Origin of the sequence: Chryseobacterium gregarium DSM 19109, assembly GCF_000430845.1 — a bacterium.
In the GTDB taxonomy this organism is placed as follows: domain Bacteria; phylum Bacteroidota; class Bacteroidia; order Flavobacteriales; family Weeksellaceae; genus Chryseobacterium; species Chryseobacterium gregarium.
In genome coordinates this window covers 346,028-403,115 of the sequence record NZ_AUMU01000002.1, presented here as the reverse complement: position 1 = coordinate 403,115, position 57,088 = coordinate 346,028, and the positions used below count along the sequence as shown (strand labels likewise).

The 57,088-nt window shown below is 39.0% G+C and carries 60 protein-coding genes (1 of these 60 only partly in view); 34 read left to right on the top strand and 26 right to left on the bottom strand.

The genetic code is table 11. The annotated features are described in order from the left end of the window. Positions 1-68: 68 nt before the first annotated feature. Positions 69-608 (bottom strand): hypothetical protein, encoded by a 540-nt coding sequence (locus H561_RS0104735; RefSeq protein ID WP_027385975.1) that lies wholly within the window; start codon positions 606-608, stop codon positions 69-71. Positions 609-1,723: 1,115 nt separating this feature from the next. On the opposite strand from H561_RS0104735, the gene H561_RS0104730 reads away from it, so the two are divergent. The 8 genes from H561_RS0104730 to H561_RS0104695 all read left to right on the top strand — a co-directional run bounded on the left by H561_RS0104730 (position 1,724) and on the right by H561_RS0104695 (position 8,190). Continuing rightward, positions 1,724-2,278: a LemA family protein gene (locus H561_RS0104730; RefSeq protein WP_027385974.1), complete on the top strand. Its 555-nt coding sequence runs from the start codon at positions 1,724-1,726 to the stop codon at positions 2,276-2,278. 9 nt (positions 2,279-2,287) lie between these two features. After that, entirely contained in the window at positions 2,288-3,430 is a 1,143-nt protein-coding gene (locus tag H561_RS0104725; protein ID WP_034761331.1) for a glycosyltransferase family 4 protein, read from the top strand. 4 nt (positions 3,431-3,434) lie between these two features. Beyond that, entirely contained in the window at positions 3,435-4,349 is a 915-nt protein-coding gene (locus H561_RS0104720) for a hypothetical protein (protein ID WP_027385972.1), read from the top strand. Between the two features lie 10 nt (positions 4,350-4,359). Next, complete coding sequence (locus tag H561_RS0104715) at positions 4,360-4,731, top strand: hypothetical protein (protein ID WP_027385971.1); 372 nt, start codon at positions 4,360-4,362, stop codon at positions 4,729-4,731. A 5-nt stretch (positions 4,732-4,736) separates the two neighbouring features. Beyond that, positions 4,737-5,840: a glycosyltransferase family 4 protein gene (locus H561_RS0104710; RefSeq protein WP_027385970.1), complete on the top strand. Its 1,104-nt coding sequence runs from the start codon at positions 4,737-4,739 to the stop codon at positions 5,838-5,840. Next, complete coding sequence (locus tag H561_RS0104705; protein WP_027385969.1) at positions 5,837-6,448, top strand: hypothetical protein; 612 nt, start codon at positions 5,837-5,839, stop codon at positions 6,446-6,448. Before H561_RS0104710 ends, H561_RS0104705 begins: the two co-directional genes overlap by 4 nt. 2 nt (positions 6,449-6,450) lie before the next feature. Beyond that, positions 6,451-7,257: a hypothetical protein gene (locus H561_RS0104700; protein WP_027385968.1), complete on the top strand. Its 807-nt coding sequence runs from the start codon at positions 6,451-6,453 to the stop codon at positions 7,255-7,257. Positions 7,258-7,518: 261 nt separating this feature from the next. Then, positions 7,519-8,190 carry a hypothetical protein gene (locus H561_RS0104695; protein WP_027385967.1) on the top strand — a complete coding sequence of 224 codons (672 nt, stop codon included), beginning with the start codon at positions 7,519-7,521 and terminating at the stop codon, positions 8,188-8,190. A gap of 344 nt (positions 8,191-8,534) precedes the next feature. Here H561_RS0104695 and H561_RS0104680 read toward each other — a convergent pair whose 3' ends face one another. Continuing rightward, the gene (locus tag H561_RS0104680) at positions 8,535-8,894 is read right to left on the bottom strand and encodes a nuclear transport factor 2 family protein (protein ID WP_027385966.1); all 360 of its coding nucleotides are present in this window, start codon (positions 8,892-8,894) and stop codon (positions 8,535-8,537) included. Between the two features lie 116 nt (positions 8,895-9,010). After that, a complete protein-coding gene (locus H561_RS0104675) occupies positions 9,011-9,607 on the bottom strand; it encodes a Crp/Fnr family transcriptional regulator (protein ID WP_228372218.1) in 597 nt (198 codons plus the stop codon). Between the two features lie 152 nt (positions 9,608-9,759). Between H561_RS0104675 and H561_RS0104670 the strand changes: the two genes are divergently transcribed. Both H561_RS0104670 and H561_RS0104665 read left to right on the top strand, forming a co-directional pair. Continuing rightward, a complete protein-coding gene (locus H561_RS0104670; protein ID WP_034761328.1) occupies positions 9,760-10,740 on the top strand; it encodes a quinone oxidoreductase family protein in 981 nt (326 codons plus the stop codon). An 18-nt stretch (positions 10,741-10,758) separates the two neighbouring features. Then, positions 10,759-11,499, top strand: a complete 741-nt coding sequence (locus H561_RS0104665; RefSeq protein WP_027385963.1) for an SDR family NAD(P)-dependent oxidoreductase — start codon at positions 10,759-10,761, stop codon at positions 11,497-11,499. A gap of 727 nt (positions 11,500-12,226) precedes the next feature. Here H561_RS0104665 and H561_RS0104655 read toward each other — a convergent pair. Both H561_RS0104655 and H561_RS0104650 read right to left on the bottom strand, forming a co-directional pair. Continuing rightward, a complete protein-coding gene (locus tag H561_RS0104655) occupies positions 12,227-13,201 on the bottom strand; it encodes a hypothetical protein (RefSeq protein ID WP_027385962.1) in 975 nt (324 codons plus the stop codon). Between the two features lie 159 nt (positions 13,202-13,360). Continuing rightward, positions 13,361-13,579, bottom strand: a complete 219-nt coding sequence (locus tag H561_RS0104650; protein ID WP_027385961.1) for a hypothetical protein — start codon at positions 13,577-13,579, stop codon at positions 13,361-13,363. 243 nt (positions 13,580-13,822) lie between these two features. Between H561_RS0104650 and H561_RS0104645 the strand changes: the two genes are divergently transcribed. After that, complete coding sequence (locus H561_RS0104645) at positions 13,823-14,413, top strand: hypothetical protein (protein WP_027385960.1); 591 nt, start codon at positions 13,823-13,825, stop codon at positions 14,411-14,413. 144 nt (positions 14,414-14,557) lie between these two features. On the opposite strand, the gene H561_RS0104640 is transcribed toward H561_RS0104645, so the two are convergent. The 3 genes from H561_RS0104640 to H561_RS0104630 all read right to left on the bottom strand — a co-directional run bounded on the left by H561_RS0104640 (position 14,558) and on the right by H561_RS0104630 (position 16,480). Next, positions 14,558-15,082, bottom strand: coding sequence for an ankyrin repeat domain-containing protein (locus H561_RS0104640; RefSeq protein ID WP_027385959.1), 525 nt, complete (start codon positions 15,080-15,082; stop codon positions 14,558-14,560). Positions 15,083-15,266: 184 nt separating this feature from the next. Continuing rightward, positions 15,267-15,767, bottom strand: coding sequence for a hypothetical protein (locus H561_RS0104635; protein ID WP_155845737.1), 501 nt, complete (start codon positions 15,765-15,767; stop codon positions 15,267-15,269). A gap of 251 nt (positions 15,768-16,018) precedes the next feature. After that, entirely contained in the window at positions 16,019-16,480 is a 462-nt protein-coding gene (locus H561_RS0104630; protein ID WP_027385957.1) for a DUF5004 domain-containing protein, read from the bottom strand. Positions 16,481-17,332: 852 nt separating this feature from the next. On the opposite strand from H561_RS0104630, the gene H561_RS0104625 reads away from it, so the two are divergent. Both H561_RS0104625 and H561_RS0104620 read left to right on the top strand, forming a co-directional pair. Further along, the gene (locus H561_RS0104625; protein WP_027385956.1) at positions 17,333-17,962 is read left to right on the top strand and encodes a nitroreductase family protein; all 630 of its coding nucleotides are present in this window, start codon (positions 17,333-17,335) and stop codon (positions 17,960-17,962) included. Positions 17,963-18,178: 216 nt separating this feature from the next. Continuing rightward, positions 18,179-19,726, top strand: coding sequence for an NAD(P)/FAD-dependent oxidoreductase (locus H561_RS0104620; RefSeq protein WP_027385955.1), 1,548 nt, complete (start codon positions 18,179-18,181; stop codon positions 19,724-19,726). A gap of 387 nt (positions 19,727-20,113) precedes the next feature. Here H561_RS0104620 and H561_RS0104610 read toward each other — a convergent pair whose 3' ends face one another. Both H561_RS0104610 and mnmE read right to left on the bottom strand, forming a co-directional pair. Beyond that, positions 20,114-20,551 (bottom strand): hypothetical protein, encoded by a 438-nt coding sequence (locus H561_RS0104610; protein WP_027385954.1) that lies wholly within the window; start codon positions 20,549-20,551, stop codon positions 20,114-20,116. Between the two features lie 271 nt (positions 20,552-20,822). Further along, the gene (gene mnmE / locus H561_RS0104605; protein ID WP_027385953.1) at positions 20,823-22,208 is read right to left on the bottom strand and encodes a tRNA uridine-5-carboxymethylaminomethyl(34) synthesis GTPase MnmE; all 1,386 of its coding nucleotides are present in this window, start codon (positions 22,206-22,208) and stop codon (positions 20,823-20,825) included. Positions 22,209-22,589: 381 nt separating this feature from the next. Here mnmE and H561_RS23870 point away from each other — a divergent pair, with 381 nt between their 5' ends. The 4 genes from H561_RS23870 (at position 22,590) to H561_RS22005 (ending at position 25,572) form a co-directional block, all read left to right on the top strand. Next, a complete protein-coding gene (locus tag H561_RS23870; protein WP_155845736.1) occupies positions 22,590-23,162 on the top strand; it encodes a hypothetical protein in 573 nt (190 codons plus the stop codon). A 5-nt stretch (positions 23,163-23,167) separates the two neighbouring features. Further along, a complete protein-coding gene (locus tag H561_RS23865; RefSeq protein WP_155845735.1) occupies positions 23,168-23,362 on the top strand; it encodes a hypothetical protein in 195 nt (64 codons plus the stop codon). A 677-nt stretch (positions 23,363-24,039) separates the two neighbouring features. Next, entirely contained in the window at positions 24,040-24,567 is a 528-nt protein-coding gene (locus tag H561_RS23860; protein ID WP_155845734.1) for a hypothetical protein, read from the top strand. A gap of 24 nt (positions 24,568-24,591) precedes the next feature. Further along, the gene (locus H561_RS22005) at positions 24,592-25,572 is read left to right on the top strand and encodes a hypothetical protein (RefSeq protein WP_155845733.1); all 981 of its coding nucleotides are present in this window, start codon (positions 24,592-24,594) and stop codon (positions 25,570-25,572) included. 239 nt (positions 25,573-25,811) lie between these two features. On the opposite strand, the gene H561_RS0104585 is transcribed toward H561_RS22005, so the two are convergent. Next, complete coding sequence (locus H561_RS0104585; protein ID WP_027385950.1) at positions 25,812-27,581, bottom strand: aminopeptidase P family protein; 1,770 nt, start codon at positions 27,579-27,581, stop codon at positions 25,812-25,814. Positions 27,582-27,979: 398 nt separating this feature from the next. On the opposite strand from H561_RS0104585, the gene H561_RS0104575 reads away from it, so the two are divergent. The 3 genes from H561_RS0104575 to H561_RS0104565 are packed head-to-tail and all read left to right on the top strand — an operon-like array spanning position 27,980 to position 29,726. Then, the gene (locus H561_RS0104575; protein WP_027385949.1) at positions 27,980-28,417 is read left to right on the top strand and encodes a DUF6526 family protein; all 438 of its coding nucleotides are present in this window, start codon (positions 27,980-27,982) and stop codon (positions 28,415-28,417) included. 31 nt (positions 28,418-28,448) lie between these two features. Next, the gene (locus H561_RS0104570) at positions 28,449-28,613 is read left to right on the top strand and encodes a hypothetical protein (RefSeq protein ID WP_027385948.1); all 165 of its coding nucleotides are present in this window, start codon (positions 28,449-28,451) and stop codon (positions 28,611-28,613) included. A 9-nt stretch (positions 28,614-28,622) separates the two neighbouring features. Continuing rightward, positions 28,623-29,726, top strand: coding sequence for a DNA topoisomerase IB (locus tag H561_RS0104565; protein WP_027385947.1), 1,104 nt, complete (start codon positions 28,623-28,625; stop codon positions 29,724-29,726). 38 nt (positions 29,727-29,764) lie between these two features. On the opposite strand, the gene H561_RS0104560 is transcribed toward H561_RS0104565, so the two are convergent. After that, the gene (locus tag H561_RS0104560; RefSeq protein WP_155845732.1) at positions 29,765-30,280 is read right to left on the bottom strand and encodes a hypothetical protein; all 516 of its coding nucleotides are present in this window, start codon (positions 30,278-30,280) and stop codon (positions 29,765-29,767) included. A gap of 130 nt (positions 30,281-30,410) precedes the next feature. Between H561_RS0104560 and pruA the strand changes: the two genes are divergently transcribed. The 4 genes from pruA to H561_RS0104535 all read left to right on the top strand — a co-directional run bounded on the left by pruA (position 30,411) and on the right by H561_RS0104535 (position 34,376). Next, the gene (gene pruA / locus H561_RS0104555; protein WP_027385945.1) at positions 30,411-32,036 is read left to right on the top strand and encodes an L-glutamate gamma-semialdehyde dehydrogenase; all 1,626 of its coding nucleotides are present in this window, start codon (positions 30,411-30,413) and stop codon (positions 32,034-32,036) included. A gap of 193 nt (positions 32,037-32,229) precedes the next feature. Beyond that, entirely contained in the window at positions 32,230-32,457 is a 228-nt protein-coding gene (locus H561_RS0104550) for a hypothetical protein (protein WP_027385944.1), read from the top strand. Positions 32,458-32,672: 215 nt separating this feature from the next. Next, on the top strand, positions 32,673-32,876 hold the full coding sequence (locus H561_RS0104540) for a hypothetical protein (protein WP_027385943.1): 204 nt from the start codon (positions 32,673-32,675) through the stop codon (positions 32,874-32,876). 330 nt (positions 32,877-33,206) lie between these two features. After that, positions 33,207-34,376, top strand: coding sequence for a thioredoxin family protein (locus H561_RS0104535; RefSeq protein WP_027385942.1), 1,170 nt, complete (start codon positions 33,207-33,209; stop codon positions 34,374-34,376). Between the two features lie 101 nt (positions 34,377-34,477). Here the strand turns inward: H561_RS0104535 and H561_RS0104530 are convergent, their stop codons facing one another. Together H561_RS0104530 and H561_RS0104525 are read right to left on the bottom strand one after the other, a co-directional pair. Then, on the bottom strand, positions 34,478-35,266 hold the full coding sequence (locus H561_RS0104530; protein WP_027385941.1) for a GLPGLI family protein: 789 nt from the start codon (positions 35,264-35,266) through the stop codon (positions 34,478-34,480). A gap of 59 nt (positions 35,267-35,325) precedes the next feature. Then, positions 35,326-35,625 (bottom strand): hypothetical protein, encoded by a 300-nt coding sequence (locus H561_RS0104525; RefSeq protein ID WP_027385940.1) that lies wholly within the window; start codon positions 35,623-35,625, stop codon positions 35,326-35,328. A 177-nt stretch (positions 35,626-35,802) separates the two neighbouring features. Here H561_RS0104525 and H561_RS23210 point away from each other — a divergent pair, with 177 nt between their 5' ends. After that, entirely contained in the window at positions 35,803-36,201 is a 399-nt protein-coding gene (locus H561_RS23210) for a helix-turn-helix domain-containing protein (RefSeq protein ID WP_051349299.1), read from the top strand. A gap of 96 nt (positions 36,202-36,297) precedes the next feature. On the opposite strand, the gene H561_RS0104515 is transcribed toward H561_RS23210, so the two are convergent. Next, positions 36,298-37,320, bottom strand: coding sequence for a 3-oxoacyl-ACP synthase III family protein (locus H561_RS0104515; protein ID WP_027385939.1), 1,023 nt, complete (start codon positions 37,318-37,320; stop codon positions 36,298-36,300). Between the two features lie 71 nt (positions 37,321-37,391). On the opposite strand from H561_RS0104515, the gene H561_RS0104510 reads away from it, so the two are divergent. The 5 genes from H561_RS0104510 to H561_RS0104490 all read left to right on the top strand — a co-directional run bounded on the left by H561_RS0104510 (position 37,392) and on the right by H561_RS0104490 (position 42,910). Continuing rightward, a complete protein-coding gene (locus H561_RS0104510; protein WP_027385938.1) occupies positions 37,392-38,291 on the top strand; it encodes a magnesium transporter CorA family protein in 900 nt (299 codons plus the stop codon). 258 nt (positions 38,292-38,549) lie between these two features. Then, the gene (locus H561_RS0104505) at positions 38,550-40,136 is read left to right on the top strand and encodes a patatin-like phospholipase family protein (protein WP_027385937.1); all 1,587 of its coding nucleotides are present in this window, start codon (positions 38,550-38,552) and stop codon (positions 40,134-40,136) included. 34 nt (positions 40,137-40,170) lie between these two features. After that, a complete protein-coding gene (locus tag H561_RS0104500; protein ID WP_034761323.1) occupies positions 40,171-40,539 on the top strand; it encodes a hypothetical protein in 369 nt (122 codons plus the stop codon). Positions 40,540-40,668: 129 nt separating this feature from the next. Further along, on the top strand, positions 40,669-41,139 hold the full coding sequence (locus H561_RS0104495; RefSeq protein ID WP_027385935.1) for a hypothetical protein: 471 nt from the start codon (positions 40,669-40,671) through the stop codon (positions 41,137-41,139). A gap of 301 nt (positions 41,140-41,440) precedes the next feature. Continuing rightward, positions 41,441-42,910, top strand: coding sequence for a T9SS type A sorting domain-containing protein (locus H561_RS0104490; protein WP_027385934.1), 1,470 nt, complete (start codon positions 41,441-41,443; stop codon positions 42,908-42,910). Between the two features lie 122 nt (positions 42,911-43,032). Here H561_RS0104490 and H561_RS0104485 read toward each other — a convergent pair whose 3' ends face one another. The 9 genes from H561_RS0104485 to H561_RS0104445 all read right to left on the bottom strand — a co-directional run bounded on the left by H561_RS0104485 (position 43,033) and on the right by H561_RS0104445 (position 52,347). Next, positions 43,033-43,584, bottom strand: a complete 552-nt coding sequence (locus H561_RS0104485; RefSeq protein WP_027385933.1) for a DNA-3-methyladenine glycosylase I — start codon at positions 43,582-43,584, stop codon at positions 43,033-43,035. After that, positions 43,581-43,901 carry a nucleoside triphosphate pyrophosphohydrolase family protein gene (locus tag H561_RS0104480; protein WP_027385932.1) on the bottom strand — a complete coding sequence of 107 codons (321 nt, stop codon included), beginning with the start codon at positions 43,899-43,901 and terminating at the stop codon, positions 43,581-43,583. The genes H561_RS0104485 and H561_RS0104480 overlap by 4 nt, the downstream gene beginning before the upstream one ends. Before the next feature lie 7 nt (positions 43,902-43,908). Further along, entirely contained in the window at positions 43,909-44,823 is a 915-nt protein-coding gene (locus H561_RS0104475; protein ID WP_034761319.1) for a helix-turn-helix domain-containing protein, read from the bottom strand. A 90-nt stretch (positions 44,824-44,913) separates the two neighbouring features. Then, a complete protein-coding gene (locus tag H561_RS0104470; protein WP_027385930.1) occupies positions 44,914-45,720 on the bottom strand; it encodes an SDR family oxidoreductase in 807 nt (268 codons plus the stop codon). 317 nt (positions 45,721-46,037) lie between these two features. After that, complete coding sequence (locus H561_RS0104465; protein ID WP_027385929.1) at positions 46,038-47,615, bottom strand: DHA2 family efflux MFS transporter permease subunit; 1,578 nt, start codon at positions 47,613-47,615, stop codon at positions 46,038-46,040. 100 nt (positions 47,616-47,715) lie between these two features. Continuing rightward, the gene (locus H561_RS0104460) at positions 47,716-48,819 is read right to left on the bottom strand and encodes an HlyD family secretion protein (protein WP_027385928.1); all 1,104 of its coding nucleotides are present in this window, start codon (positions 48,817-48,819) and stop codon (positions 47,716-47,718) included. A gap of 24 nt (positions 48,820-48,843) precedes the next feature. Further along, complete coding sequence (locus H561_RS0104455; RefSeq protein ID WP_027385927.1) at positions 48,844-50,157, bottom strand: TolC family protein; 1,314 nt, start codon at positions 50,155-50,157, stop codon at positions 48,844-48,846. Next, positions 50,141-50,767, bottom strand: a complete 627-nt coding sequence (locus H561_RS0104450; protein WP_027385926.1) for a TetR/AcrR family transcriptional regulator — start codon at positions 50,765-50,767, stop codon at positions 50,141-50,143. The genes H561_RS0104455 and H561_RS0104450 overlap by 17 nt, the downstream gene beginning before the upstream one ends. A 461-nt stretch (positions 50,768-51,228) precedes the next feature. Beyond that, complete coding sequence (locus H561_RS0104445) at positions 51,229-52,347, bottom strand: DNA polymerase III subunit (protein ID WP_027385925.1); 1,119 nt, start codon at positions 52,345-52,347, stop codon at positions 51,229-51,231. Positions 52,348-52,618: 271 nt separating this feature from the next. Here H561_RS0104445 and H561_RS0104435 point away from each other — a divergent pair, with 271 nt between their 5' ends. Genes H561_RS0104435 through H561_RS0104425 form a run of 3 tightly spaced genes read left to right on the top strand, consistent with a single transcriptional unit; the run spans position 52,619 to position 55,570 of the window. Continuing rightward, complete coding sequence (locus H561_RS0104435; RefSeq protein WP_027385924.1) at positions 52,619-53,914, top strand: membrane protein; 1,296 nt, start codon at positions 52,619-52,621, stop codon at positions 53,912-53,914. A 1-nt stretch (position 53,915) separates the two neighbouring features. Next, on the top strand, positions 53,916-54,515 hold the full coding sequence (lptC, locus tag H561_RS0104430; protein ID WP_027385923.1) for an LPS export ABC transporter periplasmic protein LptC: 600 nt from the start codon (positions 53,916-53,918) through the stop codon (positions 54,513-54,515). An 8-nt stretch (positions 54,516-54,523) separates the two neighbouring features. Further along, complete coding sequence (locus tag H561_RS0104425) at positions 54,524-55,570, top strand: anhydro-N-acetylmuramic acid kinase (protein WP_027385922.1); 1,047 nt, start codon at positions 54,524-54,526, stop codon at positions 55,568-55,570. Positions 55,571-55,598: 28 nt separating this feature from the next. On the opposite strand, the gene H561_RS0104420 is transcribed toward H561_RS0104425, so the two are convergent. Next, positions 55,599-55,988 (bottom strand): hypothetical protein, encoded by a 390-nt coding sequence (locus H561_RS0104420; protein WP_027385921.1) that lies wholly within the window; start codon positions 55,986-55,988, stop codon positions 55,599-55,601. 36 nt (positions 55,989-56,024) lie between these two features. Here H561_RS0104420 and H561_RS0104415 point away from each other — a divergent pair, with 36 nt between their 5' ends. Further along, on the top strand, positions 56,025-56,636 hold the full coding sequence (locus H561_RS0104415) for an NUDIX hydrolase (RefSeq protein ID WP_027385920.1): 612 nt from the start codon (positions 56,025-56,027) through the stop codon (positions 56,634-56,636). Here the strand turns inward: H561_RS0104415 and H561_RS0104410 are convergent. Beyond that, positions 56,629-57,088, bottom strand: partial view of a UDP-N-acetylmuramoyl-tripeptide--D-alanyl-D-alanine ligase gene (locus tag H561_RS0104410; RefSeq protein WP_027385919.1) — the 3' portion only. It continues 812 nt past the right edge of the window; only the last 460 of its 1,272 coding nucleotides appear in the window; its start codon lies off the right edge, out of view; the stop codon is at positions 56,629-56,631. The genes H561_RS0104415 and H561_RS0104410 overlap by 8 nt on opposite strands.

Sequence of the window (57,088 nt, the reverse complement as noted above, 5' to 3'; positions counted from 1 at the left end):
GATCAGTATGAAATTTATTTCTCCGTGTGTTACAGATATAATGATCAAAAAGATCTGCCCGAAAAAACCTAATCTTCATTTACAGTGCGTGCATTACTCGTAAGTCTTGACTGCAAAATCCGGTATACGATCTTTTTCTCCTCAGTTTCAAGTATCAATCCCACCGGATACCGTTGTGTTTCAGTCAGAAATGTCAGCGTTCTGCTGCAATCCCGTTCGGGGGGATAAATAACCGAAATAATATCTTTGTATTTCAGGGAAACGTAATCAGAAGTAAGCAGCGGACCTCCCTTATCCTTTATTTTAAAGCGAATTTCATTTTTGCAGATCAACATCTGAGGGCTCTTAAAGCATCTTTTCAATTTTATAAATTCATATCCCATAAACAGCAATGCCAAGGCCATCACCCCAAGATATATCAGGCTTTCCCTGATCCATAAAGATGAAAAGGTCTCAGGCTCGTAAAGATAAATGAATACGTTAGATCCTACCAGTACGAGAGCACCCAATAATAAGAAAAATGCAAATAAATAAAACCTATAGGCAGGAATGTAAATATGGATATGCTCACCCTTCTCTATTATATTTTTGGCTTTGATTTCCTCCATTCATTATCCTTTAAAACTTTATTTTTCTCATCTATTCAAATGGCATACCATATTTCACAATATAGTGTAAAAATTAATTTGAAATCAATACATCAACTTATAAATTTGGTGACTAAATTACTTATATGACCGGCACATAGCTTCTATTTCACAAATACGTTTTGTAATTACAATAGGAATTTTACGATCAGATTTAAGCGAGAGACAATTTTGGCAGGCGGATAGTTAACACTTACTCCACTTACCAGATTTTTACCATCCTTGACGTAAACATATGTGAGAACCCATTGTGTTGGTTTCCCGCTGTTAAAATGCTCAGGGCAAAAGTAATAAAAATATAATCATCTTAAACCAGGCGAGTGTATTATGGCCATACCTGTTTTTTATTGTTTTCTCTGAGGTAATGAAAAATAATAATCCCACCTATTAAATACCGAGAAAAGGAAGAATACATTGTCAGATTTATATTGGGTAAGCAAAGTATTCAAAATAATGAATAAATTAAAACTACATTTTTTATCCGACAATTAAATAGTAATACGAAAAATCCACCATTTTAAAATAATTAAGTTATAAGTACAAAGGAAGATTACAGTACGCCTGAAAATCCGGCAGCTATAAATTCTATTTCTCAATTAATCTGAGAATCTGATCACATTGTGTTTTCCTCAAATTAATTCTACAATAAATCCACTTATTAAAATTGTTAACTAATTAAAGATAGCCGCTTAATCAATTCGCAGACGCCGCGTCCAGGTTGAACCATCGAACTCCATTACATCCTTCCCCCCTATGGACAACATGATCCCATCAGCTGCGCTCAGGAGATAACAGGTCTGTACAAATTCGTCCCCGAAATCAACAGGTACGAGCTTGTCGTCTTCGAGCCGATAGACGAAATTGGTAGAAGACACATATAACTGTCCGTTGAAAACCTCGCTTTGTCAATCCCTTAATTCCTCCGCTTCTTTATGCTGTATTCTCTAACCCATATTTCATCAAGAAACATTTTGCCATCCTGATGCTTTTGGTATCCCGTATCTATATTGAAAGAATTTTACAACATTTTTTCCTTTCCTTGTGGTATTTTTTTTATCTTGTAGAAAAAATAAATCATGATTACAGTCGGAATTATCGCTGCTGTTTTGGCGATTGCTGTCATTTGGGCGGTCTCGGTGTACAACGGGTTGGTGAATAAAAAGGTCAACGTGCAGGAAGGGTGGAGCTCGATAGATGTGTTTCTGAAAAAGCGGAATGACCTGATCCCTAATCTTGTGGAAACAGTAAAAGGCTATGCATCACACGAATCGTCGGTTTTGCAAAATGTAATAGAAGCCAGAAATCTTTCCGGCAGAGCGCAGTCTGCCAAAGAACAGGGCGCAGCGGAATCTACTATGCAGAATGCGATGATGAACCTGTTTGCGGTGGCAGAAAACTATCCGGACCTGAAAGCCAACAGTAATTTCATCTCTCTCCAGCAGGATTTGAATGCCCTGGAGGATGATATCGAGATGGCAAGAAGGTACTATAACGGCACGGTAAAGGAGAATAATATTGCGATTGATGTCTTCCCTTCCAACATGATTGCCAATGCTTTCAAATTTGAGAAAGCCGAATTTTTTGAAATTCAGAATGCGAGTGAGCGCGAGGTGACGAAAGTTAATTTCTAACTTCAAATAATGAAATCCTACTACGCCAGTTTTGATGCTTTCCCCACCAGCAAAGGTGCGTCTACGCACATCAGCCACAGTTTGCAGGCCCTGTCCGAAATTGCGGATAAAGTAGATGTGTACTGTCTGAAAGGCAATTCTGCTATAGATGCCAAGCTGGCGGAAAATGTAGAAATCTATCCTTTCTTCTACGAAGACGACGCTCAAAATTACCTGGAAAGGGCCCGGCTTTTTTCTGAAAAAGTCTACAGCTGCACGAAACTTTCCGATGAAAAAGGAATTGGACAGTTCCGTGATATCTGGAGCGGACTGGGAATGATCAATCAAGCTCATCTCAAAACAGTTTTTGAAGTCAATGCCCTGACATCCATAGAACTGCCGGTAAGATTTCCCCTCCTAACACCTTCCCTCATTGCTGAAATCCAGAATATTGAACTGACCTGCCTTGAAGCCTGCGATCATATCGTAACGCCGTCTGCAGTCACAAAAAAATATCTGACCGAAAAATTTTCGATTGCTGAGGATAAAATCTCTGTCATTCCCAATGGTGCGGAAACAGTCCCAAAAACAGAAAAACCGGCTGGCCTTCCTGTAGATTATCTCGTTTACTTCGGAGCGTTGCAACCGTGGCAAGGATTGGACATTCTGCTGAAATCTTTCCGGTATCTGAAAGATTATCCAAACCTGAAATTGGTTATTTGCTCTTCCGTTAAAGAAAAGGCAACAAAACCTTACCATAAATTAATGGAGAATCTTGGAATTCAGGATCAGGTCATTTTCAGATATGAACTCGATAAAGATGCGCTCTACTCCATCATCCAGCATGCAAAAGCATCCATTGCCCCGCTAAAATTCGGAGACCGAAATGTGGTGCAGGGGTGTTGCCCGATCAAAATCCTGGAATCTATGGCCTGTAAATCGCCTATTATTGCCGCAGAACTGCCCGTAACCAAAGAATTGCTGACAGAAGACGAAGCCTACTTTTTCTGGCCGGAAGATGAGCTGGATCTCAGCCGTTGCATCCGTTTTGTTTTGGATAACCCGGAGTCGGCAAACGAGAAAGCTGAACATGCATTCAACAGGTTCCGGCAGCAATTTACCTGGAATCATCACAATGAAAAGCTACAAAAAGTATATCAAAACCTAATGTAAAACTATGGCAGAATATTATAATATCCAGTTGACTACGGAAGATATGGCGCCTATTGAAAGAGCGCATCTGCACCGTGGCTTCAGTTCAAAAAAAACACCTCTGAAATGGATCAGATTCTTCAGAATGTGCGTTTTGCAACGCGAACTGTCCCTCAAAAAGAGAAAGAAAAAAACCAATACACTTTGGATTGCGTATGCTATTATTGCCATTGCAATGTTCTTTCTGGTTCCAGGTTACTTTATTGCAGTCAACATTATTTTGTTTGTGGTCGTTCTGGTGATGGATTTGCGATACAGAAAAGAATTCAGAAAGAATTATACTGATGGCTATGACTTTTTCTCGGATTACTTTTCCGCCTTATTCACCTTGATAGAAGAAGAGCTTCCACAATTGGGCACGATCCATTTTACCGCAAATGTGAAGGAAACATTGGCAGGCGTAGAACATTTGAAATCTACAGGGGACGCTACATTTGAAACACCTGGTTTCATCTCCGGCAAAGAGGAGTTTTATGAAAAAGAAATTGGACAGGGATACTGCACACTGAAAGACGGTGCAGAAGTCAGCTTCAGCTTTGTGGAAAAAGTGAGAAAACGCATTATCAACAAGAGAGGACTCAGCGGGAAAAGAAAAACAAAGGAGAAATACAAATCTGTCTATCCTTTTATTCTGAAGTTAAAACTTCCGAAATCCATCTATCAGCTGAAAACCGACATTGATAAATCTGATATCCAGCTGGAAGAAGATGAATCTTTTTATTATATGAAAGCGCGGAGAAAATTTGATGTTAAGGACGAAAATCCCGATGATTACAGTGCCTATCAGTACAATTCCACTCCTTTGTTTTCCGTAGAATATTTTTCTTTGGAGGTCGTTAACCTGTTTAATATCTGCTACGGATGCTTTACCTTAAAATAAGACTGAGATTATGGATCAAAATATAAATTGTCAGGAAAAATTAGGTTTGTTTCTCGTGGACGACTGTCCTGCTGTTGCCACGGAACAATGCGCAAACTGCAACAAAAATGTTTGCAAAAACCATATCTTCCGTCAGAATGAAAATGGCAAAGATCAAAAACTCTGTCTGACGTGCAAAGCCGTTCTGGATCCCAGGCTGACTTCCAAAATCGAATTATACTCGCCGGACCGGCCCGTCTGGAGGAAAAAAATGATGAACAGGTTCCATACCGAATATCCGTTTCTGGTGACGATGGCAAGCCAGTACGGCGCACTGTTTGACACGGTTTTGTTCACCGATTTTTCCGATCATTCCAGTGACTCTTCACCTTTTGACAGTTAGATTTTATGAAACTGTTGCTGGTAACCCAAAACTATCCTCCGTCCAGAGGCGGAATGGCAGAATCCTGTGGAAGGATTGTCCGGAATCTGAAAAGAAAAGGTTGTGAAGTCCACGTCCTGCACTTTTCCAACCGGCAGAAGCCTTATGTGGTAAAAACGGAAACCGGTGGAAACTACAGCGCGCTTGGCATCTATGATACCGAAGAATATACGCTGAATCTGGCGACATTATTCCTGGAAAAGAAAAAGGAATTTTTAGATGTAGATGCCATTATAGCTTTTGGCGGATACCTGCCTATGATGTGGACGCCTGTCATCAGCCAGTTTTTTGGAAAACCTTTATACACCTGTATCCGGGGAAATGATTTTGACGAAGGCTTATTTTCCAAAAAGAGAAACTCACTTTTCTATGCCCTGGAACATTCGGAAGCGATATTGTCTGTCTGTACGGAGAAACAGGGGAAAATTGCAAAACTTTTCCCTTCAAAAAAAGTGTTTTATACACCGAACGGAATTGATGCCTCTTTTTGGAACCTTAATGAAAATGAAAGAAAGAACACGTATCAAAGAAAGCAGGACTTAACTGACAAAAAGGTGATTCTGATTGCAGGACAGCTTAAATTCAAGAAGGGAATCCGGCATTTCATCGAGTCTTTTGACCAGTTTCATTTTAAAAGTGAATACGAACTCTGGATGATCGGTGATCTGCCCGAAGAAGTTAAACTTTTTATCCATAATTTTGATCTGAATGTTAAACTCTTTCCGTTTGCCTCCAAATACGAAATGCGCAGCTTTTATGCGATGGCAGATATGGTCTGCATCCCTTCTTTATATGACGGAATGCCTAATGTTTTATTAGAAGCCGGCGCATCAAAAAAGCTGATTATAGCTTCCGAAGTCGGCGGGATTCCGGACATTATCCGGCAAAAAAAATCGGGGCTTTTATATCATCCCTTGGAAGCCAATGCATTGCTGGATGTTTTGATTCACTATCATCATTTAACTGAAAATGATCAGGAATTAATGAAAAATGAGATTTACAACACGGTCAGTCAGAAATTTACAGAACAAAATGAAATACAAAACTATCTAAACCTATTCAAATTATGAAAAAAATTACAATCCTGTTTTTAGTGTCTTTTTTAAGCTTAAATTCCTGCAAAAAGGAGACCCCAACCAGCAATTCTTCGACGACGGAGAAAACAGAAACCAAAGCCGGCAGCTATTCTGCAGATTATATTATTTCTGATAAAAGCGGGAAAGCAATCGGTGGTTTTACGGTGAATCCTCCGAAAGTTCAGTTGGGGTCGGAAACGTATACGGCAAAAGAAAAAGAAGACAAAAGGAAATATTACAGCAATGGTACCCAGCGCTATGAAGTAAAACTCAAAGATGATACATACAAGCTGAGAGATGCCGGTTCCAAACTCCTCTGGAAAGTAAAAACCTATCCGGACAAAATTAAGATTGCCGATAACGAAGAGAATCTGAATCCTTATGAAGTCAGAAGTAACAACGGCGCGATCGAAGTTTCCAAAGACGGAAAAGTCATTAACACAATGAAAGTTGCTGGAAATGAAATCTCTGTAAACGGGCAGCCAGCTTATAAAATTTCTAAAACCTCCGACAGTTTTGCATTGGGAATATTGAGTATAGATCAGATTCCAATGGATCAAAGATTATTACTTCTTACCGAATTTCTTTATCAGAAAAAGTGATATTGATTTACGCATATGGTTCAGGATTAGGTCATCTCAAAAGGGTGACCTCTTTTCTGAAACGTCAAAATTATGCTACGGAAAACTGCATTTTGCTGACCAATTCGGAATTTTCAGAATTTTGGGGTTCAGAGTGGAATGTGATGGTAAAGGAAGATTTGTTTTTTTCTTCTGCGGAATTTTCGCCTTTTGTAGAGAATTTAATTTCTGAAAATAATATCAATACCGTTATTGCAGATGTTTTCCCTGCAGGATTCTATGGCGAATTGTCTTCATTATTAAGTCATTTTCAAGGGGAAAAGATATTGTTATCGAGGATTTTATCAGATTCTTATTTTGAAAAAAATCGCAGCATTCCTGATTTTGATGAGATTTTTGTAATGGAGGAAGGCGTAGATCTCTCTCAGCTTCGCTCCGGAAAAATATTATATCCAGATTATCAGGAAAATCTTTCAGAAGGAATTTCTATACCGATTGAAATGCCTTATTATCTCATCATCCACAGTCAGCCTTTGTCTGAGGTTCTTCATCTTTACAGGCTCGCGAAGATGTACAGGACCCATCAGAAAATTCTGATTTTAACAGCAACGGCTGTTCCGCAGGAAAATATCAGCCCTGAAGATGTGGTTTTATTTCAACAAAAACCTTCTCAATCTTTGCTAGACAATGCGGATAAAATATTTTCAGGCGCAGGTTTTAATACCTTTCACATGTTGGTTCCTTATCACAAAAAATGGATTTGCAGTCCTTTTCCGAGAACATTTGATGACCAATTTCTGAGAAAGGCCATTCATCATAAAACGGACTGAATATTTGCATAAATAGGTGGCAGAAAACCTCAGCTTTACTCCAATAGTGAAGACATTTCCAAAATTTCGGGTTATAGCGGATCACGGGCCGGCAAGTTCAAAGGATGTTGAATCTTGTTGCTTCTAAAACCATCAAAACAAACCTCTCCTCTTTCTTCAACTCTTCCAGGTCCTGAACTTTACTACATTAGTATATCTACTGTTAACAAGCTAACGATGGTATAATAGTTGCCCTTAATCAAGCAAATTAACTTTTACGCTATGGTATTTAATCCTACTTTATTAAACCTGTTAGAAACCAATGATGATTTAAAAAAATCGTACGCTGATCAGGGTAGCTTAGGATATAATAAACTTATTGCGTTGCCCGTGGTCGTGGCCTTTATCGCAGCATTTGGCGCTTACTTTTTTTATGATATGTCAAAAACAGACCCCACCTATAATATCTATTTTCAAATCAGTACAGCAATTATCGTCATTTGCGTTATAGCGGCAGTGATGATACAGGCAGGGGTAAAAAAGAATGTATTAGGTAAACTGGATGATGTAAAAATATGCCTGGCTAAAAAAATATATGGGAACGACCAAACTAAAGTTTATTACAGCCTATACACAACCGGTAGGATGAGGCATGATGAAGATTTCCTGGAAAGTATGGCTGATAAGATTTTCAATATCGATGCAGAACCGGACAAACAGCTTCAAAATAAAATAAATAAGATGTTCAGGCCGGATCTGGAAGGAATGAATGCTACACCAATCCTGCTGCCCCTTGCGTTCACCAATGGAGAAAAGGTCTATAAAAAGGAATTTTCATTTTCCTCAATTGACCCACATATGCAGGAAAGCATTCGGGAAAATAATGATAAGTTTATTGTTTTGTCATTTCATAGCGGGAATGCAGTGCTTTTAAAAAGCATCCCGAATCCTTGATCTGTGTAGAGTATCTAAGAAATTGTATTTTGTGTCTAAAATCAATCTTTCCGATTAATCCGGATTTTGATATATAATTTGTTAGTCTCCATATATTCATAAAAACCTTTTATATAGTCAATAATTTCATCTTTACTGAATTTTTTGGTGCTAATATATTCTTTAAAATCGTTATCCGTTTCTTTAATGACCTGTTTCAAATCATTATAATTCCAAGCCTGGTTTTAAATTTATATCTCATACAGTCATTGATGAACTTCTCGTCAAATTTTACATCATCTTTATTCTGAACTTGATTTAAAAGTCCCAAAACAATTCTCGTAAACTTTAAATTCATACGCTTGCTATCCCAAAAACAGATATAACAATTTTATTTTTCCGTTCTCAATCAATGCCACATCTGCCCCGGTTGCCACCGATTGCTGACCGGGAATTCCAAGCTGCCAGCTGATGTGCTGAACGTTGTGATTAGACTTGGGAGATTCTGTAAGCACAAACTCAAAATCAGAAGGCCAGTCCTGTTGTAATTTCTCAATAAGATTGTCAATGGCTGAAAAACCTACAAAAGGTTCACTGTCATCACTTTCAAAAAATGTGATATCCGGCGCGTAAGTTTTCTCCATTAAGGCAAGCCGCTCGGCCGAATTGCGGTTGTTCCAGATTAATAATAAGCTGTCCTTTAAAAGATTGGATGATGTATTCATGTTCATTGATTATATTGTTGCTTACATTATACCGGTAAAATTATGAATACTTTACCCGTTCAGCCTTTGACTTTTATTAAGAAATTCCATTGACATTTATCAATCCATTGTCCTGATTACTTCTTCAGCATATTTTTGCGGATACGGCTTAAAGTTTCAGGGGATATTCCAAGATATGAAGCGATCATAGCCTGAGGAAAACGGTTCATTATTTCCGGATACGATGTAATGAAATTATCATAGCGCTCTTCAGCACTCTGGCTTATCGAAGAATGAATGCGTTTCTGTGTAGCCACAGTCCCTTTTCTGTCAATGGCCTTCACCATCAGATCAACTGCAGGGAGCTGCCCAGTAAGTTCCTGCATCAGGCTGTGTTCGATCATCAGCACTTCAGAATCTTCCAGTACTTCGATGTTGTACCGGGAAGGTGTATTGAAATTGTAACTTTCATAATCTCCCAGCCACCAGTTTTCTATCGCAAACCGGATGATATGCTCCTGCCCTTTTTCATTCACCGAATACATACGTCCGGAACCCCTGATCACAAACGACATATACTTACATACATCGCCTTCCTGCAACAGGTATTGTCTTTTGCGTAAATGTTTTGCCTTGAAAGTGGACTGTAGAAGCATCTTTTCGTCTGCATTTAAGAGCATTGCAGATTTGGATTCGATATAGCTGAAAAACGGCTCAAAAGAAATAGTGGTCAAGAGAAGTTTAATTAATTATGAAAGTAAAAATACAAAAACAATCGCTACGGATTGATAAATGTCAATAACAATTTACTGCATTTGTCAAGGACCAGACAACTGGCTTTCTGCAACTTTGTCCTGTCAAAACATAACAATTAAACAGTAAAAAAATGGGAAACATTCAAAGCGGTATAATCCGCATCAACAGACAAGGCCCGCCTTCGGTACTTGAATACGGTCTGGAAACCATCAGTAAGCCGGGAGCAGATCAGGTTCTGCTTCGCCAGGAAGCCATCGCACTTAATTTTGTCGATGTAATGTTTCGGAGCGGCAGCTTTCCCATCAGCAGCTTTCCTGCAACCATAGGCGTTGAAGCGGCGGGTGTGATCGAGGCAGCCGGACAGGAGGTTACCGGTTTTGCCGTAGGTGACCGTGTAGATTATTTTTCCTCACTGGGAGCATATGCGGAAAGACGACTGATCCATGCCAAAGATCTTATAAAACTTCCTGAAGATGTTTCCTTCGATCAGGCAACTGCCATTTTAGCAAAAGGTCTTACGGCGGGAATGCTTGTAAAGCAGGCCTACCGGGTAAAAGCAGGTGATGTGGTACTGGTTCACGCAGCAGCAGGCGGTGTAGGCTCCCTGGTAAGCAGGTGGGCAAAAGCATTGGGTGCTACCGTTATCGGTACGGTGGGAAACAGCCGTAAAAAAAGCTTTGCACTCAGCCACGGGATTGACCACGTCATTACGCTTGACTCAGAAGACTTAGAAACATCAGTACTATCTTTTACCGGAAATAAAGGCGTCGATGTGGTTTTCGACGGTGTCGGCAAAGATACCTTCGGCCCCTCTCTTACTGTTGTAAAAAACGGGGGAACGATAGTGCTTTTCGGTTCTGCATCCGGAACGCCTGATATTGATGAGGCTGTTCTGCAGAAGAATAACATTAAGCTCGTCCGTCCGGCATTGGGCAGTTATCTCCCTGATCCGGCAAGTGTCCAGCAGGCATCAACCGAAATGTTTGAGGCGTTACGCACAGGCATATTCGGTGAGATCAGGCCTGCAATTTATTCTCTAAAAGATGCCTCAAAGGCACATCAAAATCTTGAATCGGGAGCAACAACCGGCTCTGTCATCTTTCATATTTAATTAAAAACCATAAAAACCATGTCTAAATTAAAAAATAAAACAGCATTTGTAACAGGCGGAAGCCGCGGCATCGGAGCAGGAATCGTCAGACAGCTGGCAGCAGAAGGAGCCCATGTAATCTTCACGTACGTACATTCAGAAGAAAAAGCACAAGCGCTCGCTGAAGAAATAAAAAAATCAGGCGTAAAAGCAAAAGCCATTAAAGCCGATACCGGGAATAAGCAGGAAATAGATGCAGCCCTACAGCAGGCGTCCGAATGGGGCATCGATATACTGGTAAACAGTGCCGGACTGTTTATTACAGGAACCATCGACAGCAATGATACCGATGTGTCGGCATTACAGCTTCAGTGGGAGGTGAATGTTCACGGGGCTGTACACACCGTACGGGGCGTTTTACCTTTTATGAAAAGCGGCGGAAGAATTATTTCCATAGGGTCCACCGGTGCGAGCCGCTCCCCTTATCCCGGAATCGGAGATTATGCAGCTACAAAAGCAGCATTGGCAGCCTACACACGAAGCTGGGCAAGAGATCTGGGCAGCAGGAATATTACGGTGAATATCATTCAGCCGGGCCTGATCAATACCGATATGAACCCTGCCGACGGACCTTTCAGTTCGCAAATGTTACAGTCTGTCGCTTTAGGCCATTATGGAGAGCCGAAAGATATCGGAATGGCCGTTGCCTTTCTGGCAAGCGACGAAGCACGATATATCACAGGGGTTACCTTAAATGTTGACGGTGGACAAACCACCTAGAACAGCGACAATTGATAAATAAGGAAATCCGGAGAAAGATCTTCGGATTTTAATTTCCCTAGACAGAAGTTTAAACGTATCAGAAGAACTTCCTGTATCATTTATATGATCACTTATCATCGATGAATATAAATTAAAAATGGACTGCCTTTGAGACAGTCCATTTTTTCGTTGCTAAAACGGGTCGGGACAGCCTGAAATGGGAATAATACAATTTCCACTGATACAGGGATCGGGCGGACATATTTTTCCCGGCCATATGGCCGGATCACTTGTGCCGGGAAGGCTGCAGGTCACAGTTCCACCCCGGATTGATCTTAATCCTTTTCTTGAAATTTTTTGTAAATTATTCATATAAGAGTTTTTTAGTATCTTAAATTCCCGGGTTTTATTTTACCGGCGGTGCCATGACCGAGTAAGTGGATATCAACTTTTAGCCAATGTCGCAGGATACCAGATACGCGTAAGGGGTGGCCACGATTTCCCGCTAAATTTCCTGACAGAAGAATACTATCAGCCGGTTTTATCATTAACCTGAGTTATCACACTCGACTCACCCGATTTTTGACATTATTCACGTAAACAACGGGAGAAACATTGGGGTTGGTCTCCCGCTGTTCAATCGAGTATCAATTTTACGTTCTGAGTTTACAACAGGTTTGATTTGGGCATACACGGAGCTAAAAAAAAGAAATTGGAATAATGGCAAATACCTTATCATTTGTATTTATTCTACAGGTATTTTTTTTACTAGTTTTTCAAAGGCCTCTCTTTTAAGATCGATGATGTTATCATTGTAGGCAGACAATACATTCAACTGAAATTGAGCTTCATCATTGAGGATGTTTTGCTTTTTTAACAGGAACTCTAAATAGGTGGCATAGGTTTGTGTACGGTCATTAAAATCATCGTCATAAATGCCGATTTTTGAAAATTTATTTTTAAGAAAACCGACGGTTTCTTTTGGGAAATACCCGTACATCAGTTCAGCGGTTTTTACATCTTCGAAATAATGGCCATCTTCCCAAAATCCTTTATAGCGGTTTTTCTGTTCGGTTGTTAATACCGTAGCTTCCGGCACCCTGGCCTTATAATACAACATAAAGTTTGATGATGGCAACAAGATATTCTCAAAAAACATAAGATTTGAATTTACGCCAACTCCCAAATTGGCCAGATATTTCTCGATGTATTTCTTGCATTTTACAGCCTCATTTTTCTCTTTTTTAAGTACATCCATCCACAAAATAAAATCTTTTACCCTGGGAATGTCTTCTTCATTTATCGTTACATCATATAAAACCTCAGCATAATCATCATGCTCCCTGGCAAACAGTAATGTCACCTCGGTCGGTGGTTTTATATTGTCATTAAATGAAAACGGGATAGGGAATCGAGGGTTTCTAATGTTATGATCAAAATAAGAGTTGTTAGAAGATGTTTTGATAACCAATTTTTGCTTTGCTAAATCGTACTTTCCCTGTTTTAAGTAGGATAAAATTTTAACACCATCCATTAGCAGGAGGCTTTCATTATCTGTAACAGGTAATTTTTTATCCGATTCAAATGCGTCTGGATAATTGTTATCTATGATCACAACCACATTGCTGCTTAGCAGTAATTCCCGTAAAGATTTAATTTGCCCGAATGTCACATTTGATAAGCAGACAGCAAAAAAGGCTAAGATATATTGTTTTTTCATTGGTTAAGGTTATTTAAGAATCATTTGGGCATTTTTACCCGCTGCTCCCATCGTTAATGCAGGCATGATTATGATGTCCGCCCAGTAAAATTCTTTTTGATAAGGATTTTCAATATTGAGGATCTATCACTGTTTCCTTATACAGTGCTAAAAATATTCTTATTGTTTAACATCTCTAAATTCTAATGGCACACTTAATGTAGATGAATAAGTAGCTTCATCTTTGTTCCACAATGGCATTTTTTCAATTCTTTCTTTTATGGCTTTGATCAATTTTTCGTTGTCTGTGCCTTTAATTTCTTTAACTGTCGTTTTACCGTGTTCATCAAAATTCAGTATCAGGGTAATTCTACCCTCAACAGAGCCAACCGCTTCCATATGAATAACAACAGACTGAGATTGTTTGTAAGGGACACCGTTTTGCTTTCATTTTCAAAAGAAAGGTAGTAAAAAAAGCATTCATGCTATTGAAAAAAGCGTGTTTTTGTGAACACTCTTCAACTTGTCCCCTTCTCCACTCTGTAGATTGACCAATTAGGCTTATATTTGGGCTACAATGCAAAAAACACCGAAACATGCTTCCTAACATTTTTTTCTTGCATGGTTCGCAACCTTACCTCTATGAAAGCGACCTATAAGACCTTCTCCAAGCACCCTTTATTGTTAGGTATTGCCTGTTTCTTAATCCTATTCACTGTGAGTATTACCTTTTGGGCCATCAGTATGATTTTTCTTCACGGTTCCACACTTCCATTAACCATATTTCTGATCTATACACTTATCTGGGCTGTTGTCCTGCTGGCAGTTATGTGGTTTCTCACCCACTCGGTTCTACCAATCGTAAGGATTGATGCCTGCGGTGTCAAAGCCTATTCCCTGTTCTGGACCAGGAGCATTGCATGGGAAAACATACAAACCAAGCGGCTCATCAAAGTAGAGAATCAAACTCATATCAATGGTACCACGGTGTATTTTAGTGGCTGCAGATCTCCAGAAACAAAAAATATTGCGATCCTGAACAAAGGCCTCAGGGTAACAACATACATTGTTGTTTCAGAAAAAATATGGCAGATACCCGCCAGTGCTCTCCTCAGAACAATCTATGGACATAAAACAATTGCCGGCAGATATGCCATTGCCTTCCAGTTTGACCAGCATGCCTGGGAACTGATCGCTGAACGTGCAGGCAAAAAAGCTCTTTACTCCACTTAAGAGAAAACAACAATCAACCGGCATTAGGTGTACCGAAGGTAAAATAAAGATCCGGTTGAAAATAAGCAGATTGCCGGTACAAATCGGATTGTACGGATAATCTGTTTTATATATTCTCTGAAATGCTATAATCTTCCCTCGCTGTTATTTATTTTTATACTTTTCAAAAAGGATTAATTGTTCCTGGTTTTTATCTTCTAAAGCGATAGAATAAGGACTGTGACTTACCCCCATGGGCTGCTTTTTCTTGCCGACTAAAATTTCTCCTACCTTGTTTTTAGTATACGCATCTGCACCATGTTTTAATAACAGCTCTATAATTTCCAGATTATTGGTATAACAGGCAGTCCATAACGCATTATTGCCGAAGCCGTCTCTAATATTGAGGTCGGGTTTATACTTTAAAAAAAGTTTGAGCATATCAAGCTGCTCATCAAGTGCGGCGGATTGTACAAGAGTTTTAAATCGTTCACTTTTATATCTGTAGTTTAAATCTCCATGATTTTTAAGCAGGAGTTCAGCCATTTCAAGATCATTTTCTGATTGGGCCCATGCTAAAGCGGTCATTCCGGTATCATGCTCAAAGTTGACATCCGCACCATCCTTAATCAGGGCGTTCACTTGATCAAAATCCCTTTCTTCAACAGCATCTAAAAATTCTTCGTCCATAATAAGTTAATTTATTTATGTAAATGACTCATATTACCTACCGGATTTTCTGACATGTAATTCTTGTGATCCCAATGTTTGTCTAATCATTGTTTCAAGGTAATCCTTCCGTATTTATAATCAAAATGCTCCTATTATTTTTTTTGGTTTCCCCATTTATTTTTTAAATAGACAACTATTTTGTCTAGCATCTTAAAGTAAAACCGAACTGGCTCCTATAATTTCCCTTAGCAAATGATCGGGGTAAAATCTGTTTTTTAAAATAGGACTCAATCACAGCATGAAGTTCTACAATATCGTTTTGGGTCAGTTGTTTGCACTGAATAGTTTCAGCTTCCCTGTTCACTTTTATTACCGCACCTTTTTCATTGATGGTTAGGATGTAGCTAAAAGAAATTTTATCGCAGTCGCTGCAATTAGTTGTAACTTTTTTGGCTTCTAAGAAAGGGTTCAGGCACTCAGTAAGAAACTTCATCCTTACATCATCATGCCAATCTAGATCCTGTTTTACTTCGTCCATATCTATCTTTGCTGTATCCAGCTGCGGGGGACTTGTTTTGTTTATGATGTTTGAATCTCCAGACCTTTTTTTTACCGGGGTCTTTTGCTTATTTCCATCCAGATTACAGGATGATGCCATCATAGAACAGCAGCACAATATTCCTATATTTTTTAATATTTTCATTTTTATCTTAGAAGTGTAATCAGCTATTTTTTTATTTGTTGTTATACGCGCTCAATCAGCAGTTGAATATCAACAGTACCATAGGTAACATTCGTTGCCTTGTGCACATTTGATTTTCCTGCGATCACCGAATGCCTGTAATCGCCGGATTAGCGATACGTTATGACGTGATTATTTATTACAGGTATCTCCCAATGCAGGCTGAAGCTGAAGTATTTTGATTACGATTTGGTTCCGGCTTGTATGACCTGTCATCGTATCACTTCTGTTCGGACGGGAGCGAATTTATAATCCGTTTTATAATAGATGGATATTCTGTCTGTTTCGCCACCAACTCCTCTGACTTGTAAAAATTTACCATCTACATACTCTACCGTTAAAGTTTCCGTTTTTGATTCTGTTTTATTATTTAATCTTACTACGTTATCCTGATTGATTGAGTAGGTTCCTTTGTTAGCCAAACGGTCATACACCTTATATTCATAAGTGTTATCCGCTTTGAAGATAAAATTGAAATTTTTGACCACTTCTTCCGGTGAAGCTTTAAAGTCTTTCGTTATCTCATCTAACTGTGCTTTTGAGTAAGACGCGTCAGCATACTCCACAAAATACCAGGAGCCTATAATTTGTTTTTTGTCAATTTTAGTGAACGAGCAGCTAACAGATAATATTAATGATGTCAATATTAGTTTGCCTTTTAATTTTGTTTTCATATGGTCTGTATTTGATGTAGTATCGGGATTGCAAATCACTTCTAAGGCCCGTAGTATGCAGCCGGCAACAATACTACAGCATTTTTTATGATTAAGAATGCTGCGTACTTGACAACATTAGTACTTTCAAAACGGCAACCCTGATGCAGAACTGCTGTAGTAAATGTAATACTCTTTTTTTACGTACCCAACAAGAATCTGGCAATTGATGCTTAATGTAAAAATACCGATTACTCTTATGGTAGACGAAGTCATTGATAAACAGTCTGTCAGCAATGCCCTTAAATTTATAAAATGAGACTAATAGTGGCGTGTCAAAAGCCAAGTAAATATTTGGAAGCAGAGGTGATTTTTGGCCTTCACATCCCTGCCCTATTGAAACTATAACTGTCTTTCTTCATTCCCGAAATAATATGCTGTCTATGAGTCAGTCCCCGGTCTGCGATTGTATTGGTAAGCTGTTGTAACGATTCCCCATAGTCGGTTATTCGGTATTCTACAGCAACGTGCTGTGTTTAATACACGCCGTTCAATCAATTCGTTCATTTCCAAATCCTTTAATTCGCAGCTAAGCATCTTGCCGGAAATACCTTAACCTCTTTCAACAATTCAGAATATCGCATTGGCCTGAAACACAAACATACAACAATGGACATTTTCCATTTTCCATTTAAAATGTCCATTGTATTGCTAATCGCCAATATCTTTTGGCTGCAGTCCGTAATCAGATCAAATTTCTGTTACATAACATTCACCTGGTTACCCGTTTGTCACTATAACTTTTTGTCACTTAGTTACAAAGACACACATCTAAGTTATAACTTTGTCCGTCTAATTGTTAATGATAATAGAATGGAATTAATCAAAAATTTAGAATGGCGTTACGCTGTCAAGAAATACTCAGATGAGTCAGTCAGCGAAGATAAAATCGATCAGATTATCGAAAGCATTAACCTCAGCGCATCGTCATGCGGGATACAGCCCTACCGCCTGTTGGTAATAACCAACCCTGGAATAAGACAAAAACTGGCAGAAGGGTCCTTCAATTCTCAGATTCACGCTTCTTCTCATTTACTCGTCTTTGCAGCATTCAATGAAATAACCGATGATTACATAAGAGACTATGTTCAAATGATGGAACAGCAGCGAAATTTGGAAAATGGAGCCCTTAACGACTTAAAAAACATGTTGACAGGCTTTTTCTCCACCCAAACACCAGAACAAAATGCAATATGGTCAGGCAAACAAGCGTATATCGGTTTGGGCACAGCCTTAATTGCTGCCGCAACGTTAAAGGTAGATGCTACGCCAATGGAAGGATTTGATCCGAAAGTATTTGACAACGTTTTAGGTCTGTCGGAAAAGGGTCTGCACGCTTCAGTTATTCTTTCTTTAGGCTACCGGGATGCAGAAAATGATTTTCTTGCCTCCATGCCAAAAGTCCGCCTACCAATCAATGAATTTTCAACCAGAATAAATTAACCTATTAAGGCAGAAAGATTTCTAATAATCCAGCTCTTGAAGATTGCCAGTCAAAACCACAGATATCTGTCAGGGCTCATGGTAATACGAGTAAAATGACGGCTATACAATCATTCCTTAAAACACCGTTTGGAGAAGGCTATTAAGCTTCAGCCCGAAGCAGGTATGTAGAAAAGCTTTATCTTTGCATGTTTCGGATAAAAACCTGACAAATATATGCAAAGAGACATCGAAATTAAACTCGCCCCCAGCGAGGCAAATCAAGAGAATGCACTTCTTAAAGCCCTTTCGACCGCATTAGGAATTGATAATAAGCGCATTAAAGGGCATAAGATTCTAAAAAGATCCATTGATGCGCGAGGCCGGAATGTAATTTACCGTTTGCAGGTGAGGGCCTTTATTGACGAGATTTTTGCCCCTGAATTATACACTGTAAACTATCCGAATGTCAGTAACGGAAAACCTGTTTTGATTGTTGGGGCTGGCCCGGCTGGTTTATTTGCTGCCTTGCAATGTATTGAGAATGGTTTAAAGCCAATAGTGTTGGAGAGGGGGAAGGATGTTAAACAGAGACGCAGAGATCTGGCTGCTATCAATAAGCAGGGGCTTGTCAATACAGAGTCGAATTATTGTTACGGGGAAGGAGGAGCCGGAACTTATTCTGATGGTAAGCTATACACAAGGTCTAATAAACGCGGCGACATTAATAAGGTGTTGGAGACTTTTGTGCAGCATGGTGCGGATCATGATATTTTAATCGATGCCCGTCCACATATCGGTACAAATAAATTGCCCCATATCATTACCGCTATCAGGGAAACCATTTTAAATGCCGGTGGTGAGGTGAGGTTCGACCAGAAGGTTACGGATATAAAAATTGAATTTGGAAAAGTAAAAGGAGCAGTGGTTAATGGCCAAGAGCATGTGCCGGCAGATGCCGTAATTTTGGCTACAGGGCATTCTGCACGTGACATCTATGAGCTGTTGCATCGGAAAAACATATTAGTAGAAGCGAAGCCTTTTGCTCTTGGTGTGAGAATAGAACATCCACAGGCTATTATAGATGCCGCGCAATACCATTGTGATATACGAAGTGAGTTTTTGCCTCCTGCTTACTACAGTTTAGTGGAACAGGTAGGCAGCAGGGGGGTATTTTCTTTTTGCATGTGCCCGGGTGGTATTATTGCACCTTGTGCAACTCATGAAAATGAAATTGTGGTTAACGGATGGTCTCCCTCCAAAAGAAATAATCCTTTTGCCAACTCTGGCACGGTAGTGCAAATTACCCTGGAGGACGTAAAAGGGGAAGATCCCTTGCGGATGATGAGGTTTCAGGCGGAGATAGAGCAGCAGGCATTTAAACTTGGTGGCGGTAATTTGGTGGCTCCTGGACAGCGGATGGTCGATTTTGTTGAAAACAGGGTTTCAGTGGATCTGCCTAAAAACTCTTATCTGCCCGGTACCCATAGCGTAATGTTAAAAGATACTCTGCCTGATTTTGTAGCTTCTGCCTTAAAAACTGCCCTTCCGGAGTTCGGTAAAAAAATGAAAGGATATTACACCAATGAAGCAATTTTAGTCGGTGTGGAAAGCCGGAGTTCTTCGCCGGTACGGATACCCAGAGACAAAGAGACCTTCCAGCATCCTCAGGTAGCCGGATTGTATCCCTGCGCTGAAGGTGCGGGCTATGCAGGCGGAATTGTTTCTGCGGCCATCGACGGCATCAACTGCGCAAATGCGGTTTCAAAGTACGGCCAGATTTAAAACTTTTAGCATTTCAATTGTATTAGCTAATTTCCATTGGTTTAATATGAAGTAATTTTTCATCTGGTATTCTATAATATGTATGTCCTGCGAGAAATACATAAAAGGGAGAAATATAAATAATAAATATCTCATTAAAAATATGGTTTTTTGAAAAAACTTAACGGTTATCTAAAGCCTGCTTTTCGTCAGCTCAATACATTGTCAAAAATAATATTTCTAAACTAAAGAAGGACAAGCCTTATGACTGGATTTAACTTCGTAATTCGCGATACTAGAAGAGATATTTGCTTTTGATTAGGATGGTAAATCCTGTCTCGTTTACAAATTCTATTACCGCCTAGTTTGTTTCTTGGAAAGTCTCTTATATCCTCCTAGGGACTTGTCCTAATATTTCGAAAAAAGACCTTTAGTTATGCCGGAAAAAAGACCTGAATAACAAATAAAAGAGCAGGGAATAATGATGTAAGGATGCCAGAAATACAGATAACGCCAACCGTAGCCATGGCTTTCATTTATATAGGTATAAACCAAAATTCCTACTGCCAAAGCAACCAATAACAGCAGCCCGGTCACATTAAGCGCTATAATGCCCTTTTTTTTAAAAGAAAGATTAATCAAAAATTTCTTGCTGTAAGAAATAAAGACGATGAGCCAAAATGCCGTGCCCATGCCAAGCAAAATGGATGCTGTGCTGGCAGATGTATGAGCCATCTCATAATCACTTTTATGATGTCCTGCGTAATGGAGAATGAGCGGCAGCCCAATCGCAAAAAACAGAAAAAAGATGATCCAAAATATTCTAAAGCCATTCCAAAATTTCATAGAACCAGTTTTTCAGAGATTACAATAACGCTTCATGTTCCTTGCTTAAAGATAAGTAATATTCTATTCGCAGAGATACGTCATTTTATATCGATGAGTTCATGTAAAGCATATCATTGGATTCGTAATTTTCAACAAAGGATCTTAGTACATATGCATATCAAAATTAGTGGTTCTTCCTCAATTATGAAATTGAATAAATAAGAATCCGCCACAGCTGTGAGACGGCTTCTTATTATTGTAATTGCAATCTATACAATCTAAACATCATCTATTTTCCGATACAGAACTTAGAAAAAATATTTCCCAGCACTTCATCATTGGTCACTTCTCCTGAGATTTCACCCAGGTGCTCCAAAGCATTTCTCAATTCGTAAGCCAATAGCTCAGTGGAAATCTGAGTTGTGATGGCTTCTTTCACTTTATCGACTGCTTCCAAAGATTTTCCTAAAGCTTCATAGTGACGCTGATTGGTGATGACAACATTTCCTTCTTGAGATTGCAATTGCTCAACATAAGAAGATAATTCATCCTTCAAGTCTTGCATATTTTGATTTTCTACTGCTGAAATGGTAATAAAATCAAAGTCTTGCGGAATCTCATTTCTAAAAACACTTTCCACCGATTCATATTGATGCGGTAAAACTTCATCAATTTTCGTAGCACAGATTATCAATTTTAAATCATCTCTCTGCAAAGATTTGATCATCTCAATATCTTCAGAAAAATTTTCTGTGGCAGCATCGGCGAGGTAAACCAGAATATTTGCATTCTCTACTTTTTCCTTTGCTTTTTTCACGCCTATTGCTTCGATTTCGTCTACCGTATCACGTAATCCGGCAGTATCAATCAAACGGAATGCATGACCTTTGATGTGAAGAATTTCTTCAATGGTATCTCTTGTCGTTCCTGCAATATTACTTACAATCGCCCTTTCTTCTTTCAATAGAGCATTCAGTAAAGTCGATTTTCCGGCATTTGGTTTCCCGATAATGGCGACTGCGGTTCCGTTTTTAATAGCATTGCCGTACTGGAAACTTTCAATAAGAGAATTCAATTTTGCTTCGATCTTGTCCAGCACTTGATTCAATGCCGATCTGTCAGCAAATTCTACATCTTCCTCCGCAAAATCCAATTCAAGCTCAATCAAAGAAACAAAATTTAATAAGTCTGTTCTTAAAAACGAAATTTCATTGGTGATTCCGCCTTTTAATTGATTCAGTGCAACTTTTCTTGAAGCTTCATTATCAGAAGCAATCAAATCTGCAATAGATTCTGCCTGACTCAGATCTATTCTTCCATTCATAAAGGCACGCATCGTAAACTCACCCGCTTTTGCCATTCTCGCTCCGTTCTTAATCAAAACTTCAAGAATTTTCTTCGCAATATGCGGTGAACCGTGAAAAGAAATTTCCACAGAATCCTCAGCTGTAAAAGTTTTCGGAGCTTTAAAAACCGAAACCATCACTTCATCAATCACCTCATCACCATCTTTTATAAAACCATAATGAACGGTGTGTGATTGGGCTTTTTCGAGGTTTTTACCATCAAAAATTTTCGCTGAAACTGAAATAGCATCATCTCCCGAAATTCTGATAATTCCAATAGCTCCGATTCCGTTGGCGGTTGCCAATGCGCAGATTGTGTCGTGATTCATAATACAAAATTACGGAAATTTCGCAGGCTAAAAAATTCATTTTCTATCAAAATACTGAACTTAAAACCCTCTCCTTTCAGAAACTTCTTCACTCAACAACTCCCCGATTCTAAAACGCTTAAACACTCAACTTTTTCAGGAGCCGGGAACCTGCTGTCCGCTATATCTTTTTTGCTGTGCCCTTCGGCTACGCTCAGGGCACAGCAAAAAGGATGTCGCTTCCATCAGGGCTAAAAATCCAGACCAAAGTTCAATATTATTGATCAAAAGGAAATAATCAACATTTTTTGTAGCTTATTCATATTAAAAAAATCACGGGACAATGAAGAAAGTTATTGTTGAGATCCAAAAAATATGATTTATATTTAACAAAACAACCATATGGGAATCATTGCATTAGTTTTAATCTTAGTCATTATTTTAATATTTTTTCTATCCAGAATCCCAAACCTGACCATCACCAGAAAAATAGTGATTGTAGTTTCTGTTTTGCTACTCTGCATCGTTGGTGTAGCAATTATTTTTATTACAGGTTTTGAGAGCGGTAGAATGCCAAGAGAACTTGAAGTCGAAAATAATCAGAAAATTTCCAATCATAATCAGATTAATTCAGAAAAGAAAAATAATCAAATAAGTGCTCAAAACAATCTGTCTCAAGACTCATTGAATGAAGTAATGTTAGAAACGACGTCTTGTTTAACGGAAAACTTACAAGATTTTTTACAGTCAAAGAATTTGAAAAAACTTTCGGAAAAGCTGACAGCATTAAATTATTGTCAGAAGAAGAACCATGCACGTATATCTTTGACACAGAAACCCCAACCAACAGCATTAATGACAATAAGTATTTCTACAAAGATGGTTCGAGATTTGAAAATTTCAAAGATAAAGTTGCTGTGGACGAATTTCGATTTCTTAAAAACAATTTCATCCTCTTCAAAAGCAAAAAATTGAGTACTTTGACCACGATCACTGATCTTCAGAAAATATTTCCAAATGCAGTCAGAGATATAGGAAATATGGATGTTTATGGTGAAGGAAAATTACAGGTTATCCAGCTGAGAGAAGACCAAAACAATATTTCTGACGGTCACATCAATACATTTCTTAAAAACGGAAAATTATACTTTATGCATTGGTGGTTTCATTGTTAAAATTAACAACATAAAATTCTCAAAATAAATTAAATAAAAATATTATGAAGGCTATCATAACAATCATTTTTGTCATCTTTTGCACAAGTTGTGAAGGAAAAAAGAAATCTGAGAAAACAGAGTATCCCTCGATGAAAATCGAAAATTCATCACCGGAAATCAACGTGGTAGATTCAGCGAAAGTTAAAGAGATTCTTCAAATTCCAGCTATTAGATATTCTGTTTCAGAGAATGGTTACTCATTTAATCTGCCCTTTAATTACAGGATTCACTACGCTCCTTCACAAAACAGCCAAAACAGTTATTACAAATTCCAATGGAAAGTTACAAACGATTTCACGATTGACAGCAATTCAAATGGTTTTAAGAGATTTTCTGTTGTTAATTTCATCCCATATCTTACCTCTGCGCCTCAAGAAGGTGATTTTTTAATTGCAAAAAGTACAAACAAGATTCCACTAACAACTGCTGATTTCCTACAATCTGTTGATGAAGTTTTGTATAAAGATGAGAACAGCGCAATTTTCAGTGATTACGGATCATTAAAAGCCTTCTATTTTGAATATCTTCCCAAAACGAAAGAATATCTGATCTATTTAAGCGATACGCCTTTTCAGAATAAGCGACCGGAAGCAACATCTGATGAAATAATAAATCAGTTGCTGCATCAGATAAGGATGGCTAAAAATATTTTAAAACCCATAAAAAATCAGGAAAAAAGCTGGAATTCTTATGAAAATCAACTCTCTATTTTAGAAAAAGATTTTTTCAAAAATATGAAGGCAGAAACTCTGAAAACTTTTGCTTCTGATGCGAGTTTAAAATCATTTTCACCTGCTGATCAGGGAAACAATCGCTATTACACAGTTTTCAAAACAAACCCAGAAACTGAAGCTGTCTGGAAAAAACTACATTCGGTAAAAAATAACGGAATATTGACCATCACAGAAGCAGACAAAATTTTCAAATATTTAAGTGAAGAGAATTTCAGATTCTTTTACAATTCAGATTATCAGCAAACGGACAAAACAGAAAATAGTGTGGTTTTTCAAAGAAAATATCAAAATTCATATTGTTTAGTCACCAAAATAAAAAATAACAAATTGATAATCATGAAAGAATTTCCGGCTTTGGAGCAAATGACTCCTGAATATTATAAAAATGAGATTGAATTTTACACTTCATTATTTGAAAATTACAATTAAAATTTCCATCAAATCACTCTCAACATGAAAAATGTAATTGCACTTCACTTATTGTTTCTAATGATTTTACTTTTCGCTTTGCAGTCTTGCGAAAAGAAAACTGAAAATTTAAACAAAGAAAATTCGACATATAAAAAAAATGAACTGAAAAAAGTTATTGACACTTTTAAAAGTCCTTTGAGACCTAATGAAAATATCCAACTTGAGAAAATCTTTCTTGACACCGTTCAATTTGTAAATTTTAATGATAATGGGGATGATCGGCAGTTTATTGTGAAGAAAAATAAAGATACAGTACGTTTAATATATAATAATGATGATCCGAAATTCATCCGTGGAGACGAGTTGGAAATCAAATGGAAAATGGACAGTCTGAGACCTGCAGGTGATCCCGAATATCTGGATTACAGTGAATATTTAATTTCCGCAAAAGTCATTAAACCTTTAAAGCTAGCAGATAAAAAAGTGAAATTTCTATGGCGAAAATTTCAGTACGATAAAGAATTATCAACAGACATTAATACAATTATTCTGAATAAGAATTATATCAAATCTATTTCAGACCCCGAAAAAGCTGCTTTAGCTTATGCCGCTACTTTCATTGGAAACGAATGCGGATGGGATGGGAAAGCCGATGACAACAGAGGAAATTTGAAGTGTAAGATTCTTACTGCTTTAAATTTAGGCTATCAGTGTTCTGACCAACATTTGGGTTTTCTTCGATTTTGGTTTCGAAATAATCAAGAGATTATGAAGGAATTGGAGAACTGCCCGACAACTCCCGACGGAGCAACTGTTCAGGATACTTTCGACGAAATCAATTTACAAATTACCGGAAATAAAATCACTGTTTTCTTCAAAGCTAGTGGAGTCAATTTACGTGAAGGAAAATCCTGGAACTGGACTGAAAAACATTTTTTTGAGTTTAAGAAAAATGAGTTATTGCTTTTGAAGAAAGAAATTTCGCCAACTCAACACAGCAATTTTGAAGTTGAAGGAAACTAATGGAAATATAGTCGTTATCAAAATAAAAAAATCATCCCATTGCTGAGATGATCGAAACAAAATTAATTTAAAGTATATGGTTAGTGATTTGATTCTTTAAATTTGGTATTCCAAAGATAAAATCAAATTTCTGGTTCCGAAACAGGGAAAACACCCTAAATGTAATCGCGGAAAACAGTCATATAAAACAAAACTCTGCATCACTCGATGCAGAGTTTTTTAATATCTTTAATTTATTCTTACAAAGGTTTTACCAACTCAAGAAACCAATCCTTCACCTCACCTTCTAGATAAGGAGCCAATTTTTCTTCACACTTTCTGTGATAATCATTCAACCAATGAATTTCTTCAGTTAGCAAAATTTCTTTCACGATGGTATCTTTAAAGAACGGACAGAACGTTAAAGTTTCAAACTCATAAAAAGTCCCGAAATCGGTTTTCTCCGCTTCTTTTACGGCAATCAGGTTCTCATGGCGGATCCCGTATTGCCCTTCCACGTAAAATCCGGGCTCATTGGAACACACCATCCCCGGCAGAAGTTCCTGCGGGTTCATGTCTTTCCTGATGTTCTGCGGGCCTTCATGCACATTCATAAAACTTCCTACCCCATGGCCGGTGCCATGGTTATAGTCTTTCCCGTGCATCCATAACGGCAGCCTGGCAATCGCATCAAGCTGTACGCCGCGGGTGCCTCTCGGGAATTTTACCATCGACAGACGGATCAGTCCCTGTAATACCAGTGTAGAGTTTGTCCTGAACTCATCAGACACGGCACCTAATGCCAGCGTCCTGGTAATGTCTGTTGTCCCTTCCAGGTACTGCCCTCCGGAATCCACTAAAATGCTTGCATCATTAATTACCTCCTTGCTGCCTTCAGTTTTCGCCGAATAGTGCATAATCGCACCGTTATCTTTGTACCCTACAATGCTTCCGAAGCTCTCTCCCACGAAGTTTTCCCCTTCCGCACGGAAACCTCTCAGCTTTTCACCGATGGAATATTCGGTCATGGATTCTTTTCCGGCATTATGGGTCAGCCAGTACAGGAATTTCACCATGGCCACGCCGTCCCTTACCATAACGGTCCTGAAGCCTTCCAGCTCAGTTTCATTTTTCTGGGCTTTCATCAGATTCCCGGGAACCGCAGCTTTGATGAATTGGTTATCTTCTTTTAATATTTCGAAAATCGCCTGGTTGCTGTTCGGGGAAACCAGGACTTTTTCATTCTTGAATTCCTTCAGGCAATTAAAAAACTCTTCATAAGGCTTCATCTTTACCCAGGCTTCATCCATTTCTTTTCTTGACTCCACTTCAAGCTTTTCCAGTTCAGTAAACAACAGGGCTTCGTTCTTGGTGATCACGATATATCCTAAAAATACGGGATTGCTTTCCACATCGCTCCCCCTCAGGTTCAGGGTCCAGGCTACATCGTCCAGGCTTGAAATGATATGTACCGTTGCTTCCTGCGACTCCATTTTCTGGCGGATGGCGGCAATTTTATCGGCAACGGATTTCCCCGCCCTTTCCACAGGATGTACATAGATGGGGTTTTTGGAAGGCATGCCTCTCTCTTTCCAGATCTCTTTTAAAAGAGGAGCATCAACCAGGGTTATCCCTTTTTCATTGAGCTTCCCGGTCAGCAGTTCCCAGTTGGCGTGGGATGTTGCCAGGGCATTTACCGCTACTTTAGCATCGGCAGGGAGCTCGGAAATAATCCAGTCAATATAATTGGGAGTCCCTTCGAGACCGTCCTTGAAAAGGTCGATGCCTGAGCCGTCAAGTTCCTGGGCTGCCTGCGTATAATATCTTCCGTCCGTCCATAACCCTGCTTTATCTTTGGTCACTACCACAAAACCGGCAGAACCTAGAAATCCCGAAAGCCAGGCCCTTTCCTGCCATTCTGCGGGAAGGTATTCACTCATGTGCGGGTCTGCAGAATAGATGATAAATGCATCAACCTTATTTTTCTGCATTTCTTTACGAAGCGCAGCTATTTTTTCCTTTGAAGTCATTTTTTAATGAATTTTAAAGAGGTGAAGTTACGAATTTTTAAGTTTTCCAACAGGATTATGCAGACTTTTTAAACATCATTTCCGCAAAGTTTTATGCCCTTTATAATCAGCATTTGTCATTCTTTACTAATTTCTGTAATGGTAATAAGGACTGAATACACCAGCAAAATCTTTCACAATTTAATCTCCTCTTTTCAGGCTGACAAAAAGAGCGGCAATGCTGATTTATAGTTTTTACAGGCTTATGTTCCTGCCCATATAATTACCCTATTCATCACCCAATGCTTCCTTCGAAACCTACTTCTTATTACCTATTTGACCAACTTCCTGCCTACCCTAAATAGGGGTTATTAATAAAACCTTAACATTTTGGAAAGGTTATTGCTACATCATAAAATATGGAAAACCAGAATTACAAAAACCACAGAAAATTTTATCCGCCCCACCACTTTATCTACCTTCCGTTGCTGCTGATCTTACTGGGTACGGGAATTTATAAAAGTATGGACGATGAGCCTAACCGGCTTTTGTGGATCCTGTTCTCCGTCGTTGTTTTTCTGGTGCTCTACCTGGCCATTATGGTACGCCAGCATTATGCCCTGGGACTTCAGAACCGGCTGGTCCGCCTTGAATTCAAACAGCGGTATTTCGAAATTTTCGGACAAAGGTCTGATGAAACCGAAGAAAAGCTTAGCTTCAGCCAGATTGCTGCGCTGCGGTTTGCCTATGACGATGAATTTAAAATCCTTCTGGAAAAAGCATTAAAGGAAAATATCTCAGGGGATGACATTAAAAAGTCCATTACCCGGTGGAGAGCCGATTATCAGAGAATTTAAAATAAATAATAAACACTTAAAACAGAACATTATGAAAAAATGGAGCTTATACAGTTTAACGGTATTGAGTTTATTAACCCTTACCAGCTGCGAGGCAGTAGAAACAATTTTTAAAGCCGGCATGTGGTGGGGAATCATCGTGGTAGTCGGGATTATCGGTATTATTTTATGGCTGTTCTCAAGAGGAAGGAAATAAATTGATCTTATGGAAAATTCAGACTTAGAAATCATTTCCCATCTGAAGCCTTCTAAAATTGTAAAGATTATGAAAGATCCGGTTGCTTCTGCAAAGGCGGTACATCTTATTTATACCTCCGATGCGGAAACAGCCGGTATTACCCGGAAAAAGACCGGCAAAAAATTCTCCTATTACAAAGACGGTAAAAAAATAAAGAACAAGGAAGAGATTACAAGAATCAACAAACTGGTGATTCCTCCTGCTTGGGAGAATGTATGGATCTGCGCGCTTGACAACGGCCATCTTCAGGCTACCGGGATTGATGTGAAAAACAGAAAGCAGTACCGTTACCATCCTTTATGGAGCGCCCTGAGGAACCACACCAAGTTTTACAGGATGCTCAAGTTCGGGTATGCGCTGCCTGAAATCCGCCTTCATGTAGAAAAAGACCTTGCCTTAAGGAATTTTGAAAAGAGAAAAGTACTGGCCCTGATTGTCAGCCTGATGCAGCGGACCAACATCAGGATCGGGAACAACGCTTATGAGAAACTGTACGGCTCTTTTGGTCTCACCACTTTAAAAGGCAAACATGTTCAGATCAAAGGGCAGAAACTTACTTTTTCCTTCAAAGGCAAAAAAGGGGTGATGCATAATATTGACCTGAAAAGCAAAAAACTGTCCCGCCTGGTACAGAAATGTAAGGACATTCCGGGAAAGGAGCTTTTCCAGTACATTGATGATGAAGGGAACCGGCACACGGTTGATTCCGGAATGGTGAACGACTACATTAAAGAAATCAGCGGGGAAGATTTTACGGCAAAGGATTTCAGGACATGGTCCGGAACGGTGAGTGCCTTAATTGCATTCAAGGAAATCGGCTATGCCGAAACCCATACGGAATATAAGAAAAAAGTAAAGGAAGCACTGGAAATCGTAGCGTCGCATCTTGGGAATACCAGTACCGTATGCAGGAAATATTATGTACATCCGCTGGTCATTAACCTTTACGAAAACAATACCATTAAAAAATACCTGGATGAACTGGAAGAAATAGAGGAAAACGACGGGAAAGCAGGCTTAACGCACGAAGAAAAACTGGTGCTTAAAATCCTGGAAACCGAAAAAATGTAGTTCCTGATAGATCGGTAAGAATGATATAACAGGATGAATCAATTTCCGTGACCTGTAGCCGGCACAAAGTCTTCACCTTGCTTTATTTCCATCTTTTGTCCGTCTTCATCAAACGAAATATCAAGAGCGCCTGATAAAAATCCCGACAGTTCACCAACACATTTCTGATAGCGTGATGTAATGGTAAATGGTCTGTACTTTCCTAATATTACATTTGTGCCATCATTTGTTTTCATGATCTGGTAGGTTCCTTTTATTACGGTTTTACAGCTTTGCTGGTTAATAGTAATCTGGAAATGATTTCCGTCAACAAAATACAGCACATCAGATTTCATCTTATCCCTATTTTTATCCAGATAAAGCACATCTTCCTGATAACTTTTCAGGTTAAAATACCATTTTGAACCTTTTAAAGTAGTGTTTAATAACTGATCTTCAGGAAATTCATAGGGTTGTACTTGTGAAGCCACAGGAACCTCATGAACTTTTTCTTTTTGATGCTGTGCGAAAACAGTTTGTGAAAACATGAAGGTGAATAATACAATTTTTCTCATTTTACGGAGTTTTATATCTACTAATTTAATCATTTTCTAAACAAAAGGCTTAAATAGTTTCTATCGATTTTTTGTCCAGATTAAATGTTGTAAATTTGTATCATTAGCAAATTAAATAATAAAACATAATATGTCTAAAGCAATATCGCAGGTACCATTTGCAGTTAATGAACCGGTAAATTCTTACATACCAGGTTCTTCAGAAGTAAAAAGTCTTATCGCCCAGTACAAAAAAATGTGGGCCGAAAAGACAGAAATCCCTATGGTGATTGACGGAAAGGAAGTAAAAACGGGCGACAAAGTCCAGTTACAGTCTCCCCAGGACCATAGCCACGATTTCGGTTTTTACCACAGAGGTACGATGCAGCATGTGGATGATGCCATAAACGCAGCACTGGCTGCAAAAAAACAATGGAATGAGCTGGGATGGGAGCACCGTGCCGCCATTTTCCTGAAAGCAGCTGATCTTTTGGCCGGCCCTTACAGGGACGTGATCAACGCAGCAACCATGATCGGACAGTCTAAGAACGTTCACCAGGCTGAAATTGATGCTGCCTGTGAGCTGATTGATTTCTTAAGGTTCAATGTAGAATTCATGACCGAAATGTATTCTGAGCAGCCAGTTTCCGACAGCGGGATCTGGAACCGTTTAGAATACAGGCCTTTGGAAGGGTTCTGTTTTGCGGTTACGCCTTTCAACTTCACAGCGATTTCAGGAAACCTGCCTGCCTGTATGGCCATGCTTGGAAACGTTGTTGTTTGGAAGCCTTCCGACAAGCAGGTCTACTCTGCCAAAGTAATCATGGATGTGCTGACGGAAGCAGGACTTCCTGCAGGGGTCATCAACATGATTTTCACAGACGGAAAAGAAACGGCTGAAAAAGTATTGGCACACAGAGATTTCGCAGGTCTTCACTTCACCGGTTCTACGAAGGTATTCCAGGGAATGTGGAAAATGATCGGTGATAATATCCACAATTACAGAACATATCCGAGAATTGTAGGTGAAACCGGCGGAAAAGACTTCGTGATCGCTCACCCGTCTGCCAACGTGGAAGCGGTGGCTACGGCTTTGGTAAGAGGTTCTTTTGAATATCAGGGACAGAAATGTTCTGCAGCTTCCAGAGCTTATATTCCACAGTCGCTTTGGGCGGAGGTGAAAAAAGTGATGGAAACTCAGATCAACTCAATAAAAGTCGGTTCTCCGGAAGATCCTTCCAATTTCGTCAATGCGGTGATCGACAAAAATTCTTTTGAAAAATGCAAAGGCTATATCGACAGGGCCAATGAATCAGGTGAAGCCAATGTGGTAATCGGCGGTAAAGCGGATGATTCCAAAGGATGGTTTGTATACCCGACGGTCATCGAAACCACAAATCCTCAATATGAAAGTATGGTGGAAGAAATCTTCGGGCCTATCTTATCCGTGTATGTTTATGAAGATAAAGACTGGAAAGAAACGCTTGAACTGGTTGATTCTTCTTCTCCTTATTCTCTGACAGGGTCTGTTTTTGCACAGGACCGTTACGCAGTCAATGAAGCTTTCAAGGCATTGGAAAATGCTTCAGGAAACTTCTACATCAATGACAAACCGACCGGAGCCGTAGTAGGCCAGCAGCCTTTCGGCGGCGGCAGGGCTTCAGGAACCAACGATAAGGCAGGGTCTAAAATGAACCTGTTAAGATGGACTTCCGTAAGAAGCATCAAGGAAACTTTTGTATCTCCTAAAGATTACAAATATCCATATCTTGGATAAGATAACGGACCGTAAATAATTTTATCAGTTAATCAATACAGCTCCGGGATTTATTTCCCGGAGCTTTTTTATGATCATTAATCAACTGTGTTGGTGAGTAAAAATCCTGTTCCGACCTATTCTGGTAATGTCCAGAATATTTTTTTGGAATAATTATTGATAGTTACTGATCGCATATCAAAAAATAAATATTATGAAAAAAGTAATGTTAGCAGCTGTTGTATTGGGATTAGTTACCATAAGCTGCGGAACCAAAGAATCTTCAATGTCAACAGCTACTTCGGACTCGACAGCAGCAGCAGCAGACAATACGATGCAGAGCACACCGGCAACCACAGACACGATGAACACCGCAAGAGTGGCTACTGACAGCGTGGCAGCGGGAACGGATTCAGCTGCTACTGCAACACCTGCCAGATAAATCCGGCATTTACCGGCATTAGAAAATCCACAATATAATTTTGTGGATTTTTTTTTACCATGTTCATATCTGCCTGTATAATCCGGCTCTGGACGTAATTCAATCTCCGTCTCATGGTATTGAAGTTTAAAAGGTATTTTTATCTTTTATCTTTTATCTTTTATCTTTTATCTTAATTGATTATATTTGATCGTACTAAACATTAAAAAACTGTTATGAGAACATTATTAGCGGGAGCTGTTTTAAGCGCTCTTTTTTTGGCAAGCTGTGCACAGAATAAAGAGAAACGGGAAGAATTTAAAGATGAGCACAATAAAGACCATATGAGAAATAATATGGGAGAAAGCGCAGCTTCTCATTCTGAATCTGCTACAGCCGACAGTATAAAAATGAAAGCCGACACGGCAGCAACAAAATAAATAGAAACCGCAGGACCTGACTTCTGCGGTTTTTTGTTTTTAAGAACAGATTGGAACTGAATACATCTTACGGTTAAAAAACATTATTTGAAAATAAAACCAGGTAAAACACCTTCTGATTTCACTTTTCCGCAAAATATATTTTAATACAATTACTATTTTACATTAATTTTTTTAATGGAATCTTACCCGTTAAAGAATTTATTGTTTTCATTTTATCATTTTAACTTAATCCCGGAAAAACAATCCAACTCAGGCTGTAACTATTTTTACCATACAGAGACTTATGTATTATCATAATTATTACATTTGTAATCAATAAAGAGTACTATGAAAAAACTGACAATATTCTCCGCCCTTTTTATCGGAGCCATGACTCTGGCACAGGGGATCAAATTTGAAGACACCAACTTCTCCACCATTCTGGCAAAAGCCAAAAAGGAAAACAAGCTTATATTCGTGGATGCCTACGCTTCATGGTGCGGACCTTGTAAACTGATGGTAAAGAATGTATTCCCGCAGAAGGCTGTGGGAGATTACTACAATTCGCACTTCGTTAATGCCAAGATTGACATGGAAAAAGGCGAAGGCGTTGATCTTGCCAAAAAATACAATGTGAAAGCCTTCCCTACTTATCTTTTTATCGACGGAAACGGTGAAGTGGTCCACAGAACCCTAGGCTATGTAGAGGAAAATGACTTCATCCAGTTTGCAAAAGATGCAGGTGATCCCGGTAAGAGATTAGGCACCTTAAAGCAAAAATTCGAAGCCGGCGAAAAAGATCCTGAATTCCTGAAAAACCTTGCCGGGCTTACTATTTACAATGATGCTGATTTTGCAGCAAGAGTAATGGAACGGTATTTCAGCGGTAAAACAGAATTTGACAAAGATGACGTTCAGATGCTGCTTTCCGGAACACAGAGCACCGAAAGCCCTCTTTACAAAACCTTCCAGGCAAAAAAAACGGAGATCACTAAAATCTTCCCTGCAGAAAAGTATGAAGCGTTCGATAAGAACGTCAAGCTGAATACCGTGATTAAAAAGTCCTACAATCCTGATACGAAAAAATGGAACGAGCCATACTTCATGACAGAGGCGCAGAAATTTATGACAAAGGATGAGGCCGTAAAAGTCCTGACCAGGATAAAAGCAGGAAGAGCCCTGAAAGATAAAGATATCCCGACCTATGAAAAGCTGACGATTGATCTTTACAAAGATCCCGCAGCAGCAGGTTCCGAGGAGCTGAATTCTGTGGCATGGAACTTTTTCGAGAATGTGACCAATAAGGAAGCTTTGCAGAAAGCCGTAACCTGGGCACAGGAATCGGTGAAGAAAGACGAGAATTATGCCAACACCGATACCCTGGCCAATCTTTACAATAAGATCGGGGATAAGAAAAATGCAAAAATCTGGGCTGAGAAATCCGTACAGCTGGCTAAAAGTTCAGGAGAAGATGCTTCCGATACGGAAAAACTTCTGAAAAGCTTACAAGTTCAATAGAATATAATTTATAAAAAATGAAAGGCTACCGCATTGCAGTAGCCTTTTTCATTTAATTAAAATTCTGATTATTTCTTTTCATGGGAACGAAGAATAAGTGATTAATCTAAGTGATTATTATTACTTCTATGCATTTTTTCAATTTTTCCTTTCAGTTCTTTAGGGGTAGTTCTTCCTGTGGCTACAAAATAAGCTCCTGCCGGATCATTCTGATAATCAACCCTTTTTTTTAAAAATCTTTGATAATCTGTATTGATTGCATTTTTAATGGGTGTAATTAACTCACTTATATTTTTCAGTTTTACCAGCGTAAAATGAAAAAAATCTCTATCATCATAGACTTCAACGACTAAACCGGGCAATCCTTTAAAGGTATAAGGCCCTTCGGAAACAGGAATCTCCTCTGTGTACCATGCCGTAATATTTTTATTACGGTATTTTCCTACTGCTTTTCTGCATCTATAAGTACTTATGATTTTAGTTTCATCTAGTAACGTCCAGTTCATTTTCTGATCGGATTCATAAGCATAGTTTACATTTAAAACCTTATCAAAAATTTCCAATTTATTTCCATTTTTAAATACTTCAGGAATAAAATGAGCTCTGGGAATTTTTGAAAAATCAAGAATAACCTTTCCGTTTACAGGATTTTGGAAGCTATTTCTGGCCGATTCCTTAGCCAAAGAATCATATCTGGCTTTCTGATCACTTTTGAAAATAGAAGTATTTTTACCAATCCATAAACCGGTTATTTCTTCTTTTCTGGTATTGATATCTGTTGTATCTATTAAAAATTTTGTTAGATAATTACATTTGATATTGGAACTTTCTAAGTTCTGAGCATAAAAAACATTAACAAAAAGTAATAAAATGAAAAGAAATATTCGCATAATTTAATTTGTATTTTAATAAAGTCATATTTCTGAGACTTTCTTTGATTTATATCTTATTATCCACCACAAAAGTGAAATATCGCCATTTCACCATTTTCATTCATGCAGTTCCAAGCGTCGTCCCATGTGGGAACGCCCGTGCCGTCACCCCAGCAAACTTGATCATTAATAAAAAAATCCTGACAAGGAATCCACATTGAATATTCAAAACATTGCATTCTTAATGCCTCAGATTCTGAGCATCTATTTTCCTGAACTGTTTCCTGTTTTTCTTTAGTGGCTTTTTTTTCGTCAATGTTTTTCGCGCTTATCAATCCGACAATTCCAAAAGCGGCTAATAAAATAAATTTTTTCATTTGGTTGAAATTTAAAATTAAACTATTTTTTTAAACTAAAAGTATTTCGCGAAACTTTTCCCAAAAATAAAATACTGTTCCCTACCCGGCAATTCCGTACAGAATAAAAAGCTATTCTATTTGGAATAAAAAGATTCTTATAAAAAGATTATCTTTACATTTCAATTTCCAAACATTATGAATAACAGCGTTGGTTTCAAAATAAAGAAACTGAGAGAACAGAAAGAAATGTCTCAGGAAGATCTGGCCTTTCGACTGGATGTTTCACAAAGCTATCTCAGCAAAATAGAAAACGGCAACATTGAAAAACTGGACTTTATTTTTATGCAGAGAGTCGCTGAATTTTTTAAAGTAGAACCCCAATACTTTTTAGAAGGTGATACGATTTTTAATGTAGAGACAAGCAATAATTCAGCTGTAGGCAATATCCATGTATCTACTATAAATAATAATACTGACATCGATTTGTTTAAAAGTCTGGCGCAAAACCAGGAACAGATCAGCAGGCAACAGGAACAGATTAGTCAACTCATGGAAATGCAGAATAAATTAATAGAAAGAATTTTAAAACCGTAATCAGTTTTACTTATGTCAATCATATAAAACCGCCGTCTGTAACAGACGGCGGTTTTATATGATAACAATTGAATTATTTACTTACTGAATAATGATTTAGTATTCAAACAAAATACTTCCCCATGTAAATCCGCTTCCGAAAGCGGAAAGAAGCACCAGGTCTCCCCTTCTGATTTTACCAAGCTCAATGGCTTCGCTTAATGCAATCGGAATGGAGGCTGCCGTTGTGTTGCCGTATTTCTGGATGTTGTTATGGATCTTTTCATCCGGCAGCCCGAACTTCTGCTGCACAAACTGGGCAATCCTGAGATTGGCCTGATGCGGGATGAACATATCCAGGTCATCAATGGTTTTTCCGGCTTTATCCAAAGCTTCCTGCATGGTTTCAGGGAATCGTGTAACCGCATTTTTAAATACGAAATTCCCGTTCATGATCGGGTACACTTCCTTATTGGTTACGTTTTCCGGCTCTTTTCTCATCCGGTCGCTCCATCCGAATTTGGATCCCGGGAACTGCGTACACAGTTCATCGGCAAATTTCCCTTCCGAGTGCATATTAACGGCTAAAATACCGCCTGCATTATCATCGATGGTTGCGGAAAGCACAACGGCTCCGGCCCCGTCCCCGAAGATCACGGAAACCCCTCTTCCTTCATCGGAAAAGTCCAGTCCGAAAGAATGAACCTCAGCCCCGACTACCAGAATATTTTTATACATTCCCGATTTGATGAAGGCATGGGCCACACTCATGGCATAAATGAATCCTGAACACTGGTTCCTCACATCCAGGGCCCCGATGGTATCACATCCCAGCATATCCTGAAGCAGGACGCCGCATCCCGGAAAATAATAATCCGGAGAAAGGGTGGCAAAAACAATATAATCAATATCCTGAGCCGTCAGTCCGGCATCAGCAATCGCTTTTTCTGAAGCTTTAAAACCTAAATAAGCAGTGGTTTCCTGAGAATCATTCCGGTTTTTACGGTGTCTTCTTTCCCTGATCCCCGTTCTTTCCGTAATCCACTCATCATTGGTATCCATTAGTGCAGCTAAATCATCATTCGTAACAACATTATCCGGAACATAAAATCCGATTCCTTTTATTGTACTTTTAATCATATAGTTTTTTAATTTTAACAAAGATAAACTTATTTAATACATCGTTTTTTAAAATACTTTATTTTTACGGTATGCCAATTGATACAATTTACAGAGATTCCCAGTGTGAATGGGTGGATGTGGAAGCTCCGACCGACGAAGACATCAAATATTTACATGAACGGTATAATATCAACCATCTTCTTCTGGAAGACACACTGGATCCTAACCATTTACCAAAATATGAAGAGAGCGGAAGCATCAGGTTTTTCCTCCTCCGTGAAAGCACTGAACTGGAGCGCAAAAATCTCAACACCATCAGCGATATCAGCACGAAAATCGGGATTTTCCTTTTAGGACAGACCATCATCACCGTCCACCGCATGAAAACCAAAAGCATTTCTGAAACAAGAAAGCAGATTTCGGATAATAAACAGGAAATGACTCCTGAAAGTATCATTTTGAAAATTGCTTTGCTGATCATGAAAAGTTTCGATGATGAATCGATCAGCCTGTTTGAAACCATGGACAATATCGAAAACGAAATTTTCCTGAAAAATACCAATCACACCAGCCAGATCCGGAGACTGTATAAACTGAAGAGAAAATCGGGACTGAACTTCAGGGTACTGACCATTTCTGCGGATGCGATCGATAAATTCAAGCTTCTGGGGCTTCAGGATTCTGAAGTAGTGGATTTAAAGGACAAACATAAAGATGTGGTTGCCGATTTCGATCACCTTAATATTCAGATTACCAACTTAATCGGCATGTTCCTGGCACTTTCGGATCAAAAAGCCAATCAGGTGATGAAGGTACTGGCGATCTATTCGGTTTACTTTTTGCCGATTACCTTTATTGCGGGATTATACGGAATGAACTTCGACAATATGCCGGAGCTGCATCAAAAATACGGTTATTTTATTACATTAGGCGTTATGGCTGTGGTTGTGATCTGTACCTTTATCTATGCCCGCAGGAAACAATGGTAACGGATCCGGGCATATGAAACCCTTTGGATAACATTTAATTTTGAATCAGGCAACAGGCAAACAACTACCAAAATTTAACGGATAAAAACTTAAATCCTATTTAAAAAAGTTAATTATCTGCTTGTTAATTTAAGAGGAATTAAAGCCGGACAATACATAAACTCATGACCTTCTTGCATGATAGCAAATCAAAAATCTGCCAATATCCACTGAATTTATTCTGTTCCTATGATACTCTAAAACACCAATACACAAGCCATGATACCTGAAACCCTGAACACGATTCTTGAAGACCCTATACTTTCGGCTCAGTCCAGAGAAAAACTGCAGGCCCTGTACACGAATATTTCGGCCAAAGAATTTTCTGATATTCTGGATGCGGAAGGCCACCAGTATGTAGAGTTCGTACAGGAAGGCGGCGGTGTCTGGGGTAGTGCGCTCGTGGGTTACCTGTACGGACTGGAGATTTTCGGGATCCGGTTCCTGAAGGTGGCAGGGACAAGTGCCGGAGCCATCAACACCATGCTGATTGCAGCCTGTAAAACGAAGGAAGAGGCCAAAAGCAAAGTCATCAGGGATATCCTGCTCAACTGGAAATTTGCTGATTTCATGGATGGAAAGCCGTATGTAAAAACGACCATCCATGCAATGCTCAACAATAAAAATTTCCTGAAAATCAATGCTTACATTGCCGTTACCGTACTCGTCGTGTTTGGAATCCTGGCCTTTGTTCTTCCGACGAAAGCCCTCTGGGAAACGAAAATACTTTTTTCCGTCCCATTACTGCTGGTGATCATCGGCGTAATTTACCTGATGAAGCTTTACCATGATCTGAAGACAAGGAATTCAGGGCTGAATCCGGGAAATACTTTTCTGACGCAGATGAAAGAGGTGCTGGATGGTTTCGGCATCAAAACCGTTGCCCAGCTTAATGAGAAATTTGTACAATCGGGGGGAAACCTTAACCTGGATTACCGCTATGGAAACGGTACGGAATATTATGACATCGCCCTGAAAAGCATCGATGAGATCCGTGAAAACAATAAAAAACATATCGACGAGATCCGGTACCGGATTTTCTTTGACAGCACGGTCAACAATGACTATTATAGGAAAGACCCTTTCTATCTGCTGAAATCCGAATATATTGTGGTGACCACCGATATCAATGCTAAAATAAAGGTTGAACTGCCGACAATGGCCAATCTGTACTGGTCTGAAGAGGAACTGAAGCACATCAGTCCGGCAGAATTTGTCCGTGCTTCCATGTCAGTCCCGTTCTTTTTTGAGCCGTTGCAGAAAAGGATCAATAAAGAAGATGACTCGGTGAAATACGCATGGAAATTCTGGATGAACACCCAGCCGGAACACATCCATCCTGTCGGCATTTTTATCGATGGCGGAAGCATTTCGAATTTCCCGATCGACCTCTTCCATGCTGCCGATATTTTTTATCCGAGGATGCCCTTGTTCGGCGTACAGCTGACCAGCGACTCGGATATCCTTTCCGAAAAAGGAAAAACCAGTGAAGAGATTTTAAAATCGCCCCTTACCTACGCAGGAAATATCATTGATACTTTAAGAGGCTTTAATGACAAGACGTTCCTGACCAAACATACCTTTTACCACCTGTTCAGCATCCAGAGCGTCAACTGCGGCACCAGCAGCTGGCTGAACTTCTTTATGAAACGGGAAGAAAAAGAAGAACTTTTCAACCGCGGATTCCGGGCGGCCCTGGATTTCCTCCATACTTTCGACTGGGAAAAATACAAATGCGAAAGAATGATGCTGTCCATGAAAGAGAAAAAGATTCTGAAAGAAGAGGATACGCCGACGGTGGGGTAACTGCAATATATCAATTTAATTAATCAACAAAATCATGATCAATAAAACAGACCTAAGAGAACCACTCAACATTCTGAATTCCGAAACGACTACTCCGCAAGAAGTCTTTCAGAACCAGACGCTGCGCCCCGTTTTAAAATTGCAGAATGACCTTTATTGGTCATTATTTATCAACTATGCCGTCCGCCAGAATGCAGATTTCAATTCTTTATCTGCTGCGAAAAAAAGCAATTTTATAGAACAAAGCCTTCAAAAAGACAGTGTATTGAAAAACATCTTCATCGGAATGACCATCGGGATGTTCACCCTTCAGGAATTGGAAATTTATCATCTAGACAGCAAAGTTTTTAATAAAAGGATTATTGCGATGCTGATTGAGAGATTGAAAAGTCAGGTGAAATGACAAAAATAATAAATTATGAATACATCTTCAAATGCTGCGGCGAAGAAAAGAAAACTGGCCTGCAATTGCTTATCATTCACCGTTTCTATATTAGGAATCTTTCGGGTAATAAAGTACTGAATAAATAATATGAATTGGATTATATCAAAAACGCAAATATCATTTCATACCAGTTTATATGAAATTTTAAAACCGATCTGGGAAGATCTTTCTGAATACAGCTGGGTTATCACAGATGTAGATTTTATAACTGATGACAACATTCCTCTTGATTTTGACCATGATTATTTTATATTTAACAGAAAAGAATTTGAAAAACTCTATCGATCCAGCACTCAGATTATCTGGGGAATTATCTCGGCTGTTCCTAAAGGAGTTCCATTAGAGACAAAGTTCATTTCAACCCTATCGGCAGAAGACGGAAGAGTATGGGAAAGTAACAAGTTTATAATTCCTGAATCTATTATTGAAATTATTGCTTTTGACAGCAGTTACACCATTGTAAAATTTAAAAATGAAAAACTTTCAAATAAGTTTAAAGAATATTTTCAGGAAGAGGCGGTAGACTTACAAAAATTTAAGAACAAATTCATCAGCTGAAAAAAGATTCCATAAAGATTTATTCCCTAACTGCGCAATATCGCGGATTATAATCCATGACAATCCCACTACTCTTTCTTCCACATCGGTTCATGCTCTGAAACCTTCTGATAAACCGGACAGTTTTCATTATGGGAATCACTAATATCAAAACCATACTATGATATTAACTCAATATTGTGGATTTATAATCTGTAATACAAACAGATAAAGCATATTTATACATTCAGCGTTAAAAAATTAACTATTTTTGCCGGAAGATTAAATCTGTAATTTAATTTTAATAACCTGTACAAATTCAATGAGAAAATTTTTTATTATTTCATCTATTCTGTTCCTTACCAATTTTTCTGCCCAAAGCTGGACCCAAACCGGTAAACTTACTCCCGTTATAAGAAGAGGCGGTGATTCATTTGGCTTTGATCTGCTGTTGAAAAATAATGTTTTATACAGCTCAGCATACGGAAACACTTATGATGCTGATGAGCAGAACAGCACCTTTAAGGCAGGAAGCTTTTATATTTTTGAGCGTCTGAATAATTTCTGGGTAAAGAAAAATAAACTTGTTCCCAATGACCGCGAGAGCAGTGATGAATTTGGGAAAAAGTTCGCTTTGGGTGACGATAATAAATTATTCATCAGTGCATGGCAAAAAAAATCAGGAACAAGTTTCGGGGTAGGAGCAGTTTATCTTTTTAATAAAGACAGCAATGGAAACTGGATCCAGGCACAGAAAATCACTCCTGCAACAGCAACTGCCTATACTTATTTCGGAAACAGGTTAAGTGCCGATTCTAATACACTAGCAGTAGGATCACAGGGTTCAAATGTTACTATTTATGAATATAACAGCGACACTCAGAAGTTCAATTTTAAGCAGACATTCCCTTCCACTTATAATGCAGATACTTATGTTTATAATAATAGAGTATTTGCAGGTGTTTCAACACAGAACGTGAATGGAACTGCAAATGCCGGACAAGTGATTATTTATAAGAAAAATATAACTTCGGATATTTGGGAAATCAACCAGACCATCAATTCTCCTGTTGCCGGTGATACCCAATTTGGATTTACTACGTATGCCAATGGAGATTATCTTTTTATAACTGCAGCTTATTATGCAAGGTTTGTTGCCGTATATAAGTTTAATGCTGCAACAGATCAGTATACGTATGTTCAGACCATTAGCAATGGATCAGGCTATTTCGGATCAGAAATTTCTATGGAAAACGATTTGCTTGCTATCGGTGCGCCCGGTGCTACCAATACAGCAGCGACAGGTGGGGGTGCCGTATTTCTATATAAACTGGAAAATAATCTCTGGGTACAAAAGCAGAAAATCTATAACAATGATTCAAATCCTTATGATGGATTCGGTTATGGATTAAGCGTAAATAACAATAGTATTGCAGTTGGCGCACCTGATCATGATTTTGACTCTGCAGGAGGTAATATTAATGCAAGTGCAGGGGCTGTTTATTTCTTTAATGATCTTTCCAGTTTAGGAACAAAAGAGCCCGTTGCATCCACCTCTTATCAGATCTATCCTAATCCGTTTATTGAAAATATTTCAGTCCGATTAGACAAGAAATATGATTACCTTACAACAGAGATTTTTGACATGTCAGGGAAAAAAATATACACAAACAGTTTTTCACGGAAACAAAGTTTAGATCTGAGCCTGAAATCACTTACATCCGGCATTTATCAACTAAATATATATTCAAAAGATAAAAAAATTATCACTTCACGAATAATCAAAAAATAATAATAAATTACATCTTATCATGTCTAGATAAATAAAAATTCTCAATCGCATTTTTCAGGTTGCCTTTGATGTCATTACTAATTTCGATCTGATGTTGCGAAGTATAATACATGACAAACCCACTACCCTTTCATCCACATCGGATTATGCTTCAAAACCTCATCATAAACAGAACAACTCTCATCATGACAGCCTTTTAAAAATCCAATGCTCATCAGGAATTCATTCACGATTTCCCCGCCGGTGAATTTGAATGTTTTTTTGAATAATTTCATCCATTCCGGTAAGGTTTTTGGGTGATGGTGTTCCAGCCATTTTTCAAATGAACCGAATTCTTCCTGCAGCCCGGTAATGGTTTTGGCATTTTCAATCGCGGCATTTACCTTCAGTCGGTTCCTGATAATTCCGGGATCACCCAGCAGCCTTTCGCGGTCTGTTTCCGTGTAAGCAGCCACTTTCTGGATATTAAAATCATCGTATGCTTTCCGGAAACCTTCTTCTTTCTTTAAAATCGTTTCCCAGCTCAGTCCCGCCTGGTTGATCTCCATCACCAACCTGCCGAACAGTTCATTGTCATCATGGATCGGGAAGCCGTAATGATGGTCGTGGTATTTTTTATGAAGGGCCTTCCTGCTTTCAGGCTGCATGTTTTCTATGGCTGAACAGTAACTCATTTCAGTATATTTTCGGTTTTCGTTAAAAATTTGTCTAAGGCATCTTTAATATCAATTCCTGTACGGTCTGCCAAAATAATCAGCCACCAGATGTTTTCTGCTAATTTATGCTCAAGTTCTTCTGCTGAATTGGCTTTTGGCCATGTTTTACCGTGCGACATTATATCTCTTCCCATTAAACCTGCATCTGTCAGAAAAGCCAAAGCATCCTGTTCCGCAGTCCATTCTTTACCGTTTTGCAGGGTTTCCAGCTGATGATATTTTTCTCTGATTTTCAGGGAACGCTGTATAATATTATCTAAATTATTCTGATGCATTTACATTTTATTTTTGAAATGATTGTCTGAATTCGTTTGGAGTCAGTTCGGTTTTCTTTTTGAATAATTTACTGAAAGACTGAGGATGCTCAAAACCCAGCTGGTAAGCTGTTTCTGAGACTGAAAACTGTTCATTCGACAAATAATCTTTCGCTCTTGCAATCAACCTATCGTGAATGTGATGCTGTGCATTCTGCCCGGTGTGCTGACGAAGCATATCGCTTAAATACCTTGCGGTGAGATTCAGTTCAGAAGCCAGATATTCTACTGTGGGGAGACCCTGAAGGCTTTTTTCCTCTTCAAAATAATCATCCAGAATCTTTTCCATTTTTGAAACCAGATCATTGTTCACCACTTTTCTGGTCATAAATTGACGATTGTAAAAACGATTGCTGTAGGTCAATAACAATTCAATCTGGGAAATCATCACATCCTGGCTGAAGTGGTCGATTCTCTCATTTAATTCACCCTGAATAGTGTTGAAAATACTTAAAACTGTTTTCTTCTCTTTTTCAGAAAGGTAAAGTGCTTCGGCCGCAGAGTAAGAAAAGAATCCGTATTTTTTTATTTTCTGAATTAAAGAATACGGCTGCAGAAAATCGGCATGAACATGAAGAGACATCCCGCTGTAATCGGCTTCTTCTTCATTCATTTTAAGAATCTGACCGGGAGAAACAAAGGACATTCCGCCTTCCTCAAAATCGTAATACCCCTGTCCGTATTTTATTTTTCCGTTGAATTTTGTCTTCAATGAAATTTTATAAAAATCAAGCTTAATCCCGTTTTCAAAATTTTCCGGATCAAAAACCGCTTCACCGTAATTGATAATGCTAATCAACGGATGCAACGGCGCAGATTGCCCCATTGCTTCATGCAACGCCGACAAAGACCTGAAATGAACCGGAGATTTATTTGTTTTCATCCTGTAAATATAATGTAGATTTGTGACAACTGTCTGGCAGTAGGAATTAATTATAAAGTGGAAAAACTAAGTTGTATATCTAACATCTGTCTAAAACATAAATCCGTCTTTCACTTTTTGCACATAATTTTCAATTCCGGTTTTATTTCTTTCATCATATAAGGCATTGGCATCTTTTCCGGCAATATACCTTAATTGTGGCTTTCCATCGGTCGCTGCTTCGAAAATGACGGCAGCAATGTCTTCCGGTTTTGAATAATTGGCAATCTGTTCCGGACTGTACCCTTCCTGAACTTTTGAAATCAATTTCCCGTAAGATTCATGAAAGGCCCCATCCAGAGACCGGCCCGCAAAGTCAGTCTGAATGCCGCCAGGAGCAATAATTTTTACTTTTATTCCAAATTGAGCCAATTCATAGCCCAAACTTTCTGAAAACCCGTCAACCGCAAATTTTGTAGCGCTGTAAACAGAACAGGTTGGGAAACCTGATAATCCAAAAGTAGAAGTCACATTCATTAAAACCCCTTCTCTCTTATGCCTGAAATAAGGAGTGAAAGCTTTTGTCACCCGAATTACTCCCATTAAATTCGTTTCAATCTGCCTGTGAATCTGATCGTCTGTAAAAGCTTCCAAGGGTCCGATTAATCCGTAGCCCGCATTATTTAAAACCACATCAATGGTATGATTTTCCAACACCTCAGCGATTGTTTTTTCCACCTCATCTTTCTCTGAAACATCCATTTTTAAAACGGTTACATTTTCCAGTTGGATAAGTTCTGTTTCTTTTTCGGGATTTCTCATAGTGGCAATAACATTCCAGCCTTTTGACTGAAATAATTTTGCCGTTGTTTTTCCTAAACCTGATGATGCTCCTGTAATAAAAATTGTTTTCTGCATTGTAATTTTATTTAAAACTGATACTGCAAATGTCTTTAGAAATGAGAACTCCCACGTAGCCGGATTGAGTTTATTCGTAGGCATTTTGACGAATCTCAATGACAAAAGATTCATCTCCCATACAATCAGTCCGGGAAATCAGCTACGGACATCATTCCTGTAACAGGAAGTTATTATGATTCCGGAGATATGATAAACGATGATGCCATTTTTATTTTTTCGTAGGGACAAAAATCTATGTGAACGTGAGAGGTTTCAGACAACAAAAATAATCCTCCGGAAATATTCCGGAGGATTTAATATGAATTGAATAAAATTTAATGCATCGCTTCGCTCAAATCTATTTTTTCCTTGCTCTTCCGTTCTTTTACAAATAAAATAAACGGAATACAGATAAGAAATGCTATTCCCAGATAAAGGAAGACATCCATATAGGAAAGTACGGTGGCCTGCTTGGTTACTGACAGATCCAAAATCTTGTAGGCGGCATTCATTGCGGCATCGGGAGTCATTCCTTTTGCCGTGAAGCTTGCTTTCAAAGCATTCAGCCTCTGCTGAACGGCAAAATCGGTTTCATCGAGATGGGAAATTAAATTGACCCTGTATTTCTGACTCGCATTGGCAATAAATGTAGTTATGGCTGCGATTCCGAAGGATCCTCCGAGCTGTCTCATCATCCCTGTAAAGGCCGCTCCCTGTCCGATTTCCTGACCTTTCAAAGTACTTAGTGACAGTGATGTGATCGGGATAAATAACAATCCGAGACCTGCTCCTCTCACCATCAGCATCCAGAAAAAGGCTTCTTTACTCGTATCGGGTGTCAAAATTTTGTATCCCCAGAAACTGTATATAAAAAATACGAATAGTCCTAAAGCTACCAAAATCTGCTGTTTAGCTCCTTTTGAAAGCAGCCGTCCGATAATCGGCATCATAAAAGCGGTGGTTAATGCTGCCGGAATCATTAAAGCGCCTGACTGCAAAGCCGTCCAGCCTAAGATACTCTGTGTATACAGCGGAACGATAAACGTAGAACCATACAAACCAAATCCCAATACAAAGGACATTGCCGTACCGATCCTTAGGTTACTGTTCTTTAAAACCCTGAGTTCAACAATCGGATATTTAAAGGTAAGCTCCCGCCAGAGGAATAAGATAAATCCTAAGACTGCCGAGGCGGTAAATGTGACAATCATTCCGCTTTCAAACCAGTCTTCCTCATGGCCTCTTTCCAAAATAAACTGTAAGGAACCCACTGTGATGGCCAATAAAGCAATACCGATCCAGTCTACATCAGATATCTTACGTTTCTCTGCATATTGCGGACTTTTCACAAACTGTAAAGTCATTAAGACCGCAGCAATACCAATCGGAATATTAATATAGAAAATATACGGCCAGCTGAAATTATCAACAATATAACCTCCGAGAGGCGGGCCTAAGGTAGGGCCAATAATTACGCCCAAACCATAAATCGCCTGAGCCATACTTCTTTTCTCCACCGGATAAGATTCCGTAATGATCGTCTGCGAAGTTACCAACAGCGCTCCTCCACCAATCCCCTGACACAACCTGAAAAACACCAGTTCCCAGATATTGTCTGCATTCCCGCATAAGAATGAAAATATGGTGAAAATAACAATGGAAGCCGCAAAATAGTTTCTTCGCCCGAACTGCTGGGACAGCCAGCTCGTCATCGGTACAATAATTACATTACCGATTGCATACGCTGTAATCACCCAGCCCACTTCAGAAAGCGTGGCTCCAAGATTCCCTTTCATTTCATTCAGGGCAACATTGACAATAGTGGAGTCAACAATTTCAAGCAAAGCGCAAAGGATAGCCGTAATCGTAATGATGACTCTCCGCGCTCCGTATTCTACTAATGAATCTTGCATAGTTTTTAATGTAAAATGTATTTCAGTAACATGCAGTAATGAATTAACCGGAGATACCGGATTACGGATACATCATACATTGATACCTGGATACTTAATTTTATTTAAGAGAAACCTCTGCTTTTACGTTCATTCCCGTTCTCAATCTTTTTGCAATGTTCTTATCAAGATTCACAAAATCTATTTTTACAGGAAGCCTCTGAACCACTTTCACGAAGTTCCCGCTGGCGTTATCCGGAGGAAGAATTGAGAATGTAGATCCTGTTGCAGGGGAAAATGAGCTTACAACTCCTTCAAATTCCTGATCAGGAAAAGCATCGATCTCGATTTTCACTTTCTGGCCTTCCACCATTTTATCCACCTGGGTTTCTTTAAAGTTGGCCACTACCCATTTCTGGTCGTTTTTAACCAGGGCAAACAGCTGGGAACCGGCCTGAAGGTATTGCCCGGCCTGGATCGGAACTTTCCCTACGTATCCGTCCTCAGGAGCAAGAATTACCGTATAAGACAGGTTTAATTTCGCATTTTCCACATCCACTTCCCTTTGCTTGGCTACGGATCCGGCAACGCTGATCTGCTGGGAACTTGCTGCCGTCTGGGAAGAAGCAATATTGGTCTGCTGGGCAATCTGGTTTCTCTGGTCCACTAAAACCTGCAGTTGTCTGTCAGCAGTCTGTTTTGCCGCCAAAGCCTGTTCGTACTGTTGTTCTGTAATGGAATGGTCCTTTACCAGATTCGCATATCTTTTTAAGTCCTGAGAGGTTTTCCATACGTTTACTTTGGCCGCTTCAATCTGCGCATTGGCCGTAGTAACTGCCGCCTGGGAAGACCCTATATTTTTAGAAGTGGCCGTAGTGGAAGCTTCTGCATTGGAAATGTTGCTTTTTGCAGTGGTCAAAGCAGCTTCAGCCTGCTGAAGGGCCATTTTCTGATCTTTGCTATCCAGAATAACCAGTGTATCCCCTTTTTTCACAAACTGGTTATCCTTTACTTTTACCTGGATAACATAGCCTGAAATTTTAGAAATTACGGGAGACATGTTGGAAGTAATCTGGGCATCATCAGTTTCTTCGTGAGACTGACCGTAGGTATAGGTATTGTATCCGTAAATTCCTCCTCCAATTAAAACAACCGCCAGGATAATAGGAAAAACCAGACTTTTTTTCTTCTTTGGCTCAACCGCTTGTGTAGTATTATTTTCCATTTTGGGTATCGTTCTTAAGTTTTTTTATTTAATAGTTAAAGTTCCTGTTGTTTGTAATAGTTTTCTGTAGGCCAGCGCTGCATCCGCCTTTGCGTTGATTACCCCGACATTAGCCGAGATTTGTGCTGCGTCTGCATCCAACAGTTCCGTCATGGTTGCCAGGCCGTTGTCATATTTATTTTTGGTAATCCTGTAATTTTCATTGGCCTGCTCTGCAGATTTTTCAAAAACAGCGATTCTCTTTTTGGAATAATCGGTATTCTGATATTCCCTGTTCACATCAAGCTTAATATTGTCATTCAACAGTTCATTGTTGGCAGCCAGCTGCATTTCCCTTGCCTGAGACTGTTTTAGGGAAGAATTTTCTTTCCAGAGATTGGACAGGTTATATGAAATTCCCACTCCGACATTCACGGCATTGTAGATGGTTAAGAATTTAGGAATATCTGCTGCTACATACCCTCCGGTCAGCGCAATGGAAGGAAGGTTTTCCGCTTTTGCCGATTTCGTCCCTAATGCGGCTGCCTGTCTCTGCTTTTCAAGGGCCTGAAGGTCTTTACGGTTTTCCCTGGCAGTATTCAGATAGAAATCAACCGCTTTTACCTCCTCTCCTTCTTCAATATAATTCTGGTCCACTTCAATTTCGGTGGCTTCAGGAAGGCCGAGCAATAAGTCCATATTGATGTTGGCGATATTGTAATTGTTCCTGGCTTCCAGCAGCTGCAGCTCAATGTTCGAGGTCTGAAGGTTTGCCTTTAAACGGTCATTCCTTGCAATCACCCCGTTATTTTCAAGTTTAAGGAAAGTCTCATCTCTTTTTTGGGAAGCAGACAGGTTTTCCTCCAGTACTTTAATCGACTGATTAGCCTTGAAAAGATTGTTATAAGCCTGGGCAACATTATAAGCAATTGAAATTTTGTTGTTTTCAGTGCTCAGCTTAGAGGCTTCCACCAGATATTTTGCAGATTCGATACCGTATTTTATTCTTCCCCCGCTGTATACCGGAACACTGAGGTTGGCAGATCCGTAGGCTACCTGATGAACTTCAGGGCCGCCTTCGCTGGATACTCCCGGAAGCTTGAGATTAATATTCGGCTTCAGCGGAAGGTACAGGTAGCTCCCCGAAACGGTGAGTTCCGGCAACTGTCTGTTTTTAGCTTCCAACAAGTCTGCCGTAGCCTCTTCGATGTTTGCAGCATCAATCTTAAGGCTTTTACTGTTCCGGATGCCCAACTGCACGGCTTCATCAAGAGTAAGCATCTTTTTCTCCTGCGCATGCATGCTTGCAAAACCCGCAAAGAGGGCCAGTGCAATAACTGAGTTATTCATTCTCTTCATAACCTAAAAGGTCTTTTAATAAGTATTTTATATGTGTATTAAGCTCTGTGTAATATTTTTCGTCAAAAACGTTTTCATCCTCCGTATTGTTCAGGAATTCTTTATACATCTCCTTGGCATTGGAGGCGTAAAACAGGGTTCCGCTTACGGTTGCATGAAGCAGATAGACCGGTGGGTTTTTCTTAAAAATGCCTTTCTTCAGACCGCTTTCAAATATTTTCGAGTACATGGAAATGAACCCGATTTTGGTCTGCTTCAGAAATTCCACAATCTGTGGATTCTGGGTATGAAGCTGCTCCCGCTGCATAATCCTGTAAAAACATTTATGGTTTCTTACCCTGCTCGCAAACTGGTCTACAATCTTTTCTATTTTTTCCCATTCATTAATATCCGTCCTTTCTATGGTATCTTTTGAAAAAAACTGTCCTTCACTCATTCTGTATTCCACCAGCTTTTCATAAAGTTTTTCCTTGGAACCGAAATAATAAGAAATCATAGAGATATTCACATTGGCAGCCCTTGCGATTTCCCGGGTCGAGGTTCCTTCGAAACCATTTTCGGCAAAAAGCTTTTCAGCGGCAAACAATATATTTTCTTCTTTTGAAATCATGTATACTTTTCAATTTTTTCGGGTACAAATTTACAACAGATTTTTACACAAATCAAACGATTGATTGATTTTTATTTAAATTTAATTTTTTTTTAATATTTATAACTTAAAGCTAAGCAGATGGACTGACGAAACTTATTTTTTGGGAAATAAAAAGATTACATATTATTAACAAAGTAAATCAATTAAAATGATGAGCGAATTACCATGTGGATTGAAATAGGGAAAATTTGACCGTGACATTACTGGAACATTTTAAAGATAATATTCCGATTCTGATCTAAAGGCTGCTATTGAGGTCAAAGGAATACAACCAGAGTGAAAAGGAGTATCTTATCATACCAGGAATTATTTCAAAGTACAAAAACCGGAAGACGGGCGATTATCGAATATCATAAATAAATTTTCACTTCAGAAAAATTTTCAGCTGTTCCAGATCCGGGTTAATCACCGAAGATTTATTACGAACTTTTGTGGATATACCTTGATAATTTGATTCCCAGGTCGGTCCAGATAATTTTAGGGTTTCCGTTTCTCGTTAGGTGCAGGTCAGCCGTGCTGATCTCTTCCAGAATGCTTTCAATATTGGCTCCGCTAATGAATTTTGAAAACCCGGTCCAGTTGAAGCCGTTGGCATCTATTTTTTTATACACCAAACCTTCGGACTGATAATTCTGCAGTAACGCCAGCCTGAAAATCTCGGAGCAGTAGTTTAAAAAAGTTTTCTGCTTCTCCCGGTTCCAGCCGGCAATTTCTCTTGCCCAAAGAATGATATTTTTTAAGAACTCAGGTTTCTTTTTCACCATAAATGCATCCCGTACCCACTGGATAAAAAGTTTCTCGAATTCGTCGCTTTTGCTTCCCGACTGTAAAAACCGGACAGCATCATTCAGGTTTCCCTGAGCCTGGTGGATAATTTCACCCAGCACATCATCGGAAACATTAAATTTCTTTTTGAGGTATATTTCTATATCTTCATCATTAATTCTAGGAACTTCCACAATCTGGGCTCTGGAAAGAATGGTCGGAAGCATATCATTGGTAGATTCAGCAGTTAAAAGAATGACCGTTTTTGCAGGAGGCTCTTCTAAAAACTTCAGGAATTTATTGGAGGCGGCAACGTTCATTTTGTCAGCTCTCCAGACAATCAGGATTTTGGTTCCGCCTTCAAAGCTTTTCAGAGAAAACTTCTGGTTCTGGTCATCAATTTCATCGGCAGAGATAAAAAGCTGCTTATTTTCCGACTCCAGGAAAGCAGTCCAGTCATTATAACTTGCATAGGGGAAATTCAGGATCATCTCCCTGAAATCTTCAAATTTACTTTTGCTTAACGAATTCTTGTTATCCGTAAAAACCGGAAAGCTGAAATGTAAATCCAGGTGATTCAGGTGCTCCACTTTTGAAGCAGCATGTTCATTTTCGCGACTCAGCACTTCTTTTGCATAGGCTAAAACCATCGGTAATGTACCGTAGCCTTCTTTTCCTACAAAAAGCTGGGCATGGCTCACCCTGTTTTCGGCAATACTCTCTTTCAGAAGTCTTTTCAGATTTTCCTGTCCGGCAATGTTCTCCCAATTCATGGTCCAAAGATAAAGAAATTTGCGAAAGCTGAAGTTTGAGGAATATGAATTTTGTTTCTCCGGAAGAATGGAAATTTCCTCAACGTATAATTAAAAATCAATTGCTGATAACAGGCCGCTCATTTCAGGAAAATCATTGTAAAAGCCTGTCAGCAAGGCCGATTCGTAATGAACCCATTGCCATATTTCCCCCTTAACAAACTTTAACCTCTTATAATTTTTACAATTCATTAATATTTAAGATATTTGCGCATTATTTTAAAAATAAAGAATGAAAAAAATCTTTGTACTATCATTTATATCGGTTGGCTATTTCCTGAATGCGCAGAATATAAGCAATTCGCCTTATGCAACTTATGGAATTGGAGATGTAAAGTATGATAATACGATTGAAACCACCTCTATGGGAGGTATATCAACTGCTTTTATAAGTGATTTTACAAGTAATTTCAACTTTGCAAACCCTGCAAACAACGCTAATTTCGATCTTACCAGTATCAAACTGGAAGCCACGAATGAAAACAATTACTTTAAAACAGATTATAACAATACGAAGTCTACCAAACATTCTACGTATTTATCCAATATTTCACTGGCATTTCCGTTGTCTCCGAAGCTGAAAATGGGGCTTTCCTACCAGCCGTACAGCTCAAAGAGCTACGATATTTTGCATGTAGATGAACTTACAAAAGAAGGGGTAGTATATGCTAATCGATACAACAGATTCAAAGGCAGCGGAACGATAAATACCGCCCAGATTGCTTTAGGATATAAAGTAAATGATAAATTTGCGGTAGGTGCCAGAGCTAATTACTATTTCGGGAATCTATATGACCTTAATGAACTTGCACAATCAAATGCTGAACTGATTAACGGGTACGAAACCAAAAACAGCATCAAGAATTTTAATTTTACTCTAGGCGCAAGTTATCAGAACCTGAACACAAGTACGGACAGAAAGTTCACCATCGGGGCCACTACTACCTTCGGGAATACCAGTAATATGACTACCGATTATGTGAACAGCACTTATTTTTATACTGATGCTGCACAAACTACAAAAGGTAATGAGAGTATCATTGACCGAAAAAGCTCAAGCTCTAAAAACCTTTTGCCGTTGCAGGCTTCTATCGGTGTAGGATACGGTGAGGAAAACAATTGGTTCTTATCTGTACAGGGTGATTATAAAAAAGGAGAAAGCATTGCTTACTTCGGCAACACTCTGGATCTTCAGGATTCTTACAGGATTTCTGCCGGGGGATGGTATCTGCCGAATTATAACAACTTCAGAAACTACTTATCCAGAATCGTTTACCGATACGGTGCTTTCTATGAAAAGGGAAGCTTACAGCTGGCCGGACAAAGCATCAATAAGTTCGGGATTTCCGGAGGTGTGCTCCTTCCGTTCAAAACCAGCAGTATTACGAGGATGAGTGGTCTCGAAATTGGAGTGGAACTGGGAAAAAGAGGTACCCTTAAAAACAATCTGATTAACCAGAACTACGTTAACCTGAAAGTCGGTTTCAATTTTGCTGATAAATGGTTCAGAAAGACTTTATATAACTAAGATGTCGTTTTTCAGAAACATATCATTATCATATAAAAAAAATATAGCATGCCTTTTTAGTTGTGCTATATTTTTTATCGCTACTTCCTGTGAAGAGGACCTTACCAAAGGCGCAGGCAGGCAGAGTAAAAATTTCCCTTCACAGATCATCAATAACGCCAATATTATCCAGAGGGATTCCGGTTTTGTGACCATGCGGGCCAAGGCACCGATTATTGAAAAATACGAGCTGATCGACAGCCCGTATACCGTTGCCAAAAAAGGAATCGACATTCAGTTCTTTGATAAGAAAAAACCGAAAGTCCCAGGAACCATCAAAGCGAAATACGCAAAATTTTACGACTATAAGCAGTTCTACGAAGCCAGAGGCAATGTACGGATCACTACAAATGAAAATCAGAGATTTGCGATGCAGAGCGTTTTCTGGGACCAGCGTAAAAAGCGCATCTACACCAAGGATACCGTTTATGTAACCATGGAAGACGGCTCTACGCTGATCGGAGCTCACGGAATGACCGCAAAAGACGATTTTTCGGAATATGTTTTCTACCAGAATTCCGGAGATTTCACCACGACCAAATTGTCTGAAAATAAAAAATAATCCTGCGTATGACTTTCCATTCCATCGGGCTGATGTCCGGAACCAGTTTAGACGGTCTGGATATCTGCTTTGCCAGGTTTAATAAAGAAGGCTCCTTATGGAATTTTGAAATCATAAAAGCGGAAACCCTTCCCTATCCTGCTGTCTGGGAAGAAAAGCTCAGGCACTCCATCCATCTTTCGGCAGAACAACTTCTGGAACTTCATTCGGAGTACGGCTTTTATCTGGGACAGTCTGTAAAAACTTTTATTAAAAAATATCAGATTGGGCAGATAGACCTCATTGCTTCACACGGCCATACGGTTTTTCACCAGCCTAAAAAAAAATTCACGTTACAGATTGGTGACGGAAGAGCGATTAAGTTAGAAACCGGCTTGCCTGTTATTTATGATTTCCGGAGCCAGGATGTCATGATGGGCGGAAACGGCGCCCCTTTAGTCCCGATCGGCGACCAATTGCTGTTTTCTCAGCATAGCGCCTGTCTTAATCTCGGCGGATTCTCCAATATTTCCTTAAAAGCAGATCATCAAAGGATTGCTTTTGACATTGCTCCGGTAAATATCATACTGAATCCGTTAGCTAAAATTCTGGGTAAAAACTTTGATGAAAACGGTGACCTGGCCAGATCCGGAAAAATTGATAAAGAACTATTGGCACAATTAAACGCACTGCCTTTTTATCACCGGCCTCATCCTAAATCTCTGGGTATTGAATGGTGCAACGAATCTGTTTTTCCTTTATTTGAAAATATTGAAACCTGTGACGCCTTGGCTACTTTTACAGAGCACTCTGCGGTACAGATTGCGGACGTTTTCAATAACCATCGTTTAAAAAATGTATTGTTTACAGGCGGCGGAACCTACAACCATTATTTAATTGAGAAAATCAAATCCCGTACAGCCACTGAAATTATTATTCCCGAAACGCAGATCATTGAGTATAAAGAAGCACTGATCTTTGCTTTGATGGGTGTTTTAAGGCTGAATAATGAAATCAATGTCCTTTCTTCCGCAACCGGAAGCCTGCATGACCACAGCTCGGGCATTATGCCATAAAAAAACCTTCATTGTGAAGGTTTTTTTATTATTTATAAGCTTCCATCTTATCCGTTAAAGTATTGATGAAATTCTGAAGCGGCTTCTCTACCATCATTTTGATAAATGGATTGAACTTTCCTTCAAACAGCATCTGTACTTCTGTCTGATTCTCGCTAACCGGCTTTATCGTTGCCGTTAATGAAAAGTCCAGGCTGGAACTTGCAGATTTTAAAACGGCTTTTTCGTCAGTCACTTCATCTATTTTCAAAGCAATTTCCGGCATTCCCTGTAACCCGAATTTAAATCCGTCTTCCCTTGTTTCAAACTTCTGAAGACCGTCCGGCATAAAATTTTTATAGTTTTCCGGAGATTTAAGGAGTTCTACCAATTCTTTAGATGATTTATTGACAATAATCTTTCGTCCTTCTAAATTCATTTTTTATTTTTGTATTTAAATTCTTAATTATTACAAATGTATAAAGTTTTTGTGAACGAAAAAAAATTATTACTGTCTAAGCATTCTGAAAATCTTGAAAAGACGGTTGGATACGAAAATGCCATGACCTTAGAGATTGCATTGGACCTGCTTGAAAATACATCTGTAAAAGAATTAAACGTATTTGGAGAAAACATTGACGAAATATGGACAGAGTTCCGGAATCTTTTCAGAATTATTGAAGCTGCCGGCGGTGTAGTCAATAATCCTGACGGTGATATTCTGTTCATCAAAAGATTAGGGAAATGGGACCTTCCGAAAGGCAAAATGGAAAAAGGCGAATCCCGTGAAGAGTCTGCCGTAAGGGAAATTGAGGAAGAAACAGGCCTTATGGATGTGGAGCTCGTCCGGTTTATCAATACGACCTTTCATATTTATGTGGAGAGAAACGGTGACAAAGTTCTGAAATGCACCCACTGGTTCGAAATGAATTTCAACGGTGAAGATACTTCAAAGCCTCAGACTGAAGAAGGGATTACTGAAGTGGCATGGAAAAACACCGCTCAAATTGAGGATGAAGTATTTCCAAGCACTTTCAAAAATATTATATTGATTATTAAAGAATTCTGGGATACCAAAACTAAATAAAATCAATTGATTTTTCCAAGGCAATGCCTCTGGAACCTTTTAATAAAATATTTTCAGAACGGATGGGATTCAGTTTCAGGTATTCTGTCAGTTCTGCGGTGTTTTCAAAAGCGGTTGCTGATGAATTGACCTGCCTGAAATTTTTCCCGACTGTAATAATCCGGGTAAAACCAAGTCCCTGAGCATAGGTAAGAATATTTTCATGCTCTTGTTCGCTTTCTTCTCCCAGCTCAAGCATATCACCGATAATAATGGTTTTTGAGCCTTCAAAAGTGATAAAATTATCCAGTGAAGCGATCATTGAACTGGGATTGGCATTATAGGTATCCAGGACTAATGTCCGCTCTCCTTTTTTTACCACCTGGGAGCGCATATTTGTCGGTGTATAATCTTCAATGGCCTTTTTAATGCTTTCAAAATTAATTCTGAAGTGAAGCCCAAGACTTGCCGCC

What these genes read in the sequence shown, in the direction of transcription:
- H561_RS0104435 (WP_027385924.1), top strand. Translation starts at nt 52,619, where the DNA reads ATGAAAAAAATCTTTGTACTATCATTTATATCGGTTGGCTATTTCCTG.
- H561_RS0104670 (WP_034761328.1), top strand. Translation starts at nt 9,760, where the DNA reads ATGGGAAACATTCAAAGCGGTATAATCCGCATCAACAGACAAGGCCCG.
- H561_RS0104625 (WP_027385956.1), top strand. Translation starts at nt 17,333, where the DNA reads ATGGAATTAATCAAAAATTTAGAATGGCGTTACGCTGTCAAGAAATAC.
- H561_RS0104450 (WP_027385926.1), bottom strand. Translation starts at nt 50,767, where the DNA reads ATGATTTCAAAAGAAGAAAATATATTGTTTGCCGCTGAAAAGCTTTTT.
- H561_RS0104470 (WP_027385930.1), bottom strand. Translation starts at nt 45,720, where the DNA reads ATGCAGAAAACAATTTTTATTACAGGAGCATCATCAGGTTTAGGAAAA.
- H561_RS22005 (WP_155845733.1), top strand. Translation starts at nt 24,592, where the DNA reads ATGAAAAATGTAATTGCACTTCACTTATTGTTTCTAATGATTTTACTT.
- H561_RS0104480 (WP_027385932.1), bottom strand. Translation starts at nt 43,901, where the DNA reads ATGCATCAGAATAATTTAGATAATATTATACAGCGTTCCCTGAAAATC.
- H561_RS0104460 (WP_027385928.1), bottom strand. Translation starts at nt 48,819, where the DNA reads ATGGAAAATAATACTACACAAGCGGTTGAGCCAAAGAAGAAAAAAAGT.
- H561_RS0104455 (WP_027385927.1), bottom strand. Translation starts at nt 50,157, where the DNA reads ATGAAGAGAATGAATAACTCAGTTATTGCACTGGCCCTCTTTGCGGGT.
- pruA (WP_027385945.1), top strand. Translation starts at nt 30,411, where the DNA reads ATGTCTAAAGCAATATCGCAGGTACCATTTGCAGTTAATGAACCGGTA.
- H561_RS0104515 (WP_027385939.1), bottom strand. Translation starts at nt 37,320, where the DNA reads ATGATTAAAAGTACAATAAAAGGAATCGGATTTTATGTTCCGGATAAT.
- H561_RS0104710 (WP_027385970.1), top strand. Translation starts at nt 4,737, where the DNA reads ATGAAACTGTTGCTGGTAACCCAAAACTATCCTCCGTCCAGAGGCGGA.
- H561_RS0104415 (WP_027385920.1), top strand. Translation starts at nt 56,025, where the DNA reads ATGTATAAAGTTTTTGTGAACGAAAAAAAATTATTACTGTCTAAGCAT.
- H561_RS0104655 (WP_027385962.1), bottom strand. Translation starts at nt 13,201, where the DNA reads ATGAAAAAACAATATATCTTAGCCTTTTTTGCTGTCTGCTTATCAAAT.
- H561_RS0104585 (WP_027385950.1), bottom strand. Translation starts at nt 27,581, where the DNA reads ATGACTTCAAAGGAAAAAATAGCTGCGCTTCGTAAAGAAATGCAGAAA.
- H561_RS0104720 (WP_027385972.1), top strand. Translation starts at nt 3,435, where the DNA reads ATGGCAGAATATTATAATATCCAGTTGACTACGGAAGATATGGCGCCT.
- H561_RS0104730 (WP_027385974.1), top strand. Translation starts at nt 1,724, where the DNA reads ATGATTACAGTCGGAATTATCGCTGCTGTTTTGGCGATTGCTGTCATT.
- lptC (WP_027385923.1), top strand. Translation starts at nt 53,916, where the DNA reads ATGTCGTTTTTCAGAAACATATCATTATCATATAAAAAAAATATAGCA.
- H561_RS0104485 (WP_027385933.1), bottom strand. Translation starts at nt 43,584, where the DNA reads ATGAGTTACTGTTCAGCCATAGAAAACATGCAGCCTGAAAGCAGGAAG.
- H561_RS0104650 (WP_027385961.1), bottom strand. Translation starts at nt 13,579, where the DNA reads ATGGAAGCGGTTGGCTCTGTTGAGGGTAGAATTACCCTGATACTGAAT.
- H561_RS0104530 (WP_027385941.1), bottom strand. Translation starts at nt 35,266, where the DNA reads ATGCGAATATTTCTTTTCATTTTATTACTTTTTGTTAATGTTTTTTAT.
- H561_RS0104705 (WP_027385969.1), top strand. Translation starts at nt 5,837, where the DNA reads ATGAAAAAAATTACAATCCTGTTTTTAGTGTCTTTTTTAAGCTTAAAT.
- H561_RS0104560 (WP_155845732.1), bottom strand. Translation starts at nt 30,280, where the DNA reads ATGAGAAAAATTGTATTATTCACCTTCATGTTTTCACAAACTGTTTTC.
- H561_RS0104465 (WP_027385929.1), bottom strand. Translation starts at nt 47,615, where the DNA reads ATGCAAGATTCATTAGTAGAATACGGAGCGCGGAGAGTCATCATTACG.
- H561_RS0104505 (WP_027385937.1), top strand. Translation starts at nt 38,550, where the DNA reads ATGATACCTGAAACCCTGAACACGATTCTTGAAGACCCTATACTTTCG.
- H561_RS0104525 (WP_027385940.1), bottom strand. Translation starts at nt 35,625, where the DNA reads ATGAAAAAATTTATTTTATTAGCCGCTTTTGGAATTGTCGGATTGATA.
- H561_RS0104475 (WP_034761319.1), bottom strand. Translation starts at nt 44,823, where the DNA reads ATGAAAACAAATAAATCTCCGGTTCATTTCAGGTCTTTGTCGGCGTTG.
- H561_RS0104575 (WP_027385949.1), top strand. Translation starts at nt 27,980, where the DNA reads ATGGAAAACCAGAATTACAAAAACCACAGAAAATTTTATCCGCCCCAC.
- H561_RS0104535 (WP_027385942.1), top strand. Translation starts at nt 33,207, where the DNA reads ATGAAAAAACTGACAATATTCTCCGCCCTTTTTATCGGAGCCATGACT.
- H561_RS0104715 (WP_027385971.1), top strand. Translation starts at nt 4,360, where the DNA reads ATGGATCAAAATATAAATTGTCAGGAAAAATTAGGTTTGTTTCTCGTG.
- H561_RS0104445 (WP_027385925.1), bottom strand. Translation starts at nt 52,347, where the DNA reads ATGAATTGGGAGAACATTGCCGGACAGGAAAATCTGAAAAGACTTCTG.
- H561_RS0104680 (WP_027385966.1), bottom strand. Translation starts at nt 8,894, where the DNA reads ATGAATACATCATCCAATCTTTTAAAGGACAGCTTATTATTAATCTGG.
- mnmE (WP_027385953.1), bottom strand. Translation starts at nt 22,208, where the DNA reads ATGAATCACGACACAATCTGCGCATTGGCAACCGCCAACGGAATCGGA.
- H561_RS23860 (WP_155845734.1), top strand. Translation starts at nt 24,040, where the DNA reads ATGGCTAAAAATATTTTAAAACCCATAAAAAATCAGGAAAAAAGCTGG.
- H561_RS0104610 (WP_027385954.1), bottom strand. Translation starts at nt 20,551, where the DNA reads ATGAAATTTTGGAATGGCTTTAGAATATTTTGGATCATCTTTTTTCTG.
- H561_RS0104425 (WP_027385922.1), top strand. Translation starts at nt 54,524, where the DNA reads ATGACTTTCCATTCCATCGGGCTGATGTCCGGAACCAGTTTAGACGGT.
- H561_RS23210 (WP_051349299.1), top strand. Translation starts at nt 35,803, where the DNA reads ATGAATAACAGCGTTGGTTTCAAAATAAAGAAACTGAGAGAACAGAAA.
- H561_RS0104640 (WP_027385959.1), bottom strand. Translation starts at nt 15,082, where the DNA reads ATGGACGAAGAATTTTTAGATGCTGTTGAAGAAAGGGATTTTGATCAA.
- H561_RS0104695 (WP_027385967.1), top strand. Translation starts at nt 7,519, where the DNA reads ATGGTATTTAATCCTACTTTATTAAACCTGTTAGAAACCAATGATGAT.
- H561_RS0104665 (WP_027385963.1), top strand. Translation starts at nt 10,759, where the DNA reads ATGTCTAAATTAAAAAATAAAACAGCATTTGTAACAGGCGGAAGCCGC.
- H561_RS0104500 (WP_034761323.1), top strand. Translation starts at nt 40,171, where the DNA reads ATGATCAATAAAACAGACCTAAGAGAACCACTCAACATTCTGAATTCC.
- H561_RS0104490 (WP_027385934.1), top strand. Translation starts at nt 41,441, where the DNA reads ATGAGAAAATTTTTTATTATTTCATCTATTCTGTTCCTTACCAATTTT.
- H561_RS0104630 (WP_027385957.1), bottom strand. Translation starts at nt 16,480, where the DNA reads ATGAAAACAAAATTAAAAGGCAAACTAATATTGACATCATTAATATTA.
- H561_RS0104725 (WP_034761331.1), top strand. Translation starts at nt 2,288, where the DNA reads ATGAAATCCTACTACGCCAGTTTTGATGCTTTCCCCACCAGCAAAGGT.
- H561_RS0104510 (WP_027385938.1), top strand. Translation starts at nt 37,392, where the DNA reads ATGCCAATTGATACAATTTACAGAGATTCCCAGTGTGAATGGGTGGAT.
- H561_RS0104735 (WP_027385975.1), bottom strand. Translation starts at nt 608, where the DNA reads ATGGAGGAAATCAAAGCCAAAAATATAATAGAGAAGGGTGAGCATATC.
- H561_RS0104495 (WP_027385935.1), top strand. Translation starts at nt 40,669, where the DNA reads ATGAATTGGATTATATCAAAAACGCAAATATCATTTCATACCAGTTTA.
- H561_RS0104635 (WP_155845737.1), bottom strand. Translation starts at nt 15,767, where the DNA reads ATGAAAATATTAAAAAATATAGGAATATTGTGCTGCTGTTCTATGATG.
- H561_RS0104420 (WP_027385921.1), bottom strand. Translation starts at nt 55,988, where the DNA reads ATGAATTTAGAAGGACGAAAGATTATTGTCAATAAATCATCTAAAGAA.
- H561_RS0104570 (WP_027385948.1), top strand. Translation starts at nt 28,449, where the DNA reads ATGAAAAAATGGAGCTTATACAGTTTAACGGTATTGAGTTTATTAACC.
- H561_RS23870 (WP_155845736.1), top strand. Translation starts at nt 22,590, where the DNA reads ATGGGAATCATTGCATTAGTTTTAATCTTAGTCATTATTTTAATATTT.
- H561_RS0104565 (WP_027385947.1), top strand. Translation starts at nt 28,623, where the DNA reads ATGGAAAATTCAGACTTAGAAATCATTTCCCATCTGAAGCCTTCTAAA.
- H561_RS0104645 (WP_027385960.1), top strand. Translation starts at nt 13,823, where the DNA reads ATGAAAGCGACCTATAAGACCTTCTCCAAGCACCCTTTATTGTTAGGT.
- H561_RS0104620 (WP_027385955.1), top strand. Translation starts at nt 18,179, where the DNA reads ATGCAAAGAGACATCGAAATTAAACTCGCCCCCAGCGAGGCAAATCAA.
- H561_RS0104550 (WP_027385944.1), top strand. Translation starts at nt 32,230, where the DNA reads ATGAAAAAAGTAATGTTAGCAGCTGTTGTATTGGGATTAGTTACCATA.
- H561_RS0104540 (WP_027385943.1), top strand. Translation starts at nt 32,673, where the DNA reads ATGAGAACATTATTAGCGGGAGCTGTTTTAAGCGCTCTTTTTTTGGCA.